Annotated in this window: 46 protein-coding genes (2 of these 46 only partly in view); 31 read left to right on the top strand and 15 right to left on the bottom strand. The window is 36.5% G+C overall.

The features are described 5' to 3' along the window. Nucleotides 1-1,030, bottom strand: partial view of a PA0069 family radical SAM protein gene (locus tag KYG33_RS14085; protein WP_077413135.1) — the 5' portion only. The gene continues 17 nt to the left of window position 1, outside the view; only the first 1,030 of its 1,047 coding nucleotides appear in the window; it begins with the start codon at nt 1,028-1,030; the stop codon falls past the left edge of the window. 122 nt (nt 1,031-1,152) lie between these two features. After that, nucleotides 1,153-1,347 carry a hypothetical protein gene (locus tag KYG33_RS14090; protein ID WP_047379954.1) on the bottom strand — a complete coding sequence of 65 codons (195 nt, stop codon included), beginning with the start codon at nt 1,345-1,347 and terminating at the stop codon, nt 1,153-1,155. Between the two features lie 175 nt (nt 1,348-1,522). On the opposite strand from KYG33_RS14090, the gene KYG33_RS14095 reads away from it, so the two are divergent. Next, the gene (locus KYG33_RS14095; RefSeq protein WP_047379955.1) at nt 1,523-1,873 is read left to right on the top strand and encodes a hypothetical protein; all 351 of its coding nucleotides are present in this window, start codon (nt 1,523-1,525) and stop codon (nt 1,871-1,873) included. Nucleotides 1,874-1,985: 112 nt separating this feature from the next. On the opposite strand, the gene KYG33_RS14100 is transcribed toward KYG33_RS14095, so the two are convergent. Next, a complete protein-coding gene (locus KYG33_RS14100; protein ID WP_219071940.1) occupies nt 1,986-4,637 on the bottom strand; it encodes a hypothetical protein in 2,652 nt (883 codons plus the stop codon). Nucleotides 4,638-4,668: 31 nt separating this feature from the next. After that, nucleotides 4,669-5,466 (bottom strand): DUF2797 domain-containing protein, encoded by a 798-nt coding sequence (locus tag KYG33_RS14105; RefSeq protein WP_219071941.1) that lies wholly within the window; start codon nt 5,464-5,466, stop codon nt 4,669-4,671. Nucleotides 5,467-5,555: 89 nt separating this feature from the next. Here KYG33_RS14105 and KYG33_RS14110 point away from each other — a divergent pair, with 89 nt between their 5' ends. From KYG33_RS14110 to msrA, 10 genes are all read left to right on the top strand, one after another. Next, on the top strand, nt 5,556-6,584 hold the full coding sequence (locus KYG33_RS14110) for a GDP-mannose 4,6-dehydratase (protein WP_219071942.1): 1,029 nt from the start codon (nt 5,556-5,558) through the stop codon (nt 6,582-6,584). A gap of 136 nt (nt 6,585-6,720) precedes the next feature. Beyond that, on the top strand, nt 6,721-6,942 hold the full coding sequence (locus tag KYG33_RS14115; RefSeq protein WP_002662059.1) for a DUF2795 domain-containing protein: 222 nt from the start codon (nt 6,721-6,723) through the stop codon (nt 6,940-6,942). 123 nt (nt 6,943-7,065) lie between these two features. Further along, nucleotides 7,066-10,140 carry a preprotein translocase subunit SecA gene (gene secA / locus KYG33_RS14120; RefSeq protein WP_077413139.1) on the top strand — a complete coding sequence of 1,025 codons (3,075 nt, stop codon included), beginning with the start codon at nt 7,066-7,068 and terminating at the stop codon, nt 10,138-10,140. A gap of 151 nt (nt 10,141-10,291) precedes the next feature. Next, nucleotides 10,292-12,499: a TonB-dependent siderophore receptor gene (locus KYG33_RS14125; protein WP_219071943.1), complete on the top strand. Its 2,208-nt coding sequence runs from the start codon at nt 10,292-10,294 to the stop codon at nt 12,497-12,499. Nucleotides 12,500-12,532: 33 nt separating this feature from the next. Next, entirely contained in the window at nt 12,533-14,692 is a 2,160-nt protein-coding gene (locus KYG33_RS14130) for a TonB-dependent siderophore receptor (protein WP_077413141.1), read from the top strand. A gap of 40 nt (nt 14,693-14,732) precedes the next feature. Next, the gene (locus tag KYG33_RS14135) at nt 14,733-15,932 is read left to right on the top strand and encodes a PepSY-associated TM helix domain-containing protein (protein ID WP_180564826.1); all 1,200 of its coding nucleotides are present in this window, start codon (nt 14,733-14,735) and stop codon (nt 15,930-15,932) included. Then, nucleotides 15,932-18,046 carry a TonB-dependent receptor gene (locus KYG33_RS14140; protein ID WP_219071944.1) on the top strand — a complete coding sequence of 705 codons (2,115 nt, stop codon included), beginning with the start codon at nt 15,932-15,934 and terminating at the stop codon, nt 18,044-18,046. The genes KYG33_RS14135 and KYG33_RS14140 overlap by 1 nt, the downstream gene beginning before the upstream one ends. A gap of 51 nt (nt 18,047-18,097) precedes the next feature. Further along, nucleotides 18,098-19,309: a PepSY-associated TM helix domain-containing protein gene (locus KYG33_RS14145; RefSeq protein WP_219071945.1), complete on the top strand. Its 1,212-nt coding sequence runs from the start codon at nt 18,098-18,100 to the stop codon at nt 19,307-19,309. A 79-nt stretch (nt 19,310-19,388) separates the two neighbouring features. Continuing rightward, nucleotides 19,389-20,357, top strand: a complete 969-nt coding sequence (locus tag KYG33_RS14150) for an ROK family protein (RefSeq protein ID WP_180564828.1) — start codon at nt 19,389-19,391, stop codon at nt 20,355-20,357. 381 nt (nt 20,358-20,738) lie between these two features. After that, entirely contained in the window at nt 20,739-21,293 is a 555-nt protein-coding gene (gene msrA, locus KYG33_RS14155) for a peptide-methionine (S)-S-oxide reductase MsrA (protein WP_219071946.1), read from the top strand. Between the two features lie 180 nt (nt 21,294-21,473). Here msrA and KYG33_RS14160 read toward each other — a convergent pair whose 3' ends face one another. After that, nucleotides 21,474-23,234, bottom strand: a complete 1,761-nt coding sequence (locus tag KYG33_RS14160; protein ID WP_077413146.1) for a RagB/SusD family nutrient uptake outer membrane protein — start codon at nt 23,232-23,234, stop codon at nt 21,474-21,476. Between the two features lie 18 nt (nt 23,235-23,252). Beyond that, the gene (locus tag KYG33_RS14165) at nt 23,253-26,297 is read right to left on the bottom strand and encodes a SusC/RagA family TonB-linked outer membrane protein (protein ID WP_219071947.1); all 3,045 of its coding nucleotides are present in this window, start codon (nt 26,295-26,297) and stop codon (nt 23,253-23,255) included. A gap of 330 nt (nt 26,298-26,627) precedes the next feature. On the opposite strand from KYG33_RS14165, the gene KYG33_RS14170 reads away from it, so the two are divergent. Beyond that, the gene (locus KYG33_RS14170; RefSeq protein ID WP_219071948.1) at nt 26,628-27,704 is read left to right on the top strand and encodes a phosphatidylinositol-specific phospholipase C1-like protein; all 1,077 of its coding nucleotides are present in this window, start codon (nt 26,628-26,630) and stop codon (nt 27,702-27,704) included. A 101-nt stretch (nt 27,705-27,805) separates the two neighbouring features. Here KYG33_RS14170 and KYG33_RS14175 read toward each other — a convergent pair whose 3' ends face one another. Together KYG33_RS14175 and KYG33_RS14180 are read right to left on the bottom strand one after the other, a co-directional pair. Then, a complete protein-coding gene (locus KYG33_RS14175) occupies nt 27,806-29,593 on the bottom strand; it encodes a metallophosphoesterase family protein (RefSeq protein ID WP_219071949.1) in 1,788 nt (595 codons plus the stop codon). Between the two features lie 75 nt (nt 29,594-29,668). After that, entirely contained in the window at nt 29,669-30,508 is an 840-nt protein-coding gene (locus KYG33_RS14180) for a hypothetical protein (RefSeq protein ID WP_077413150.1), read from the bottom strand. Nucleotides 30,509-30,878: 370 nt separating this feature from the next. Between KYG33_RS14180 and KYG33_RS14185 the strand changes: the two genes are divergently transcribed. The 3 genes from KYG33_RS14185 to KYG33_RS14195 are packed head-to-tail and all read left to right on the top strand — an operon-like array spanning nt 30,879 to nt 33,483. Then, nucleotides 30,879-31,055: a hypothetical protein gene (locus tag KYG33_RS14185; RefSeq protein WP_175627161.1), complete on the top strand. Its 177-nt coding sequence runs from the start codon at nt 30,879-30,881 to the stop codon at nt 31,053-31,055. 46 nt (nt 31,056-31,101) lie between these two features. Further along, entirely contained in the window at nt 31,102-32,805 is a 1,704-nt protein-coding gene (locus tag KYG33_RS14190; RefSeq protein WP_175627162.1) for an ATP-binding protein, read from the top strand. 12 nt (nt 32,806-32,817) lie between these two features. Further along, entirely contained in the window at nt 32,818-33,483 is a 666-nt protein-coding gene (locus KYG33_RS14195) for a response regulator (protein WP_077413153.1), read from the top strand. Between the two features lie 133 nt (nt 33,484-33,616). Here the strand turns inward: KYG33_RS14195 and KYG33_RS14200 are convergent, their stop codons facing one another. The 3 genes from KYG33_RS14200 to KYG33_RS14210 all read right to left on the bottom strand — a co-directional run bounded on the left by KYG33_RS14200 (nt 33,617) and on the right by KYG33_RS14210 (nt 35,512). Beyond that, a complete protein-coding gene (locus tag KYG33_RS14200) occupies nt 33,617-34,066 on the bottom strand; it encodes a GNAT family N-acetyltransferase (RefSeq protein WP_180564832.1) in 450 nt (149 codons plus the stop codon). After that, nucleotides 34,059-34,682: a ribosome biogenesis GTP-binding protein YihA/YsxC gene (gene yihA, locus KYG33_RS14205; RefSeq protein WP_077413656.1), complete on the bottom strand. Its 624-nt coding sequence runs from the start codon at nt 34,680-34,682 to the stop codon at nt 34,059-34,061. The genes KYG33_RS14200 and yihA overlap by 8 nt, the downstream gene beginning before the upstream one ends. Before the next feature lie 68 nt (nt 34,683-34,750). Continuing rightward, the gene (locus tag KYG33_RS14210; protein WP_077413155.1) at nt 34,751-35,512 is read right to left on the bottom strand and encodes an alpha/beta fold hydrolase; all 762 of its coding nucleotides are present in this window, start codon (nt 35,510-35,512) and stop codon (nt 34,751-34,753) included. Nucleotides 35,513-35,784: 272 nt separating this feature from the next. Between KYG33_RS14210 and mraZ the strand changes: the two genes are divergently transcribed. The 16 genes from mraZ (at nt 35,785) to KYG33_RS14290 (ending at nt 55,232) form a co-directional block, all read left to right on the top strand. Further along, complete coding sequence (gene mraZ / locus KYG33_RS14215; protein ID WP_047379979.1) at nt 35,785-36,243, top strand: division/cell wall cluster transcriptional repressor MraZ; 459 nt, start codon at nt 35,785-35,787, stop codon at nt 36,241-36,243. Nucleotides 36,244-36,291: 48 nt separating this feature from the next. Next, nucleotides 36,292-37,185, top strand: coding sequence for a 16S rRNA (cytosine(1402)-N(4))-methyltransferase RsmH (gene rsmH / locus KYG33_RS14220; protein WP_077413156.1), 894 nt, complete (start codon nt 36,292-36,294; stop codon nt 37,183-37,185). Nucleotides 37,186-37,282: 97 nt separating this feature from the next. After that, nucleotides 37,283-37,648, top strand: coding sequence for an FtsL-like putative cell division protein (locus tag KYG33_RS14225; protein ID WP_047377999.1), 366 nt, complete (start codon nt 37,283-37,285; stop codon nt 37,646-37,648). Next, complete coding sequence (locus tag KYG33_RS14230; protein ID WP_219071950.1) at nt 37,632-39,623, top strand: penicillin-binding transpeptidase domain-containing protein; 1,992 nt, start codon at nt 37,632-37,634, stop codon at nt 39,621-39,623. The genes KYG33_RS14225 and KYG33_RS14230 overlap by 17 nt, the downstream gene beginning before the upstream one ends. Before the next feature lie 57 nt (nt 39,624-39,680). Next, nucleotides 39,681-41,141 (top strand): UDP-N-acetylmuramoyl-L-alanyl-D-glutamate--2,6-diaminopimelate ligase, encoded by a 1,461-nt coding sequence (locus tag KYG33_RS14235; RefSeq protein WP_219071951.1) that lies wholly within the window; start codon nt 39,681-39,683, stop codon nt 41,139-41,141. A gap of 79 nt (nt 41,142-41,220) precedes the next feature. After that, nucleotides 41,221-42,462, top strand: a complete 1,242-nt coding sequence (gene mraY / locus KYG33_RS14240) for a phospho-N-acetylmuramoyl-pentapeptide-transferase (RefSeq protein WP_047377995.1) — start codon at nt 41,221-41,223, stop codon at nt 42,460-42,462. An 81-nt stretch (nt 42,463-42,543) separates the two neighbouring features. Then, nucleotides 42,544-43,869: a UDP-N-acetylmuramoyl-L-alanine--D-glutamate ligase gene (murD, locus tag KYG33_RS14245; RefSeq protein ID WP_180564833.1), complete on the top strand. Its 1,326-nt coding sequence runs from the start codon at nt 42,544-42,546 to the stop codon at nt 43,867-43,869. A gap of 42 nt (nt 43,870-43,911) precedes the next feature. Then, the gene (locus tag KYG33_RS14250) at nt 43,912-45,150 is read left to right on the top strand and encodes an FtsW/RodA/SpoVE family cell cycle protein (protein WP_077413160.1); all 1,239 of its coding nucleotides are present in this window, start codon (nt 43,912-43,914) and stop codon (nt 45,148-45,150) included. A gap of 1 nt (nt 45,151) precedes the next feature. Continuing rightward, the gene (murG, locus tag KYG33_RS14255; protein WP_077413161.1) at nt 45,152-46,252 is read left to right on the top strand and encodes an undecaprenyldiphospho-muramoylpentapeptide beta-N-acetylglucosaminyltransferase; all 1,101 of its coding nucleotides are present in this window, start codon (nt 45,152-45,154) and stop codon (nt 46,250-46,252) included. 149 nt (nt 46,253-46,401) lie between these two features. Further along, entirely contained in the window at nt 46,402-47,769 is a 1,368-nt protein-coding gene (gene murC, locus KYG33_RS14260) for a UDP-N-acetylmuramate--L-alanine ligase (protein ID WP_219071953.1), read from the top strand. Continuing rightward, nucleotides 47,766-48,737 (top strand): cell division protein FtsQ/DivIB, encoded by a 972-nt coding sequence (locus KYG33_RS14265; protein ID WP_175627163.1) that lies wholly within the window; start codon nt 47,766-47,768, stop codon nt 48,735-48,737. The genes murC and KYG33_RS14265 overlap by 4 nt, the downstream gene beginning before the upstream one ends. An 86-nt stretch (nt 48,738-48,823) precedes the next feature. Then, complete coding sequence (gene ftsA / locus KYG33_RS14270; protein ID WP_180564835.1) at nt 48,824-50,209, top strand: cell division protein FtsA; 1,386 nt, start codon at nt 48,824-48,826, stop codon at nt 50,207-50,209. Between the two features lie 91 nt (nt 50,210-50,300). Then, nucleotides 50,301-52,214 carry a cell division protein FtsZ gene (gene ftsZ / locus KYG33_RS14275; RefSeq protein WP_219071954.1) on the top strand — a complete coding sequence of 638 codons (1,914 nt, stop codon included), beginning with the start codon at nt 50,301-50,303 and terminating at the stop codon, nt 52,212-52,214. A gap of 84 nt (nt 52,215-52,298) precedes the next feature. Continuing rightward, nucleotides 52,299-52,745, top strand: a complete 447-nt coding sequence (locus KYG33_RS14280) for a GatB/YqeY domain-containing protein (RefSeq protein WP_047377988.1) — start codon at nt 52,299-52,301, stop codon at nt 52,743-52,745. Between the two features lie 456 nt (nt 52,746-53,201). Then, a complete protein-coding gene (locus tag KYG33_RS14285) occupies nt 53,202-53,612 on the top strand; it encodes a BrxA/BrxB family bacilliredoxin (protein ID WP_219071955.1) in 411 nt (136 codons plus the stop codon). Between the two features lie 105 nt (nt 53,613-53,717). Beyond that, entirely contained in the window at nt 53,718-55,232 is a 1,515-nt protein-coding gene (locus KYG33_RS14290) for a GH3 auxin-responsive promoter family protein (protein WP_077413165.1), read from the top strand. A 71-nt stretch (nt 55,233-55,303) separates the two neighbouring features. On the opposite strand, the gene KYG33_RS14295 is transcribed toward KYG33_RS14290, so the two are convergent. From KYG33_RS14295 to KYG33_RS14310, 4 genes are all read right to left on the bottom strand, one after another. Next, nucleotides 55,304-55,714, bottom strand: a complete 411-nt coding sequence (locus tag KYG33_RS14295) for a hypothetical protein (RefSeq protein ID WP_077413166.1) — start codon at nt 55,712-55,714, stop codon at nt 55,304-55,306. 27 nt (nt 55,715-55,741) lie between these two features. Continuing rightward, complete coding sequence (locus KYG33_RS14300) at nt 55,742-56,104, bottom strand: hypothetical protein (RefSeq protein WP_180564836.1); 363 nt, start codon at nt 56,102-56,104, stop codon at nt 55,742-55,744. A gap of 4 nt (nt 56,105-56,108) precedes the next feature. Further along, complete coding sequence (locus tag KYG33_RS14305) at nt 56,109-57,080, bottom strand: endonuclease/exonuclease/phosphatase family protein (protein ID WP_175627164.1); 972 nt, start codon at nt 57,078-57,080, stop codon at nt 56,109-56,111. A gap of 73 nt (nt 57,081-57,153) precedes the next feature. After that, nucleotides 57,154-57,671, bottom strand: the 3' portion of a protein-coding gene (locus tag KYG33_RS14310; protein ID WP_257468787.1) for an endonuclease/exonuclease/phosphatase family protein. 475 nt of this gene lie beyond the right edge of the window; the window shows 518 of its 993 coding nt (coding positions 476-993); its start codon lies off the right edge, out of view; its stop codon occupies nt 57,154-57,156.

Below are 57,671 nucleotides of genomic sequence, written 5' to 3' on the forward strand. Positions count from 1 at the left end.
ATTGCTGATCACGGGTTCCGGTAAAATTGGCCGTTGAGAGTTTTGGAAATTCTTTGCCTTCAAAAAACTTCTTTCTGCCGATCTTAAAAGTTGTATGAATCATTTCAGCGATGTTACCTTCTCCCCTTTGTCTTTCAAAATATCTTTTATCTCCAAGCTTACCACCCCGCATAGAGCGGATAAGATTTAAGACTTTTTGTGCTCTGTCCGGAAAATGGGTTTCTATCCAATTAACAAAAACAGGTTCAACAGTATCATTTAATCTCACCAGGGTATATCCGAATCCTGAAGCACCTGCATCGGAAATCGCTTTTAATATATTCAACGGCTCATCGCTATTGAGTCCGGGAATGATGGGAGCAACCATCACATGTACGGGAATATTGTTTCCGGAGAGAATTTCTACAGCTTTTAATTTATTTTTTGCAGAACTCGTCCTGGGCTCCATCTTTCGTCTCAGTTCTTCGTTGATAGTAGGAATACTTAAAGAAACTGAAACCAGGTTCTGCTCCGCCATGGGTCTTAAAATATCAAGATCTCTTAGTACCATTGCATTTTTTGTCAGAATATTGACAGGATGTCTGTAATCAAGACAAACTTGCAGGAGTTTTCGGGTGATTTCAAATTGTCTTTCGGCGGGCTGATAGCAGTCTGTATTTCCGGATAGCAGAATTGGGGCTGCTTTATAGCCTCTTTTTTGAAAAAATTTCTCTAGTAATTCGGGAGCGTTTTTCTTTACCATGATCTTTCTTTCAAAATCAATCCCGGCACTGTATCCCCAATACTCGTGGGTAGGTCTTGCAAAACAGTAAGAGCAGCCATGTTCGCATCCCTGATAAGGATTCATGGAATATTCCATCGGAAGGTCTTCGCTTTTCACCTGATTAACAATTGTTTTGGGAAAAACTTCAGTGAAGGAGGTTTTTACTGTTTCGAAATCTTCATCTTCAGGCTCATAGGTATATCTGTCGAAACGATTAATAACGTTTCGCTGAGCGCCCTGACCTTTTATGAAATTTTCGTTTTGCAATTCCTTTGTAAAATTAGAATGGAATTTGTATAAAATAATGAGTTTTAACATTAAAGTTTTCCACAAAAAAATCCAACACTTTCAAAAGCGTTGGATTTAACATAATTAAATATATTTTTTTACTACTTCAGTGCGTAAAATTCCACTCCATGAGTTTCATCTTCCTGATTCTTTTCATCAAAGTGTCTGTGATAGTCCGAATAGGAATCACTATATTTTTTATCTTTTTTAGTCAATATTTTCTTGATGCTGATTAAACTTAATACTGCCAAAAGACCAACTCCTCCTGCCAGTAGAACTCCAACTTCTTTTTTCATATTTTCATTGATTTAATATTGTTAGCATTGCAAAAAGTATACCTATTTTATTTTTTTAAATTATAAATTTTGTTAACATTAAACTTTATTTTTAGGAAAATTACAATCCACTATTTTTCTTATATTTAAAGATTGCAATGGTTTAATTATTGTACTTAACAAGAAAAATATTATTATGGAAAATTCAGGGAATTTTGATGCAATGACAACCTTAAGTGAAGTCATGAAAACGCTTTCTGAAAGAGGAATACACAGAGAATTCAGAATGAACGAAAAATGTGAAATGAAGTTTGAAAATTCTGATAAAGTTTATCAGCCTGCAGAACTGGTGATTTTAAAAACATATCGTTTTGAAGGAGACAGCAATCCTGATGACAACGCGGTGCTTTATGTCGTAAAAGATGGTGCCGGAAACCGTGGAATGATTATAGACTCTTACGGGGCGGACAGCAATTATCCCGGTGAAGAGTTTGATAAGTTTTTAAGAGATATTCCCATTCTGGAAAGTGACGAATTCAACTTTTAACTGAATCTATACTTATATTAATTTTTTAAACCATTAAGGTTGTTTTAAATTAAAAAAGACATCTTCTTATATGATCATCAATTAATGGGGTCAATCTTAATGGTTTAAAGAATTATTCTTCAGATTTTTCCTTTTTCTTGAAAATATTATTCAGAAAACCTTTCTTTTCTTTTTTTTCTGCTTCCGGTTTGGGAGTTTCTTTTTTATTTTTGATCTCCTGTTTTATTTCTTTTACAGACTGTTTCATTTCTTTCACAGAAGAAACCGCTTCTTTTACCTTTTTTTCTGTTTTTTCTACATTTTTACCAATAAGGGTTTTCTTTAATCCTTGTTCAATTCCTTTCCAGAACAGATTAAAGAAAGATTTTGTCGGATCACGCTCTACATTTTCTACGGTAACAGCCTCAGGGAAATTACCCGAATTTGATTTTAGAAAAACGTTGGCAACGGCTGTAAGGAAGCCTTTTTCCTCATGATTATTCTTATTGAGTACGGCAATTTTCAGATCTTTATGTTTAAGATTAAAGGTTCCGTGTAATCCGGCAGGGTTTCCTTTAAAATTAAAGAGCATTTCCTGAATTGTTCCCGCAGTAGCTGTCACATGAAGGTAGGGCCTGATAAACGGATTAATACCACTGACTGGAAGATTGGTGGTTTTTCCGGAAATTGCAAAATTATCGTTATTATCAGCAACATCAAAGTTCCAGTTTACGGAAAGTGGTGAGAGGTTCATGAATGAACAGTTGATTTTGATGTCTACTTTTGTGGATTTTCCTTTTATTTTAGCAGAATTCAGGTTTCTGACATTCATATTAAAGTTACTAAAGATCAGTTTTCCGGGTCCCATACTTTCCGGAGTATCCTCTTCATATACTAATACTGAGTTTTTAATATCAAGATTATTGATCGTCATCGGAATTTTAATAGAACGCAGCATTTTGGAATACAAAGCTTTTACCTTTGGATCGTCTTTCGGAATTTTGCTTCTGAAAATATTGGCATCTGCCGACTGGATCATGACATGGGAAGCATTTATCATTTTATGATGAGAAAACAGGTCCCAGTTTCCTTCTGCTGTTATTTCCCCGGCTTTTATATCATATAGATCTCTCTCCACAGGAATCATTTTGATAAACTGCGCCCTCGAAACAAGAGGTTTCATTGCAAAATTATTGATCTGAACTTTATTTTTGTTAAGCTTCAGCAATCCTAAACTCATATTATAGAATTGTGTTTTGTAAGCAAAGTTCCGGGTGGTGAGATAATAATCTTTCACCTTAAAAGATAGTCCCTGCTGATTGGCTTTGGGTGATAACTCAATATTATTTATTGTGGCATTCAAATCATGAAAACTCAATGGCTCTTTTCCGTTATCATAGGTAATATTTGAATTTTTCAAAGACATTTTCCTTACAATAACAGATTGTATAATACCTGGCTCAGAAGTTTTATTTTGCTTCTTCTCCCCTGCTTTGAGCGTTCCGTTTACATTATCAACAACAACATCTTTGATATCCAGATTGAGTTTTTTATCAACAAATTCCAGCTTATTGATATTAAAAGCAATATGATTTGTTTTTAAATTAATTGTTGTTTTTCCAGCTGGGGAAGAACCTGGCGTCAATACAACGTCCAGAATTTCACCATTTGTAGGCTTCAGGGCAAGACTTCTTATTGCAATATTCTGATGATTAGAATATAGTATATCCCTTCCCGAAAGCAGAAAATCTTTATATCCGATAGGAATGACCTGTTCTGAACTTTCCTTATCAAACTTAAGCTCATTAATATTTAAGTTAAGATTTCCGACAGACAAAAGTGTATTGCCATCAGGTTTGTTGACCTGAACTATGGCATTATTTAGTTTTATATTTTTTAAATCAACCTCAAAATTTGATTTTTTTTCATTCTTTTTAGCTTTTATTCCTGTTTTATATACTGTAAAAGCTGGATTTTGAAAATCCGCGTTGGTAAGTGCTACCTTATTTTTAGTTAAAACCACATCTTTGAATTCCATTTTGGGAATGATGCATTCAAATAATTGAGTCTTTTGGGGATAAAACTTTTTAAACTGAGCAAAAGAAAGAAGCGGAGTCAGTCTGAAATTTCCAACTGACATCTGCCCATTACTTGTATTGATACTACTGATAGTAATAGCATACGTTTCATTAGGCCGGAAAAAGAATTTCTCTCCTTTAATGCTGTATCGATCGAAAATTACAGGAAGTTTATTTTCAACAGATTCTTCTGTCATCTGTAAGTTTTCTACAAAAAGATCCAGTTGCTGTACAGACAAAAACTTCTGTTTGGTATGTTTGAAAATAGCAATTTTCCCGTTGCTGATCCTGATATTTTCAAACAAAAACGGGTTTCTCTTTTTTCCTGTTTTACGATCAACAGGTTTTGCGAGAATGACATTCAAATTAGGTTTTGCAAGCAACAGATCAGAGGAGCTTATTCTTTTATTAAAAATAGCATCGTAAATCCCAAAACGGCTTATTTTCAGGGTATCAATAGTTCCCTGCAGTCCAATAACGTCTATGTTTTGAGGATCTTTACTGTTGACAGAAATTCCTGAGGCGAAGATATTTCCTGTTCCTAAATCTACATCCAGGGTTTTGTAGGAAACTTTGTAGTCAGTATTCTTTTTTATATACTCTGGAAGCTGGGTTTTAAGCCATATATTCAGTCCGAAATTCGCAGCCAGAAGAATTCCTGCCAGGATTCCGAAACTTATCAATAGTCTTTTAACCCATTTTCCCATATTTTGCGATTTGGTTTTTATTTTACATCAATCAATTTCTTATTTCAAGATCTATCACATATCCCTCATGTCCTCTTACATTGATAAAGTTTCCTCCTTCAAATCCCAGGTACTGTCCTTTGATGCCGGAAAGCCTGCCGGTAAATTCAGGTTTTTTATCTAATGTAAATGAAGTAACCTTTTCCGGTTTTTCAAAAGGATAATCAAACATCCATAATTCTTCTCCTTCTCTATAGAATTTCTGAAAATCTTCAGGAAAATATTCTCTGATCTTTTGTCTGAAGTCCGCAAGGTCTACTTCCCCTTCAAAATCATCCTGCAGCATTTTTCTCCAATTGGTTTTATCTGCCAGATGTTCTTTTAAAGCCACTTCTATCATTCCTGCTTCATACCGGTTTTCGGTTCTTGCTATAGGTAATGCAAAAGTTGCTCCCTGATCAATCCATCGTGTTGGAATCTGAGTATTTCTCGTTACTCCTACTTTTACATCTCCGGTATAAGCCAGATAGACGGTGTGCGGCTGAAGCTGAATTTGTTTTTCAACCTCCAGATCTCGTTCAGCAACTCCTAAATGTGCCGTAGAAAGCTCCGGACGGATAATGGTATCACTTGCATAAGGACTTTCAAAAAAGCAGTTTTTGCAGAATCCCATCCTGTAAATAGGCTTGTTTTCCCCACAATTTACACATTGGAATCCGGTATGCCTGATGCTTAACTCCTTTCCAATCAACTCATTCATATGAACCAGATCTCCTGAAAGATTGAGATAGTATTGGATTGGCTTTGCATCGTAGCTTGTCATCTTTAAAATTTGCCCTTGAAACTGCATATTATATTTATATTACTTTTTTAAGTAAATTTAATGATTATATTTTTCAAAAAGTAAAATTTATATTTTTGTACTAATAAAAAATACAAATGGTTTATCTTGTAACAGGCGGTAGTGGGTTCATCGGATCTCATTTAATTGAACGATTATTAAGAAATGGACATTCTGTCATAAACATTGACAATTTTGATAATTTCTATAACTATCAGGTAAAAATTAAAAATACTTTAGAGTCAATTGGTAAAATTTCGGATTTTGAATACTCAGACAAAGAGACTGATATCCGTCATTTAGTATCACTTGCTCATTCTGACCAATATTCCCTCTATTGGCAGGATATCCGGGACCAGAAAGGTCTTGAAAACATTTTTAAAAACCACCATATCGACATGGTGATTCATTTGGCTGCACTTGCTGGTGTACGTCCTTCCATTGAGCGTCCTTTAGAATATGAGGAAGTCAATGTAAGAGGTACTATGAACCTTTGGGAATTGTGTAAGGATTTTAATATCAAAAAATTTATTTGCGCCTCCTCATCAAGTGTTTATGGAAACAATGAAAAGATTCCTTTTGCAGAAACAGATAATGTAGATAATCCTATTTCTCCTTATGCAGCTACTAAAAAAAGTGGTGAAGTCATAGGACATGTTTACCACAATCTATACCATATAGATATGATCCAGCTTAGGTTCTTCACAGTATATGGGCCAAGACAGAGACCAGATCTCGCAATACACAAGTTTGTAAAGCTTATTTCAGAGGATCAGGAAATTCCATTCTATGGTGATGGAAGTACCGCCAGAGACTATACTTATATAGATGATATTATTGACGGAATTACCAAGTCTATCCTTTACCTGGAAAATAATTCCGGGGTTTATGAGATTCTTAATCTCGGAGAAAACCAGGTGATCACTTTATCCGAGATGGTTTCTACTATAGAAAATGTATTAGGAAAAGCTGCCATCAAAAAAATTCTGCCAATGCAGCCGGGAGATGTCACAAAAACAAATGCCGATATTACAAAAGCAAAGGATTTAATAGGGTACAAACCTGCCACAGACTTCCAAAATGGCATAAAAAAATTTGTGGAATGGTTTTTGAGAAAACGACAATAAGTAAATTGCTGACATAGCTGCCATTCAGTTTGTGACAGCCGTTTATAAGAAAAAATTATAAAAAGAATTGAAAATCAAGTATAAAAAAGTTTATTATACAACCTATTTTTATACTTTTGCAAAAAATTAGAAAATTATGTACTGGACATTAGAATTAGCTTCATATTTAAGTGACGCACCTTGGCCAATGACAAAAGCAGAGCTTATTGACTACGCAATCAGAACTGGTGCACCTATGGAGGTAGTAGAAAACCTTCAGGCAATCGAAGACGAAGGAGAGATTTATGAATCTATCGAAGAAGTATGGAGCGACTATCCTACTGACGAAGATTTCCTTTGGAACGAGGACGAATATTAATAAAGCGATAAGCTTTAGGCTGCGTGCTTAGAGCTTTTTTGCCCTTTTTATATATTAATCTACACGATAAGTGTTATTTAAAACGCTTAAAGCATTTTGCATTAAGCATAAAGCAAAAAATTTATGAGTTTTTTAAACAAAGTTCTTAAAGGGTTTTTGGGAGACAAAAAAGCGCAGGACCTAAAAGAAGTAAAAAAAGTTGTAACAAAAATCAAGGCTGTAGAACCTAACATTCAACAATTGTCGGATGATGGTTTGAGACAAAAGACCGCTGAGTTTAAAGAGAATATAAAATCTGCAACCAGCAAGATCACAGCTCAAATAGAACAGATAAAAGAGCAGATAAAAAATTCAACAAATGTTGACGAAAAAGAAGCTCTTTTTTCAAAAATTGAGTCTCTAAAGAAGGAATCATACGAAATTGAAGAGAAAGTTCTTATTCAGGTTCTTCCCGAAGCTTTTGCATTGATCAAAGAAACGGCAAGAAGATGGGCACAGAATGGAGAAATTCGTGTAACGGCAAGTGACTGGGACAGAGAACTGGCTGATGCAGGAAAAGATTTCGTGAGCATTCAGGGAGACACAGCTGTTTGGAAAAACTCATGGGATGCTGCCGGAACTCCAGTAGTTTGGGATATGGTCCACTATGATGTTCAGTTTATCGGAGGGGTTATTCTTCACAGTGGTAAAATTGCCGAGATGGCAACCGGTGAAGGTAAAACTTTGGTAGGAACATTACCTATTTACTTAAATTCACTTCCGGAAAGAGGAGTACACGTTGTAACCGTGAACGACTATCTTGCAAAAAGAGACTCCGCATGGATGGGTCCTCTTTATCAATTCCATGGAATGTCTATCGACTGTATCGATAACCACCAGCCGAACTCAGACGGAAGAAGAAAAGCATACAACTCAGATATTACTTACGGAACGAACAATGAATTTGGTTTCGATTATCTGAGAGATAACATGGTAACTTCACCTTCAGAATTGGTACAAAGAGAATTGAACTTTGCTATCGTGGATGAAGTTGACTCTGTATTGGTAGATGATGCAAGAACGCCATTGATCATTTCCGGTCCGGTTCCTCAGGGAGACAGACAGGAGTTTGATGTTCTTAAACCTTCTATTGACAGAATTGTTGAAGTACAAAAGAAAACCGTTTCTGCTATTTTCAACGAAGCAAAAAAATTAATCGCTGCAGGAAATACAAAAGAAGGTGGATTCAAATTGCTTCAGGCCTACAGAGGTCTTCCAAAAAACAGACAATTAATCAAATTCTTATCGGAAAGCGGAAACAGAGCTTTGCTTCAAAAAGTTGAATCGCAATATATGCAGGACAACAACCGTGACATGCCGATTGTAGATAAAGATCTTTACTTCGTTATCGAGGAGAAAAACAATCAGGTAGACCTTACTGATAAAGGGGTTGAGTATATGTCTCAAGGAAACTCTGACAATAACTTCTTCGTTCTTCCTGATATCGGGACTGAAATTGCTGAAGTAGAAGCTAAAAACCTTTCTAAAGAAGAGGAGTTTGAAGCGAAAGAAAGACTATTTGCGGACTTTGCTGAAAAGTCTGAGCGTGTTCACACGATGAGCCAGCTATTGAAAGCATATACATTATTCGAAAAAGATGATGAGTATGTAGTGATTGATGGTGAAGTAAAAATTGTTGATGAGCAGACAGGGCGTATCATGGAAGGTCGTCGTTATTCAGACGGTCTTCACCAGGCAATTGAAGCGAAAGAGAATGTAAAAATTGAGGCAGCTACTCAAACTTTTGCAACAATCACGCTTCAGAATTATTTCCGTATGTACAATAAACTTGCGGGGATGACTGGTACAGCTGAAACTGAGGCTGGTGAACTTTGGGAAATCTACAAACTAGATGTAGTGGTTATCCCAACAAACCGTCCAATTCTAAGAAATGACAAACAGGATTTAGTTTTCAAAACTAACAGAGAAAAATATAATGCTGTAATTGAAGAAGTAGAAAAATTAACAGAGGCAAAAAGACCTGTACTTGTAGGGACAACTTCTGTTGAAATTTCACAATTGCTTTCAAAAGCACTTCAGTTAAGAAAAATTCCTCACCAGGTACTGAACGCGAAGCTTCACAAGAAAGAAGCTGAGATCGTGGCAGGAGCAGGACAGCCGGGAGTTGTAACTATTGCAACGAACATGGCAGGTCGAGGTACAGATATTAAGCTATCTAAGGAAGTAAAAGAAGCTGGAGGTTTAGCTATTATCGGTACTGAAAGACACGACTCAAGACGTGTTGACAGACAGCTTAGAGGTAGAGCGGGACGTCAGGGAGATCCTGGAAGTTCTCAGTTCTATGTATCTCTTGAAGATAACCTTATGCGTTTGTTCGGTTCTGAGAGAATCGCTAAAATGATGGACAGAATGGGTCATAAAGAAGGTGAAGTAATTCAGCATTCTATGATCAGTAAGTCTATTGAAAGAGCGCAGAAGAAAGTAGAAGAAAACAACTTCGGAACAAGAAAGAGACTTCTTGAGTATGATGACGTAATGAACAAACAACGTGACGTAATCTACAAGAGAAGAAAGAATGCTCTATTCGGAGACCACCTGAAGTATGACATTACGAATATGATTTTCGATGTTTCCAATTCTATCGTTGCGAAAGGAAAAGCTTCAGGAAGTTATAAAGATTTTGAATACGAAATCATTAAAACATTTACAATGGAATCTCCGGTTTCCCAAGATGATTTTAATAATAAAAATGTTCAGGATCTGACGAATATCTTATTCAACGCAGCTCAGGAAGATTACAGAATGAAACTGAATCTATTGAAAGAAAAATCATTCCCAATCATTGAGAATGTATACCAAAATCAAGGTTCAATGTTCAAAATGATCCAGGTCCCTTTCACAGACGGACACAAAACAATGACTATTGTAGCTGATCTTAAAGAAGCTTACGATACGCAGTGTGAAAGTTTAGTGAACGATTTCGAAAAGAACATCACTTTATCTATCATTGATGAGAACTGGAAACTTCACCTTCGTGAGATGGATGATTTAAGAAGATCTTCACAAGGAGCTGTTTACGAGCAGAAAGATCCATTGGTAATCTATAAGCAGGAATCTTTCCACTTATTCAGCGAAATGATCGACAAACTAAACAAAGAAATTATTTCTTTCTTATACAAAGGAGAAATTCCAGCTTAAGAAAAATTTAATAATATCATCTAAAAACCGCTATGGCATTGGTCATAGCGGTTTTTTGTTATTCAGTATATAATATTTTTATGATAAATATCAATCTTATTATTTATTTAGAACAGTTAAAAATAATATATTTGCAAAAAATTTGACTTTCATGAAAAATGTACTGATCTGTGCTTCCGCTCTGGGAACAATGCTGGTTTCTGCCCAAAAAAAAGATTCATTAGCCACTAAAAGCATTGATGAAGTAATTATCAATACATACGTCAAGAAAGACAGTGAATACTCCAATAAGATGCCTTTGAAGGCAATAGAGGATCCACAGGTATATTCTTCTATTGACAAAGGAGTATTGGAAAATCAATTGTTATTCACCGTAGATGATGCTTTCAGAAATGTGGCAGGTGCACAGAAAATGTGGAGTGCAACAAACAGAGCCGGAGATGGAGGTATTTATCTTAATTTAAGAGGTTTTGTGGCCGGAAACTCTATCAGAAATGGTATGGTAGCTCCTATTACAACTTCTATGGACGCTATCAATGTGGAGAGAATTGAAGTGTTAAAAGGACCTTCTGCCACATTATTTGGTAGTAACGTGACATCTTATGGAGGTGTTATCAACAGAGTTACCAAAAAACCATTTGAAACTTTTGCAGGCGCCGTTTCTCTGGCAGGAGGAAGCTATAACTATTACAGAGTACAGACAGATGTAAATGCTCCCCTTACAAAAGATAAAAAATTATTATTCAGATTAAATACAGCTTATACAAACCAGGGAACCTTCCAGAGAACCAATGCAAAGAATTCTTTCTATGCATTTACCCCATCCATTACTTACCGTCCTACGGATAATTTAGAGATCAATGCGGAACTGGAAATGTTTGAAACCAATTCATATCCTGAAACAGCTTTCTTCTTTTATGTTCCGAGTGCGCAGCTTGGTGCAGACAGCATGGATAAACTGGAAAAACTTGGTTATGACTATAAGCAATCTTACACAGGAGAAGGGCTTAAAACTGTTGGTAAAGCAAGAAACTTCTTTGGACAGGTTAACTATAAAATTAATGAGCACATTAAATCCTCTACCAATGTAAGCACTTCATATTCTTACTCAGATGGATTTAACCCATACTTCTATTTTGCTCCGAAAGGAATGGTAACAGGAGTTCCTACAGATACAGAATTGGGAATTGTAAGAGCTGACCAGTCAACTAAAGACAGCAAAAGAACTTATTTCCAGGTTCAGCAGAACTTTAATTTTGATTTCAACATCGGAAGCGTGAGAAACAGAACTGTAGCAGGTTTCGATTATATGAGATTGAATGACAATCAATACTTTATGTTTACCAATTTTGACTGGGTTCCTTTCACAGGTACAGACTATTCTAATATGAATGGACAGACATTGGGGGCAATGTATGATAATCTGAGAAATCAGCCTGATTTTGAGAAAAACAACGCCTATATAAGCAGCGGTAAGAAAGATACCTATAGTGGATATATTTCCAATGTAATTACTCCCGTAACCGGTCTTAATATTCTTACTTCAGTACGATACGAAAGTGTAAATTTTAAAGGAGGACAAACCGGACAGAAACTTACTGATTCATACAGCCAGGGAGCATGGTCACCAAAATTTGGTGTCGTTTATCAAATACTCCCTGAGAAATTATCCGTATTCGGAAACTATCAGAACAGTTTTTCAGTAAATGGATATTATACTTCAGATAAGACAGGAAATGTAGCACTTTCAACTCCTGAAAGAGCCAATCAATTTGAAGGAGGTTTCAAAACAAATCTTATCAAAGGAAGAGTTACTACAACTTTAAGCTACTATAATATTCAGGTAAAAAATACGCTCCTAAATACTGGTGAAATGACGGGAACAGGACAGGCTGTACAAAACCAGGCTGGATTATTGAGAAGCCAGGGAGTAGAATTGGAAGCAAATGCTTATCTGATCAAAGGGTTCTCCGTAATCGCCGGAGTAAGCTACAACGATATGAAATATACAGAAGCTGATGAAACGGTTATCGGAAGAAGACCCGCTACAGCATCATCTCCATGGTTGGTTAATTTCAATGCAAGTTATCAGTTCTTAGACGGAAATTTAAAAGGTCTTGGATTCGGGGTAGGAGGAAACTATGCGAGTGATAACAAGATTGTGAACTCTACAACCATGGGTACATTCATCCTTCCAAAATATCTGGTACTGAATGCCAACGCGTTTTATGATACTAAAAAATTCAGAATTGGTGTAAAGGTAGACAACTTTACCAACGAACATTACTGGAGCGGGTATACAACTGCCAATGCTCAGGTACTAGCTAACGTATTAGGAAGCTTCACTTATAAATTTTAAACTGTTAGAGTAAAATTACTCTCCTTATAAACAATGAAAAGAATAACAATAGGAGCTGCACTATTAACATCTATGTTAAGCTTTGCACAGGAAAAAAAAGACACCATCAAATCCAACGATATTGAAGAAGTAGTTGTAAGCGGAAGATATTATCAGAAGTACAAACTGAATGAGGTTTCAGGTTCATTAAGAATCCAGACGCCTATTCTTGAGCTTCCTCAAAATGTACAGTCTGTAAGTTCTCAGGTTCTTGCTGATCAACTTACATTGAACATGTCTGAAGGAATTGTCCGTAACGTAAGTGGGGCAAGAAAAGTGGAGCACTGGGATAATGTATACTCCAATGTTTTCATGAGAGGTGCCAGTATTTCCACTTTTATGAACGGAATGAATGTTTCTTCTACCTGGGGCCCAATCAATCCTGATGCCTCTATCATAGACAGAATAGAGTTTGTAAAAGGTCCAGCCGGATTTATGGGTTCTATGGGAGATCCTGCCGGGTTTTATAATGTTGTAACTAAAAAGCCTACCGGAAAGTTTGCCAACAGTGTACGTTTCACTACGGGAAGTTATAACCTTTTCAGAGGAGAAGCTGATCTGGATGGAGTACTTGTAAAAGACGGTGTTTTAGATTACCGTATCAATCTGATGGGAAGCTCCAACAATTCATGGGTAGAAAATGATAAAACAAGCAAAATCATTGTTGCTCCATCGATTACTTTCAGACCTACGAAGACCACTACATTTACAGCACAATACAACTATCAGTATTTAAAATTCAATCAGCCGGGAGCTTACCTGATGTCTAATGACGGATATGCTTCATTGAATGTACATACCAATTTTAATGATCCGAACTTCAAAAAAACTGAAGTAAAAGATCAGAGTTTATTCTTAAGCTTAGACCAGAAACTGTTCAAAGACTGGGTTTGGAGTACACAGTATGCTTATATGGACCTGAATTATGATGGAGGTTCATGGTGGGGAACTTTTGATCCAGCCAATAAAAATGTTTTAAACAGAACATTAAGCAACTGGCAGGCAAAAGGAAAAAATCATATTTTCCAGACGTATGTAAGAGGAAAGCTTAATACAGGAAATATTGTTCATAAAATAATTGCAGGGTTTGATTATGGAGACAGAAAATACATTGCTGACTTTTCATCTTTTACAGGAGGACCTTTTCCAATTGACATTTATAATGTGAATTATGGAGTGGATCCTTCGGAACTTCCTTCTTCTGATTTTTATAGATTAAACAAATCTGCTCCTTTTTATAATGATCAGGGAGTAAAATATACTTCTTATTACGCTCAGGATCAGATTGAAATGTTTAACAATAAGTTAAGATTAACATTAGCAGGAAGATATACAAGTGGAAAAACCTATTCTGCATATCCTAATCTAAGCCCTGGCACTCCTATAGTACCAGATAAAGCAGGTGAATTTACACCAAGAGTAGGAATAAGTTATTCTATTAATGAAAACTTCTCAGCTTACGGTATCTATGACAAAACTTTTGTTCCACAATCCGGAACTGGAATCAATCAAACATTGATTACAGATCCTTTCAGAGGACAGAATATTGAATTCGGATTAAAGAAAGACTGGTTCGGAGGAAAATGGAATTCTACTTTTGCGGTTTATGAGATCAGAAGACAGAATATTCTTGTATCAGGAAATGCAAATGAAAACAATGGCGTTGCATTTCAGGTTGCTACAGGCGAGCAAAGAGCAAGAGGTTTTGAAACAGATATCAAAGGAGAGATCATCAAAGGTTTGAATATTATTATCAATTATGCTTATACAGATGCAAAAACTATCAAAGACACAGATCCTACAAGAATAGGAATCCAGTCTCCTGGAAATGCAAAAAATGTACAAAATACTTGGGTAAACTACAGGTTTGAAAATGGTCTTATGAAAGGCTTTGGTATTTCAGCAGGGTATCAGTATCAGGGAGGAAGACAATCCTGGTATGGAGTAAGTGCTGCGAAAGATCAGAGCCTTCCGGATTATTTTGATACCAACTTTGGAGTTTCTTATGTTGCCAAGAAATTCGATGTCAATTTAATGTTAAATAATGTCCTTAATAAAAAGCTTTACAGCGGATACAGAGGAGATGCAGGTGAATATGCATGGATCTACAATGCTCCACGTAACTGGAGATTATCAATAGGATATAAATTTTAAAAAATCAAAGGTTAGCCCCTCACGGGGTTAACTTTTTGCTATGAGAAAAAAGCATCATCATAAAAAGAAAGCTCCTTCAAAAAAATGGTCTGCCAAACTGCATTTGTGGTTTGGTTTATCCGTTGGCATCATTGTATTTATTGTCTCTCTTTCAGGGACTTTATATGTTTTTAAGGATGAAATACAGAATACCCTGCGCAAAGACGAGATTTATCTGAAAAAAGACAAGATTGGATCAAAACCTTTACCAATTAACCTTCTTCGTGAAAAAGTATCGCTGGAGCTTAATGAAAAGTATCCGATAAGCGCTGTAGAAATTCCTTTGGACAAAACAAAATCCTATCAGTTTGAATACTATGACAAAAGCAAAAAAGGATGGAACTATTTTCAGCAGGTGCGCATCAATAAGCTGGCTTATGTCAATCAGTATACCGGAGAAATTCTTGCGGTGTACAATGAAAAATATGATGTATTCAATATTCTGAAATATATCCACTGGGGGCTTCTGCTCAATTCAGAATGGGGGCCATACACCGTAGGAATCCCAACTGTTCTTTTTATTATCATGCTGATTACAGGAATTATTTTATGGTGGCCTAAAAATAAAAATGCCAGAAAAGGACGTTTTTGGTTCAATTGGGAAAATGTAAAAAACTGGAAGCGTAAAAACTATGATCTTCATAATATCCTTGGTTTTTATGCATCATTTATTGCCCTGCTTTTAAGTGTTACAGGGCTTTATTTTGCTTATCCTTATGTAAAAAACACTTTTACTTTTGCATTATCCGGCTCATGGGAACTTCCAAAAGAAAAAGAAAGAAAATCACCGGACTCCCTTACGGTTAAGAATGAAGCTGTTTTTGATCTGGCTGCGGCACAGACAGAAAAACTGTATGCAAAATCATCCAGCTTCAGAATTACTCTGAACGGAAAGAATAAAAAAGGAAAAGAACTGAAAAACCTTCCGGTAACCGTTTACGGACTGGATGGAAGATATAGTGAAAGAAATATCCTGACATTTGACAAATACTCCGGAAAACTACTGGCCAACAAACCTCATCACAAGCTCATTACTGCCGAGAAATATTCCAACGCCAATTATGATATCCATACCGGATCCTATTTCGGAATCATTGGAAAAATCATGTGGTTTATTGCCGGCCTCACATGTACATCACTCCCTGTAACCGGATTCCTGGTTTGGTGGGGAAAAAGAAAGAAAAAAGGAAAGAAAATATAATGAAAAAAGCGCTTTTATCAGCTGCCTGCTTAGGAACTACTACCGTTTTTGCTCAGGTAAAAGATACTCTACAAACTAAAAATGTAGACGAGGTTGTAATGACCGCCTCCAGAAAAAAGGAAAATATAAAGGAGGTTCCAAGCTCTATTACAGTTGTAAGAGAAAAACAGATTCAGTCTCAGCTGACTGTTAACTCAGATATTACGAGCATCCTGCAGTATACAGTTCCCAGTTTAGGAACAAATTCCGGGCAGACTTCCAACACAGGGCAGACGTTAAGAGGGCGTCAGGTTTTGGTTTTGATTGATGGGATTCCACAGTCTACCCCACTTCGTAACGGAGCAAGAGATTTAAGGACTATAGACCCTTCTGCAATCGAAAGAATTGAAATAATCAAAGGAGCTTCGTCCATCTATGGTAACGGAGCAGATGGAGGGATCATCAATTATATTACGAAAAGAAACAAAACAGATAAAAAAATTTCTGGGGTTTCACAGATCGGTCTTACAGGACAGCCTTACGGTGGCACTTTAGGAGTAAGAGCCAGCCAGCTTTTATCCGGAAAAATCAACAAATTTGACTATACCCTTTCATTAGCCTACGAAAGAACGGGATATACAAAAGATGGAGATGGCATTTTGATCAGCCCTACTTACAGCATTGCCAAGATGGACAACTACAATGGATTGCTGAAAATAGGATATGATATCAATGAGAATCAAAGAATTGAAGCTTCTTATATTGGCTATTCTTCAAAATCAGACCTGACTGTAGGATTGAAAACAGGAAAATACGGCATCACGCCTACCATTGGTGAAGGAATAGGAAAAGGGTTGGAAACCACACCTCAGGGAACTCCGAAAAACCACAACATCAGAGTGAGCTATGATAATAAGAACCTGTTTGCAGGAACTTCTTTAAATATTAATCTTTATTATCAGGATTTTAAAACCGTTTACGGATATAGTGACACATTCTTCAATGGTGGGCAATCCAATGTTATTTCCCATAAAAAAGGGGCAAGAATCAACCTGGATACCCAACTATGGAATTCTCCGAATTCACAGGGAGAAATCATCTACGGAGCTGATATTCTGAATGATGAAACCGTACAAAAACTGGAAGACGGACGTTTCTGGACCCCTAATATGAGCATGACCAATATCGCTCCTTTCGTATTGGTAAAAATTGATCTTTTCAAAAAATTTACCATCAAAGGAGGTCTTCGTTACGAAAACATCAAAGTGAATGTAGATGATTTCAACACGCTTTCTACCCTTAAAAGTGACGGAACTTTCACCAAAAGCATTCCTGTAGCCGGCGGAAAACTGAGCTATAATGCGTTGGTGGGAAATATCGGAGTACGTTATAATATTGAACCTTATATCAACCTTTTTGGAAGTTTTTCTCAAGCCTACTCCATCAATGAGTTAGGCAGAATTTTGAGAACCTCAACTTCTGAAACGATTAATAGCCTGGAAACGAAACCAATTATTGTTAACAATTATGAATTGGGGGCGACAGGACAGCTTTCCAGCTGGCTGAATTATGAACTGACGTCTTATGTGAGTACATCCAAGCTAGGAGCATCATTTGTACAGAGCCCGGACAGAGCGCTGATGATTCAGAGATCTCCCGAAATTGTATACGGAGTGGAAGGATTTTTACACTTCACCCCTACAAAATGGATTCAGTTTGGAGGAAGCTACAGCTGGATGGAAGGCATTACTTCTGTAAAAGATGATGGTGATTATTCCGCAAAAATCAATAACAGCAGAATTTCTGCTCCTAAAGTTCTGGCTTATGTACAGGCAAGACCTGTTCCGGCATTATCAGTTGGTTTAGATATGCTTCATTCTTTCCAGCAAAACAGATTCGAGCCTAATGCAAAAACAGGATTATATGCCTATGGAGAAGGATATGTTCCTGAGTATACCGTTTTCAATTTCAAATCAAGCTATGAAGTTAACAACAACTGGAGGGTATCATTAGGAATTGAAAACCTTTTCAATAAAGTATATCAGCCTGCCATTTCATGGTGGACAGCAAGAGACAGTGACTTTACGAATGCTCTTGGATTGAGAGGAACATTTATGATTGAATACAAATTTTAATTAAACTAAATAAAAAGTAAAGCATATCTTTGCTTTACTTTTTACTGCTATATGAAGAAAAATCATCATCATAAAAAGAAACCGGGATTCTTTAAGAAATGGTCTGCCAAACTACACCTTTGGTTCGGATTGGGAATAGGTTTTCTGATCTTTATTATCTCTATCACCGGAGCCTTGTACGTTTTTAAGGACGAAGTGGAAAACATCACCCGAAAAGATGTTATCTATCATCAGGAGCAAAATATAGAACAGAAACAGGTACTTCCTATCAGAGTAATGGAAAAAGCTGTTGCAGAACAGGTCAAGGAAAAATATCCGATTCACTGGGTAAATGTTCCTATTGACAAAAAGATGTCCTATATGTTCTTCTGGTATGAACATAATACGGATGCCTGGAATTATTTTGATGAATTTCCTATCTATAAACAAGCTTATGTAAACCCATACACCGGGAAAGTACTAAGAGTTTATGATGAAAAAAACGGTTTCTTCAATATCGTAAAAATGATCCACTGGAGCTACCTTTTAAAACAGGATTGGGGAACTTATGTGGTAGGTATTCCGGTTATTATTTTTATCATTATGCTGATCTCCGGGATCATTCTATGGTGGCCTAAGAACAAAGCAGCAAGAAAACAGCGTTTTGCCTTCAAATGGAAAAACATTAAAAGCTGGAAGCGTAAGAACTATGACCTTCATAATGTGCTGGGTTTTTATGCATCTATTTTTGCTTTGATCTTCTCCATTACAGGTCTTTTCTATGCATTTTTTGTCGTTCAGGCGATGATCTATGTCATCTTTTCAGGAGGAGAAACAAAGTACCCGGACTTTTCCCATATCAAGACAAAGGCTCCTATTGAGCTGAGAACAGAAGGTACATTGGATAAAATCATTAATACAGTACAGACAAAATATCCTGATTCCTATGGTTTTGCTATAGATTTAGGCCACCCACATATGGATGATCATGAGCATCCCAACTTTGAGGTCTATGTGAAACATCTTTCTTATTCTTATCATAAAAGCAGCAGCTTAATCTTTGATGAAAACTCTGGAGAATTGCTGCACACTCATGATCCGAAGGACAAAAATTTTGGAGAAAAAGCGGTGAGTGCCAATTATGACATCCACGTAGGTGCTATTTTGGGCCTTCCTACTAAGATTATTGCCTTTATTGTAAGTCTTATCTGTGCTTCTCTTCCGGTTACCGGATTTATGATCTGGTGGGGTAGAAAAAAGAAAAAACCGTTAAAAACAGCTTAACATACTAAATAAAATCCAGTTAATAATCCATTAATACAATCTTTTTTATAATTTTAGCCCCTAGAATTTAATAATAGAAATGTCATTAATAGATTTATCAAAACAAGTTGCCCTTGGAGTTGACATCGGCGGAACCAATACTAAATTCGGAATCGTAAACCACCGTGGAGAAGTTCTGGATAAAGGAAATCTGAGAACCGATGCTTATGACAAAGTTGAGGATTTCATCGATGCGTTATATGAAAGTGTTCGTCCAATGATGGAAAAATATGGTACTGAAGCACACTTTGACGGAATCGGAGTAGGAGCTCCTAATGCAAACTACTATAAAGGAACCATAGAATTAGCTCCAAACCTTCCATGGAAAGGGGTAATTCCTTTTGCTGAGCTTATGAAAGCAAAATTCGGCCTTCCTTGTACAGTGACCAATGATGCCAATGCTGCAGCCCTGGGGGAAATGCTTTTCGGAGCAGCCAGAGGAATGAAAGATTTCATCATGATTACGTTGGGAACAGGAGTAGGAAGTGGAATTATCGCCAACGGAAGTTTAATCTATGGGCACGACGGATTTGCCGGAGAGTTGGGTCACACCATTGTAAAGCCAGGCGGAAGAAAACATTGGAGCACAGGATCTGAAGGAAGTCTGGAAGCTTATGCTTCTGCAACCGGTATTACCATTACAGCAAAGAAAATGAGAGCTGAGTTTCCGGAATCTATGCTGAACCAGTATCCTGAAGATGAAATCAATTCTAAAACAGTATATGAATGTGCTATCAAAGAAGACCCAATTGCTATTGAAGTTTTCAGATATACAGGTCAGAAATTGGGTGAAGCAATAGCCAATTTTGTGATGTTCTCTTCCCCGCAAGCCATTCTTTTATTTGGCGGAGTGATCAAAGCAGGAGATTTTATTTTGAAACCAGCTAAACTTCATATGGAAAGAAACCTTCTTCCTATCTTCAGAAATAAAGTACAACTTGTTTTCAGTGAACTTGACGAAGCAGATGCTGCCATTCTTGGAGCAAGTGCTTTGGTTTGGGAAAAATAACTGAACCTTTTTAAATAATATAGAGCATCCTTCTTAGGGTGCTTTTTTTGTGATTATTTGTGAAAACATTGGTGTTATTGGTCTTGGAATTAAAAAACAGAAGACGAAAAAACATCTTAAAGATTAAATTTAATTGAAATGCTTCGACTCCGCTCAGCATGACATTGCTAATATTAATATCTTTAAAATAACTTCGAAGATGATCTGTTTGATTTATATCCTATATTTATTCATAAAATGGTTTACAAATCATTTGTCACATCTATCACGACAATTTAAGTTTAAGAGGTTAAAATCATATTCAAATGGAAAAGTTTTTCCTATTTTTGATCAGTCTTTTCCGGATAAGGAAAGGATTATAAAACAATATAATTACCAAAAATGGACAACAATAATTTAGAGCAGATTACTTTCGGTGGTGGATGTTTCTGGTGTGTGGAAAGCTGTTTCAATATGCTGAAAGGAGTACAATCCGCTATTTCGGGATATTCAGGAGGACATAAAGATAACCCGACTTATCAGGAAGTTTGTACCGGTGAAACGGGACATGCAGAAGTTGTACAGATCACTTATGATCCTGCTGTTATTTCTTATGAACAATTGATGGATGTATTTTTCTTCCTTCATGATCCTACTCAACTCAACAGACAGGGGAATGATGTAGGAACTCAATACCGTTCTGTGATTTATTATAAAGATGCTGCTGAGAAGGCTAAAGCTGAAGCAGCCATCAAAGTATCTCAGGAATCAGGAAGATGGGCTGGTACTTATGTGACAGAACTGACTCAATTCGAAAAATTCTGGCCCGCAGAACAATATCATCAGGGATATTACAATGAAAACCCAACACAGCCTTATTGCAGCGCTGTAGTAGGTCCAAAAATCCAGAAGTTCAAAAAGCATTACGGAGAATTGGAAATGCTGAACGCAGAGTAAAAAAATTGCTTTTTAAATTTTGGCTAAAGCCAGATTGATAATGTATATTGAGTTAAACGGACTAAAGTCCGCTCCTATTGATATCAATAGAACGGCTACAAACCGATACAAAATAACAGAAGCGAGGAGGAAATCTCTTCGCTTCTGTTTACGCAAAAATAATTGTTTATATGAAAAAAACTAATATCCTGGGTTTTGAGCGAAATCTTTTGAAGCATCAAGGGTTGCCTGAGGAATCGGGAAAATTCTTCTGTAGGGCTGAGTAGCTGCTTTTGCAGTTCCCGGCAAATCAAATTTTCCGAACCTGATCATTGCCTTTCTTCTGTACATTTCCCAATACAATTCATATCCTGATTCTTTAAAAAGAGCATCAGCATCCAAAGAAGTAAGTGCAACTCCCGGGGCATTATTCTTCAAAGCATCATTCGTTCTTATTGTTCTTAATTTATTAACATCAGCCAGCGCTCCCGATACGTTCCCGTTTCTGAAAAAGGCCTCTGCTCTCATCATATAGATGGTTCCTAATCTGTATAATGGAACATCCATTCCGCTTGTTCCGTTGTTTCCATAACCAGGATCAAATTCAAACTTGAAATTTCTTACTCCTCTGTTGATCTGAGCCTGTGTAAATACCGCCTCTGAAGGATTATCAAAATTCAGGTCCGGAGTAAAATCTGCGGCAAGTGTTGTATTTTTTTCTGTGAATAGCTTATACACTTTAATTCTTCCATCGGCCGTTAAGTCGAAGTTACCATTGGCAAGAATTTTAGGTCCATATTGCTGCCCAACCTGTAATCCCCTGTTGAAGTGAAACCATGGTTTTCCTGTTCCTTCCACTTTACTTGTTGATGGCACACTTACATCAGTTCCGTCATTTCTGAACCATGTTCCGTCTTCATACTGATAGGTTCTCTGGAAACGCGGGTCATCATGATTTCCATTCCATGAATAATAAAATTCCGGAGTAACGCAATTTGCATTGGTTCCCCTGTTATCAGGCGACGGCTTCTGGATTCTTTCCATAGACATATATGCAAGATCATTGTCTGCATTTCTGTTGGAATTCTTTTTCTGAACAATAGTAAAGATCATTTCCTTACTTGTATCATTGTTGATATCAAAATTGTGGAAGTAATTTGATTCTAAACTAAAAAGACCTCCATTAATCAGCATATCAGAATACTTGATGACCATCTCCATATCATTCCCTCCTCCGCTTAAAGCCTGCTCCTTAAAGTTAAAACTACCTGCCGTCTTGTTCTTTAAAACCGCTCTGTTAAGATACATATCAGCCAATAATGCATACGCTGCCTGTTTTGTAAACCTTCCTGCATGTGTATTCTGGGTTTTAATATCTGCCAGATTTGGAATAAGACCTTCCACTTCAGTGATTAATGCATCAATGGTAGATTCAGCCTTTCTGATCTGTATGGGAGCATTTAAATTATCCGGATCTCTGTACGGAGCCTGTCCATACAAATCGATTGTTGTATACGTGTAAAATGCCAATAACCCTTTTGCTTCAGCCAGAAATAAAGTCTTATTATTGATCGTACTCTTGTTGATACTTCCTATAGCAAACAGAGATTTTGTAATTCCTGAGTTCAGCTGATTCCAGGTGGTTTTTACCACATCATTATTCGCGTCCCAGGTAAATTCGTGCATCGCTCTCCATTTTCCTCCATCTCCCCAGTCACTTCCTCTTGTTGGCAAAATGGCTTCATCGGTAGAATATTCCTGTAAGGCAAACACACTTCCATGGTCTACAAAAGTCCCGTCACCAAGCTGTCCGTAAGCCGCAGCAAGAGATGCTTCAGGGTCTGCATTTTCAGTTCCCATTACCTCATCAATTACTTTTTCATCCAGATTGGTACATCCCACTAAAGACATTACTGCAATGGACAAAACGATTTTATTTAGATTTAAAAATTTAGATTTCATGATTTCTTTTAACTTAAATTAAAATTTAATAGTAGCTCCCAAAATGAAAGTTTTCGCAGACGGGTAGGTCGTATAATCAATTCCTAAAGACTGATTTCCCTGCACCTGCTTGTTGGTGTCAACAAGTGGATCGTATCCTGAATAATTAGTAATTGTAAATAGATTCTGTGCACTTACATACAGATTGATACTTTTCAAAAATTTCAATTGATTCATGTCAAAAGTATATCCTAATCTTACATTGCTTAAGCGAATAAAGTCTGATTTTTCAAGGTATAAAGAAGATAATTGCGGCTGATTGGCAAAGCTTGCTCCTGAGTCATAATATTTCTTCAACACGTTTCTGTCTGAAGCTAAATTGTTGATATTTAAGTCCAAAGCCGTATTATTCACCAAATACCCTCCCGTTTGCCCAATGAAAGAGAATGCAAAATCAAACTTCTTGTATTTCATATAAGAATTGATCCCGAAAGTAAAATTGGGAATCGCTCCTTCAAAAATCTTTCTGTCATTCGGGTCAATCTTTCCGTCTCCGTTCAGATCTTCATAGATATATTTTCCGTTGGCATCAATCCCCAAATAATTGTACATATAGAAAGATCCTGCTTCATATCCGTTTCTGTAGATATTTGCGGTAACGCCTGAAAGCCCTGGTCCGGAAACTTCACCGGAATTAATTCCGGAAACCGGAAGATCTTTCACCACATTATTTACAGTAGCTCCATTGATATCAAGATTCCATGTAAAGTTTTCGTTTTTAATAATTTCTGAACCTAAAGAGAATTCAAAACCTTTATTAACGATTTTCCCGTCGGCATTCAGCCAGACAAAATCTGTGGGGCTTAATGGAGTGGAAGGAATAAATAATATCGGGTTTTTGGTGGTTTTGTTGTAGTATTCCAATGAACCGTACAGTTTGTTTCTGAACAAGCTGAAATCCAATCCAATATTGGTTTGCGCTACAATTTCCCATTTCAGATTGGGATTGGGTGTTCTTACCACCTGAACTCCATTGATCAGATTTAAGTTATCATACAAATAGTATCCTGCACTTTGTGATAACAGATAACTTGCTTTTGTAATTTTATTGAGAACTTCCTGATTTCCTGTCTCTCCCCAGCTCCCTCTTAACTTCAACTCATTGATAAATGAAACATCTTTCAGAAAATTTTCTTTTGAAATGGTCCAGCCTGCAGCCACTGACGGGAAATATCCATATTTATTGTTATCTCCAAAACGTGTGGAACCATCGGCTCTTAATGAAGCTGTTAAGAAATATTTTTTATCAAAATTATAATTTACTCTTCCGAAGTAAGACTGCAGTTCATTTTCCTGAGAAGTTCCCGGCTGTGGAATAAATACGTCTCCGGAATATCCAGGATTAATTTCCGGCGAAATCCCCGCTCCCTGGTTAACAAAGTTTCTTACACCAAGATAAGTAGCAGTAGCTTTAAACTTCTGATAAGAAAAACCTCCTAATACGCTGAAATTATGTCTGTTTAAGCTAAGGTCATACGTTAAATAATGCTCCAAAAGAATATTATAAGAATCCAGATTGGCCTGTGAATAGATTCCTTTTGGACTTCTGTCTGTAATATTCGGGAACATTGTTGTGTTTCTTTCTGACAAGCTTCTGTCCACCCCTAAATTAAATTTATAATTCAATCCGGGTAAAATTCTCAACGTTGCTTCTGTATTCCCCAACACTCTGAAAGTATTCGTCTTATCTTCGTAAACGCTCAATAAATAAAGTGGATTGTAATGGGCGTTCATATTGAAATTGGTATAATTTCCATTTTGGTCATAGACAGAACGCGTAGGATTGGCCATTAAAGCATGAATAATGAGCTGTCCATCAGACCCTGCATTTCCACCGTTTGGAATTCCCGTTTCTCTGATATCACTGGCCGTAAGATTCAGTTTAACCTTTAATCTCTTGTTATCAAAGAAAGATTCTTCTGCATTCAAACGGGCTGTTGTTCTTTTAAAGCTGCTGTTCAGGACTATACCGTCCTGATCCATGTGAGAAAGGGATGCAAAATAATTCCCTGTTTCTGTAGCCTTTGAGAATGATACGGAATGATTGGATGAGACCGCATTTCTGTAGATTTCATCCTGCCAATCTGTATTTCCGCCATGATCATACGATTTATCAATCCCTGCCGCTCTGTATTCATCGGCAGTCATCAGATCTAATTTCTTAATCACTGAAGAAAAACCTAAATACGTATCGTACGTAAACATTGGTTCTCCTTTCTTTCCCCTTTTTGTTGTTACCAAAACAACACCGTTTGAACCTCTTGCTCCATAGATTGCAGCGGCAGAAGCATCTTTCAAAACCGTGATGGATTCGATATCACTTGTATTCAAAAAGTTGAGCGGATTCTTTGCAGTTGTATTTCCAAGTCCTACATTCGGACTTTGTGCACTTACCGGATCATTATTCAAAGGAATACCGTCCACAACGAATAATGGTGTACTTCCGCTTCGGATGGAACCAATACCTCTGATGGAAACATTCACTCCTGCTCCGGGTTCACCACTCGACTGAACAATACGGACACCTGCAATTTTTCCCTGCATCAGATTATCCACGGAAATGTTCATTCCTTCTTTGAAATTTTCTGCTTTCAGCTGGCTTACAGCTCCTGTTAAATCAGATTTTTTCTGAGAACCATATCCAACCAGAGTTACCTCTTCAATAGAGGTTGAGCCCTTTTTGGATTCTAATTTTATGGAAACTGAAGTACTGGAGATATTCACCATCTGTTCTCCATATCCGTCATATGAAATGGATAAGGTCTGCCCAATGCTGGCCGAAATTGAAAAGTTTCCTGATGAGTCGGTAGAAACAGTATCTCCGGTTTCTACAACAGTCACTTTTGCGCCTTCTATTGCAGAACCATTCTGATCCGTTACATTTCCGGAAATGGTTTCGTTTACCTGCGAAAACACAGGATAGTTTGAAGTAAATCCTTTAGCATCAGCTTGGTGGGCCACCAAAAAAATTAATGCAATCGGGATTAGCTTTTTAAACTTAAAAAAATTAATTTTGTGGTACATATCAATAAGTAAAGTAATTGCAAGACGTTACATTGCTTATCAAAAAGCCGCTGTTGTTCCCGCAACAGTGGTTTTCTTTTCAGGCAACGGTTAGTTTTTATTTCGGCATACAAAGTAAAAGGATCTGCTACAAATCTATTTTAACATAATATTATCTTAAAGTCAACAAAATATAAATATCTCAAATTGAGAGAATATAAACTTGTTATATATCAAACATTTATGCACCCCTATTTTTTCAACATTCACAGAATTTTAAAAATTACTTAACATAATATACAAATCATCACCAACAAAGAGTCCTTAATTTCGCATATAAAATGTATAGAAATGAAAAAGGCTGTTTTTCTTGGTATCTGTTTATCTTCATTTAACCTTTATTGGTCACAATCTCAGCAACTCGATGAGCTTAAGATCAATGAAATTCAGATAATTGGCTCTCACAATTCTTATAAAAAAGCCATTCTACCTGAAGTATACCATTATTTATCCCAAAAAGATACTCAGAACTCTTTACCGAAGATTCAATATGAACACATTCCTATTCCTCAGCAGCTGGATCTTGGGCTTAGAAATCTTGAGATTGATGTCTATGCAGACAGCAAAGGAGAAAAATATGCCCATCCGAAAATTCTGGATCTTGTAAAGACCACCGAATCTTTTGATCCGGAAGGAAAAATGAAAAAACCGGGTTACAAGATGATTCATATTACGGATATTGATTTTCAGACCTGGTATTATACGCTGGAAGAATGTCTGAAGGATTTGAAAAAATGGTCTGACAGGCATCCTGATCACGATCCGGTTTTTATCACGCTTGAACCCAAAGATGGAAAAGCAAATCAATTCGGGACAGAGCCTGAGCATTATACCAATCAGCTTTTTAATGATCTGGATAATGAACTGAAAAAGTACCTAGGAAAAGAGAAAATTATTACACCGGATGATATCAGAGGTTCTTATAAAACGCTGAACGAAGCTGTTTTAAATAAAAACTGGCCAAAAGTAAAAGATGCCAAGGGAAAGTTTCTTTTTGTCTTAGATAACAATGGAGAAAACAGGGATCTGTACGCAATGGATCATCCTTCATTGAAAGGAAGAATGATTTTCACCAACTCCACTCCCGGAACTCAAGAATCGGCTGTTCTGTTTATGAATGAACCGAAGAAGGACGATGTGATAATCAAAGATCTGGTTAAAAAAGGATATATCATCCGTACCAGAGCCGATGCGGATACGATGGAAGCACGAAGTGAGGATTATTCAAGATTTGAAAAAGCAAAGGAAAGCGGTGCACAAATTATCACTACAGATTATTATTATCCCAGCAAATTATTCAAATCCAACTATAAGGTGGGTTTTGACAACAATACCTATGAAAGAAAAAATCCTATAACGGGAAATTAATCCTGTTTTGCTATTAGATTTATAATTGAGGAGGCCGTCAGATTGACGGCCTTTTCTTTTGAACGGAAAATCCATGGAATCGGTAATAGACGGCAAATTAATTACCGTTTTCTTATTTCCTGTTCTGTCAAATCTATTTCAAAATGATCTGCCGGATCTCCGTTAGAAAGCAGTGTAAGAATTTTAAAAATAGATTTTAACTGTCTTACAAATACATTCTGTGACTGATTCTCCTGATAGAGTTTCTCCAATATTTGGTACTGCTTCAGCCTTTCTTTGGGAATATCTCTTTTCGCCAGCTCATCTGCTGATTGAAATTTATACAGATCCAGCAACAGATCATCAAAAGACCATTTTGTAAAAGTTTCAGATCTGATTCTCTTTTCTTTGAGCTGATTATTATTTTGGGTGAATAACAACAGATCTTCACCATTCAGCTTCCCTGCTTTTTCTATAAAGTCTTTTGGCCAGTCATCAGGAATCATTCGCAAACGGACCAATTCTTTTAAATGGAAAAGCATAAAATCATGGTAGGATTTTGTTTTTAAAATGTCTTTATTCCAAAGTATTTTAGTTATATCATGCTGTAAAGATTTATATTCTTTTTCGTACAAAGGAAACAATTCATTGAAACGCGGAACTTCATTTAGAACCTCAGTTTGTACTTCCAGTTTGTCAGGAGACTGTATCGTCAGAATTTTATACGCCGGCAGATAAGCGGCCAGTGATGGAACCTGAACATTGACCAAAATATTCTCACCGAATTTTCTGATTCCTGTATCATTAATATGCATATGCCCTGCAAAATGAATCTGTAATCCTGCTTCAGCAAATACCTTTGCCACTTCTTCCTGAGGAGCACGCTCCAACTGCCACTTTTTCTCTCCCAACAGGTTTTTAATTTCGTTGGTTGCACCGTCATTGAAATCAATCATTGGGTAATGGGTAAATGCAATCAGGGTTTTGTTGTTTTTCTTTGCTTCACCGGTAAGTCTTCTTATCCATTCTATCAAATGCTGTTTGTTGGTCAGCACATTATTATAACCAATGCTTGCTCCTTTATAATTAGACGGACTGTGGGAATTTTCATTGATATTTTTAGGAATATAGGTATTTCCGTCAATAGCAATCACCCATACATCTTTCACTGGTTCAACAACATAACTTAAATCCGGAACAGAAAAACCATTCTCCACTTCATATAGCCTTTTGGAATACTCTGCAGCCTCTAACCCTTTTTTGTAAGTATAATTTTTAAAAGTATCATGATCAAAGGGTGTACTCCAGAACAGATCTTCTTTTTTAGGATAGAAACCAAAATCTTTTAATTCATTTAAAATTTCAAAATATCCGGATTCTGCAATATCTTTTGTGATGATCTTATCTGTTGATTTTCCGATACTTTCTTTACTGTAAACCCCCAATGGGTTTCCATTTTGTCCGAGGAAATCATCTTTTCCTCCGTCATTTCGAAACGGCCCAACAGGATCGTGGTTTCCTGTGGTCAGATAAAAATTAATCCCGTATTTCTGGTGATACTGTTCTAAAATTCTATGAAGCCCACGAAGGTTATAAGCCTGCCCATCATCAGAAAAATCTCCGGGCATCGCTACGATTTTAATTCCTTTAGCAGCAATATCATCCAACGCTTTGAGAAAGGCAAAATAGTTCTCATTGAAGATTCTTGTGGAATGCAGTTGAGAATCCATCGTTCTCAGGATTGTATATTTTCCCGTTTTAGGATTCAGAATTCCTTTAAAATCATGATCTGAAAAACTTCCATATAAATCCTGAAAATGCACGTCAGAAAGAAAAGCAATCTGTACAGGTTTCTGCGCCGAGAAAAACGTGCTTATAAACAATAAAACGAAGACTATTTGTTTATCCATCTTAAAAATAAGACGAAATTACAGGAATGAATGGGGAATTCTTTTAATTAAGTTTTAAATTATTGTGAAGGAAATTTATTCTATTGGTATCATATCAGAGTTTTTGCCGGAATATTTTTTAATAATATATTCGGTTGATCTTTTTAGCTCTTTTTTATTCTCCGGATCAATCCCGTCCATTGTAAAAAACTCAACTTTTCCGTTGACCTTGGAATACCATGTTTTCCCAAGAGCATTTTCTACTGTAAGTGTATCTTTTCTTGTAATACGTTTAAAGTATTTAATCTGAACATTATCTTTCGGAACAACAGTCAGAACAGGATTTCCTTCCTTACAATCTGTTAGCTTGTATTCATTATTATTCCAATACATGCAGTTCTTTTCAATCGAATACGTACTCAAAATACTCAATGGTTCATATGGAGTCTTATTTCCCGTTGAACAATAGTAATTACCAATCAAAAATCCTCCAAGGATAAACATACCGACAAGGCCAAAACTATTCTGTCTGACAAATTCCGGCATTCTAAAGTGCTGTTCATTGATGATATTAATATTGATCTTGGACAGCCTTTCTGATATAATCTCCTCATCCTGATCCACACTGATTTTTACTGTAGTCAGATTTTTTTTTTCATCATTCCTGATAAAAGTTCTGGAAAAATCCGTAAAATCTTCATATCCAACATACTGACTCATTTTATTAAGCCTCTCAGACTCAATATTCCTGCTGCTATTGCCTTCAACAAAGTCTTCGTAATATCGTATAAATGTTTTCTCCGAAATATCATAGAATTTCAGATTATCAATAAAACAAAGATGCAGATAAGAAGCTAAGCCACTTTTTGTGGTTTTTTCTGATTCTCTTCTTGCCTGCTCAAATACTTCATTAATCAGTAGTTTTTTCTTGGACATAAACAACGTTTTCGGGCATTACAAAGTAGATGATTTTCAATCATACCACATTACGGATTTCCGTAATAACTCCACACTTACTTACTGTCTATTGATGTCTATGTTTTGTCTACCATATCTCTCCTGTTTTACTGCAAATTTGCCTTAGAAATCAACAACAAATAAAACGTTTATAAAAATTGATTTCAAAAAAACCAGAAAAAACAGAGGCTAAACTCCGGATTGGGAAGCAGACGTTTCATCTCCGTTTTTAAAGGTTCACTTCCCTGAAAAATTAAGAAGCGCTTCGAAATTTTAACAGTGTACAGCTCATGATAAATACTTCGTGAGAGGAAGAAATACGGTTTCAACTTCGAAAATTTTAAAGGAAATGATCCAAATTATATTGATGCTATTAGGTTTAGCATTTTCAAATAATAATGCCAGTACATCAACAACAGATAACAACAATTACGAGTCTGCACCAGGCTTTTCTGCCGAAACAGTAGGAACAGCTTTGGAAGATACAAGTGGCGAGACAGGACAGATTTTACCACCAAAAAAATAATTAAATAAAAGGGCAATGAAAATTGTCCTTTTTTTAATACCTTTAGTTGCTATCAACTATTATCATGTATGCCGGGTTAAAATTTCTAGGAGTCTTTCTTTTATTCATTGGCTGTAATTTTTCCGAAAACAGAACTTCTCCGGCGAAAACCCCTTCAGCTGAAGCGGACAAAATGTATAATGAAGCAACAGCTCTGTATAATAATGATAACGAAAGAGCATTTACACTTCTGTCAAAAGCAGAGAGTATCTATAAACTAAAGAATGACTCACTTAATATAGCATCCTGTTTAACAACCAAAGCAATTATACTGAATGATATTGGAGATTATCTTAGCTGTAATGAAAGAGCTCTTGATGCATTAACCTTTCTAAAACTGCCTGAAGATTCTGCCTATCTGCCTTCCATATACAATAACCTTGCGATATCTGAAAAAAATCTCAAGCACTATGCAGAAGCTCTTACCTGGTATCATAAGGCATTGCATGCAAGTTCAGATAATTATCAGAAAATCAGAATTAAAAATAATATTGCAGACACCTATGGAAAACTGAAAAATTATTCACAGGGAATCCGTATCTATCAATCTATCCTTAAGGATAAAGAGCTGCTACAACATGATATAGATTATGCAAGAATTTTAGATAATTACAATTATATCAGTTGGCTTGAAAACAATAATTATAAAGCAGAAGAAGGTTTATTATCAGCTTTCTTCTTAAGACAAAAAATCAATGACAAATCCGGACTTATATCCAGCCATTCTCATCTTGCTGAATACTATTTAAACTCTGATAAGACCAAAGCTTTACATCATATCAATGAAAAATATCGTTTAGCAAAAGTAATCAAAAACCCTAATGATAGATTAGAGGCTCTTGAATTTATGGTTAAAAATGATAAAGGAGTTCGTTTACAAAACTATTTCACAGAATATCAATATCTAAATGACAGCATTCAATTATCCCGAGATAAGGCAAAAAACAGATTTGCACTGATAGAGTTTGATGTAGAAAAAAAGAATGCAGAAAACCAGCAGCTTAAAGTGATTACCGTCCAGAAACAAAACAGAATTTTAAAACAGAATGTTATTTTAGGAATTCTCTCCTTAAGTTTAATTGGTGGCTCAATATTATACAAGAGAAGAAAAAAAAGACTGAAACGGGAAAATGAATTAAGAATAAAAGAAAATCAGCTTCATCTTTCCAAAAAAGTGCATGATGTGGTAGCCAATGGTATCTATCAGGTGATGACAAAGATCGAAAATCAGGAAGATTTTGATAAAGAAAAAGTACTCGACGAGCTTGAGTTTGTGTACGAAAAGTCCAGAGATATTTCCTATGAGAAAACAGCCTCTGAAAATAAGCAGGAATTCAGCAAAAAGGTATCAACTCTTATTGCATCTTTTAATAATGAAAATGTAAAAACGTACCTGGCCGGAAATGATGAAAATATATGGAAAACGCTAAAAGAATTTACGCGGGAAGAAATCTATCAGGTTATGCGTGAACTTTTGGTAAATATGAAAAAACACAGCCACGCCACCCATGTTGCTTTTAAATTTGAAAGAAAAAATAACAGGATACAAATTCAGTATACAGACAATGGCATCGGCATTTCAGAAGGAATTACCTACAAAAATGGTTTGACAAATACGGATTCCCGTATTGAAGCTATCAATGGAGAAATTATTTTTGACACTGAAACCGAAAAAGGGTTGAAAATTTATATTTCATTTCCTGCTTCTTAAAAAAGAAAAAGAATGTTCAAAAAAATTTTAATAGCTGAAGATCACGAAAGCAGCAGTATTTCTGTACAGAAAACATTAGAAGACCTTACTATTTCCACCACAGATTATGTTTATTATTGTGATGATGCATTAGCTAAAATTCAAAAATCCATTCGTGAAAATGATCTTTATGATTTGTTAATTACAGATCTTTCTTTTGAAGAAGACCACAACATACAAAATCTTAAAAATGGAAAAGAGCTGATAAAAGCCGTTAAAGAACTACAGCCTTCTTTGAAAATAATTGTTTTTTCAGCAGAGCATAGGTCCGGAATTATTGATAGCCTTTTCAACGAATACGGAATCAATGGTTTTGTTCGTAAAGCCCGAAATGACTCAAAAGAACTGAAAAAAGCAATTGCCTCAACTTATGTGAATGAAAATTATCTTTCTCTCGATCTTAAACAAGAAGTAAAGAAGCTCAATAATTATGAGTTTTCCACCTATGACATAACTTTGGTATCTCTCCTGTCTCAGGGTGTTTTACAGAAAAACATCCCTGTTTATCTTCAAAATAATGATATTAAGCCCTATAGTTTAAGCAGTATAGAGAAAAAACTGAACAGCATGAAAGAAGATCTTCAGATAACAAGCAATGAACAGCTTGTAGCTTTTTGTAAAGATTTGGGAATTATTTAACCTATTACGGTTTTCCGTAAGGTTATTTTTCTTAATTATCCTACTTTTGAAGTAGTAAATGATGAAAAAAACTAATAACACCCAATATAATTTTATACAGTTCGAAAAAAGGTATCTCAAATGAGATACCTTTTTATTTTCTTATCATTTCCGTATGTGGAATATCATCTTCAAGATACTTTTTCCCTGTATCTATAAATCCAAATCCACTGTAGAATCTTAAAAGATAATCTTGTGCGGATATTTTGATTTCAGAAGTATGAAAACGATTTTCTATGGTTTCTACAGCATATTGTATCAGCTGTTTCCCAAGACTTTTTCCTCTTGCCTGCTCCGTAGTCAGAACTCTGCCGAAGGAAGTTTCATCATACTTTATTCCTTTATCAAAAACACGGCAGTATGCCAGCACCTGTCCATCTTCTTCAGCCCAGATATGAACCGCTTTCTGGTCATAATTATCCAGATCAGGATAAGGACAGTTCTGTTCAATAACAAAAACATCTATACGTGCTTTCAATACCGAATACAATTCAGGAACGGTGAACTCATCAAACGTTTTGATTTTCCAGACAATATTACTCATCGAAACTTATATTATTATTCGTTAAAAAATCATTGGTCTTTTGTATAAAATCAAGAATGTTGTCTCCGCCTTCTTTCTTTTCTGCTGACGTAATGTACAGTTCAGGAAGATCTTCCCATGTTTTATGAAGTTCGGTCTTATAATCCTCAACGTTTTTAATAACCACATTCGGTTTTAGCTTATCTGCTTTTGTAAAGACAATTGAAAATGGGATTCCACTTTCTCCGCACCATTGGATAAATTCCAGATCAATTTTCTGTGGAGAGTGTCTTGAATCTACCAAAACAAAAAGGTTCACCAGGTTTCTCCTGTTCAGAATATAGTTGGTGATCAGTTTTTCAAAATCCTTTCGCTGAACTTTTGAAACTTTTGCATATCCATATCCTGGTAAATCGGTAAGGTACCAGTTTTCATTCACCAAAAAATGATTGATCAGCTGAGTTTTTCCCGGAGTCCCCGAAGTTTTAGCCAAATCTTTATGATTCATCATGGCATTGATCAGTGATGATTTTCCTACGTTCGACCTTCCGATAAAAGCATATTCGGGAATATTTGGTTCAGGGCATTCCTGCCATTTTCCACTACTCTTTACAAATTCTGCTGTCTTGATAATCATTTTTGAATGTATTTTAGAAAAATAAACCATTAAGAAAAGCTCTTAATGGTCATTTTATGATGTATTTATTAAACTTTATCTTTTATCCAGTTGTACAGGATTTCATTGAATTCATCCGGCTTTTCCATCATGGCTGCATGGCCGCAATGCTCTATCCAGAATAAATCTGAATTTGGAATAAACTTGTGCATGTCCTCAGCCACTTCCGGAGGAGTCACATTATCCTGTTTTCCCCAGATCAGACACGTAGGTGTCAAAATCTTAGGAAGGTCGTTCAGCATATTGTGTTTGATGGCACTTCTTGCCAGCATTACCGTTTTTATTCCTTTCATTCTGTCATTTACCACCGCAAAAACTTCATCTACAAGATCCTCTGTCGCAATCTTTGGATCATAGAAAACTTCTTCCGTTTTCTTTTTGATATAAGATCGGTCATTTTTTCTTGGAAAACTGTCCCCGAAAGTTCTTTCATATAATCCGGAACTTCCTGTAAGCACAAGATTTTTCACCAAATCAGGTCTTGCCAACGTCAAGATAAGCCCTACATGCCCACCCATTGAGTTTCCCATAATGGTAACCGGGCCTGAAATATGACTTTCTATAAACTTGATAATATATTTTGCGATAGTGGTAAGATTCGTATTGAGTACCGGCAGATCATAGATCGGCAACTGAGGAACATATACTTTGAAGCCTCTTTCCGAAAAAAAATCTACCATTTTATCGAAATTACTCAAACCACCCATTAACCCGTGCAACAGCACTAATGGATGTCCTTCTCCCGCTTCTACATAGGAATATTTCTTTTCTTTTTTTGTACTAAATATCATAAAACGCCTTAATAAAGCCCTGCAAAAATACAAATTAAACCTCAAAAAAATTTTGATTATCCTAATTTAAGATAAAAATAATATAATATTCTCCTTTTTAACTTTTTTTTTCAAACATGCTTTACTATGGCCTAAATAACACTTTTTACAACTGTCTTCATATCAGTATTTTACATTATTGAAATTCAATCTCTAATAAAACTTATTAACATTGAGTCAAAAAGTGGGAAAAAGTGGGAAATTTTGGAAATTATTATATAAATTTGTCCCAAATGAAAAATTTCATTGGAACATATGAGTGCAAAATTGACGACAAAGGCCGCCTAAAAGTTCCTTCATCTTTAATTAAACAGATGGAAAACTTCGAAGACAAGGCATTTGTAGTCAAAAGATCTGTGTTCCAACCCTGTCTGGAAGTCTATCCTATGAATGCATGGGACAAACTGATGGGCAAAATTAATAAACTGAACAGATTCATAAAAAAGAATGCTGATTTCATACGAATGTTTACGGCAGGAGTAAAGACAGTAGAATTGGATAATGCAGGAAGGTTACAGATCTCTAAAGACCTGACGAATTTTGCAAATCTTCAGAAAGATATTGTGATTACCAGCGCGGGAGAGCTCTTCGAAATTTGGGATAAAGAAGCCTACGAAAAGGTAATCTCAACCAACGAAACTGATTTTGCAAGCCTTGCCGAAGATGTGATGGGCTCTTTCGAGGAAGAATAACTGTAGGTTATTAATTGATTATATATTAAATAAAAAACACAATTAAGCATGTATCATAACCCCGTTTTGTTGAAGCAGAGTGTTGATGATTTGGTGACGAATCCTGACGGAATATATGTGGACTGCACCTTTGGAGGCGGAGGCCACTCCAGGGAGATTTTGAGCAGACTTTCTGATAAAGGGAGATTGTTCAGTTTTGACCAGGATCTGGATGCACTTAAAAATACAATTGATGATCCTAGATTCACATTAGTTAATCAGAATTTCAGATTTCTGGAAAATTCATTACTAATGTATGGAGTTCCTCAGGTAGATGGTGTTTTGGCCGACCTGGGTGTTTCTTCACACCAGTTTGATGAAGCAGACAGAGGTTTCTCTACAAGAAGCAATGCTCCTTTGGACATGAGGATGAACGTAATGCAGAATCTTGATGCTAAAAGAGTGATCAATGAATATGAAGAAAGTGAGCTTGCAGATCTTTTCTATCATTATGGAGAATTAAGAGAAGCAAGAAAACTGGCGCGAGAAATTGTTCACCACAGAAAAACAAAGAGCATAAATACAACTGAGGATTTGAAAAAGCTTTTCAGCTACATTCCGCCTCATAAGGTTAATAAATTTTATGCACAGCTTTTCCAGGCAATAAGAATTGAAGTTAACCAGGAGCTTGAAGTATTAAAAGAAATGCTGGTTCAGGCTTATAATGTGTTGAAACCGGAAGGAAGACTGGTCGTTATTTCTTACCACTCTTTAGAAGACCGTTTGGTAAAAAGATTCCTGAAAAACGGAATGTTTGAAGGAGAACCGGCAAGAGATATTTACGGAAATTATAAAAAGGCATTCGAATTGATAAAGAGTAAAGCAATCATTCCTGATGATCAGGAAATCGAAGAAAACTCAAGAGCAAGAAGTGCCAAAATGAGAACAGGAATAAAAATATAAAATGAATAGTGAATCGTCAATGGTCAATTTTTAATATCATAATATTCACGACTGATGAACAAAGCGAATTCACTACAAAGCAAACTGACATTATAAAGTGGCAAAAAGAACAACAAATCGACCCCAGAAAAGACTCACTTTTATAGATATTATAAAAGGAAACTTTCTGAATCGTGATGAGATCAAAATACATTACAAGTATTTTCTCCTGTTGTTTATATTGATGATGGCAATGATTTATACCAACCATCTCGTCAATAAAAAAATTAAAATTGTAAACGCCTTAAAAGAGGAAACAGAAGAATACAAATCGAGAAATGCTTACGCCCAGAGTAAGCTGATCAAAGTAAAAATGGAATCAGAACTGGGGAAAGAAGTTGCCAGGGATTCATTGATGACCCTGGAAAACCACCCTCACAAATTGCTAATAAAACTGGACAGTACAGATGCAAAAGCAAAATGAATACGACAATAAACGTAAGAAAACGTTACGATGGGGCTACCTCTTTGCAGTGGTAGCTTTGTGCGTGTTTGTAATGTTCTTGGCAAGAATTGTTATTCTTCAGAATACCAATGTTCAGGAAATTAAAGACGATTACATTAATAAAAACTATCGTGAAGCTACTTTAAAGGCTGCCCGCGGTAATCTTTTTGCGTCTGACGGCTCTATTCTCGCAACCACAGTGATGCGATATGACATCTTTCTTGACTTCAAAACGATGAAAGATACGGTGTACTCCAACCACATCGAAGCGCTGACAGATTCTCTGAGCAAAATGTTCGGAAAATCCAGAGGAGAATTCAGACAGAAATTTGACGAACAGAAGAAAAAGAAAAACCAGTACTATACTTTGGTAAAAGGACTGGATTTCGATCAATATGACAGAATCCGACAGTTCCCTATCTTCAAAAAAGGTAAAAATAAAGGAGGATTTATCGTTGACAGAAACTACAAAAGAGAGTTGGCCACTTCAGAAATCGGTGCCGGAACCATCGGTATGGATAACGGAGAGCTTAGATCAGGACTAGAAGGTGCTTTCTCGAAATATTTAACGGGTACCGACGGTAAAAGACTGGAGCAGAGAATTAACTCTTCCCAATGGAAACCTATCGACTTCTGGAAAGTTCAGGAACCGGTAGATGGAGAAGATGTATATACAACCCTAGATCTCAGAATTCAAGACATTGCACACTCCGCTCTGGAGAAGCAGCTGGTCCATTTTGAAGCAAAACATGGAACTGTGATTGTAATGGAAGTTGAAACCGGAAAGGTACGTGCCCTTGTGAACTTAAGAAGAACAGATTCAGGAGATTATGAAGATTCTTACAACTACGCCCTAAAAGATAATATTGAGCCCGGATCCACTTTTAAAACCATTTCGCTTTTAGCAGCAATGGATGACGGCTTCATTGATGAAAATACAACTGTAAACGTAGGAAACGGTGTCTGGACTTATGCAAAACAGAGAATTTCTGACGGACACGGCGGAGGAACATATGATATCAGTGATGTTTTAGCTAAATCCAGTAATGTAGGAACAGCAAAACTGATCACAAAATATTATGCAGAGAAGCCTCAGATTTTCCTTGACCACCTGAAACGTTGGAAGTTATTCGACAAAATGGATATAGAACTTCCGGGAATCACAAAACCAAAGATCGTAACTCCACAAAATAAAAGATGGAATGCCGCCACGCTGGCTTCTATTTCTTACGGGTATTCTTCCAACATCAACCTTCTGCAGTTGACAACTTTCTACAACGGCGTTGCCAATGGCGGAAAAATGCTTAAACCTTTATTCATTGATAAAATCATGAAAGATGGCAAAGTAATGTACAATGCCAAACCTGAAGTAATGGTAAACAAAATGGCTTCTGAAAAAGCGATTAAAATGATGACCAGTGCTTTAACCAAAGCGGTAGAAAAAGGAACAGGACGAAGCATCTTTACTCCCAACCTTAAAATGGCAGGTAAAACAGGAACTGCAAGATTTGAATACTGGCTGCCTGGCCCTATGAAATACCGCGCATCATTTGCAGGGTTTTATCCGGCAGACGCACCAAAATACACCTGCTATGTAATGATAAGTGAACCCAATACATCAATAGGATTTTATGGAGGACCCGTTTCAGCACCCGTATTTAAGGAAATTGCAGGAAAAACATTCCTGAAAACTCCTCAGAATATCGAAAAAGAAATGCTTGTAGACAAAAAGGTAAACCTGAGCAAAATGGTTGAACCTAATGTAAAAGTAGCAGTAAATGATAAACAAATGCCTAATGTGGTAGGATTAATCGGTAAAAACGTAATCCCGCAATTGGAAAACTTAGGATACCGTGTCGACTATAAAGGAGTGGGAAGAATTAAAGAACAATTCCCTCTGGAAGGCACAACGATCAGCAAGAACCAGAGAATTTATTTGTCTCTGCAACATTAAGAACAAAGTCCCGCAAGGACCATTTAAAACAAAATAGGGCAAGCCTTATTGATAAAGATGATTATAACAGAATTAGTAAACAGAATCCCAGTACTGGAAATCCACGGTGATAGCAACCGTGAGGTGGCTGAGTTGGTGATTGACAGCAGAAAAGTTACAGAAAACTCTCTTTATATTGCTATGAGAGGAACAGTGGTGGATGGTCACTCATTCATTGCATCTGCTATTGAAAAAGGTGCTGCAGCAATCGTTTGCGAAGAATTTCCAGAAACGTTGGTTGAAAATATAACCTATATTCAGGTGAAAGATTCATCTAAAGCTCTGGGTCACCTTGCTTCCAATTTCTACGGAAACCCTTCTCAGAAACTAAATCTGATAGGAGTTACCGGAACTAATGGAAAAACATCTGTTTCTACCCTTCTTTTTTATGTTTTCAAAAACCTGGGCTATGACTCTGCTTTGCTTTCCACTGTTGAGATCAGAATCGGTGAAGAAATTATTCCGGCTACCCATACCACTCCTGATGTGATTACCATCAACAGAATTTTAGCAGAAGCGGTAGAAAAAGGATGCGAATTTGCTTTTATGGAAGTAAGCTCACACGGAATTGCCCAAAACAGAATTGAAGGACTACACTTCAAAATAGCGGGCTTCACCAACCTTACTCATGATCATTTAGATTATCATAAAACCTTTGAAGAATATTTAAAAACAAAGAAAAGATTCTTTGACCAGTTAGAAGATACAGCTATTGCCATCACTAATGTAGATGACAAAAATGGGAATGTCATGCTTCAGAATACTAAGGCTTCAAAAAAGTCTTATGCTTTGAAAACCATGGCAGACTATCACGGAAAATTGTTGGAAGTAGATTTCAACGGAATGCTGTTGAACTTCAACGGAAAGGAATTCTGGACGACACTTACCGGGAAGTTCAATGTATACAACTTGCTGCTTGTATTCGGGATTGCTGCTGAACTTGGTTTTGAGCAGGATGAAATTCTTCAGGCGGTCAGCAAATTAAAAAGAGTTTCCGGAAGATTTGAAACCTTCAAATCCGATGGCGGAATTTTCTTTATTGTAGATTATGCACACACTCCGGATGCATTGGAAAACATTCTGGACAGCATTAACGATATCAGAACCAAAAACGAAAGATTAATCACCGTATTCGGCTGTGGAGGAGACAGAGATCACTCCAAAAGACCTGAAATGGGAAATATTGCCTCTAAAAAATCAACATTGGCAATTATCACTTCAGATAATCCGAGAACAGAGGATCCTACCCAGATTATCAAAGAAATTGAAGCAGGCATTGAACCTCAAAACTTCAGCAAGTACACTTCAATCCCAGACAGGAGAGAAGCCATAAAGATGGCGATAAAATTTGCAGAACCTAAAGATATTGTTTTGGTTGCCGGAAAAGGGCACGAAACCTATCAGGAGATAAATGGTGTAAAACATCATTTTGATGACAAAGAAGTAATTAATGAGCTTTGGAAATTAATGAGCAAGTAAATTACAAGCGATAATTGATACATAATAACAACTTTATCATTCATCAATTATCAATGATTATTTATTAACAATTGAAACTATGCTATACTATCTATACGAATATCTAACCAACCATGGAATCCACGTTCCGGGATTAGGATTGTTGAAATACATTTCCTTCCGTGCCGGGATGGCTGTACTATTCTCTCTGATTATTGCTCTTGTCTATGGAAAAAGAGTAATCAATTACCTGAGAACAAAACAAATGGGAGAATTGGTACGTGATCTTGGATTGGATGGTCAAAAACAAAAAGAAGGAACTCCTACCATGGGAGGGCTCATCATCATTTTGGCAACCATCATTCCCGTATTGCTGTTTACAAGAATTACCAATGTATATATTGTTCTGTTGCTGGTTTCAATGTTCTGGATGGGAGCTATTGGTTTCCTGGATGATTATTTAAAGAAAATCAAAAAAAATAAAGACGGTTTAAGTGGTAAATTCAAAATTGTAGGCCAGGTTGGTTTAGGGCTAATTGTCGGAATTACAATGTATTTCCACCCGGACATTACCGTTAAAAGAAAATATGCCGATGCTAAAGTGGTCAACAGAAATAATGTCGAGCAAAACTTTATGCCTACTGAAAAAATTACTGTTTCTACCGTTCCTTTTGCCAAAAACAATGAGTTCGATTATAGCGGAATTTTGTTTTGGATGAATGATAAAGATGCTCATGAGTGGGCATGGATTGTGTTTATTCCTATTGTCATCTTCATTGTAACAGCTGTTTCAAACGGTGCCAACATTACAGATGGAATCGACGGTCTGGCGGCAGGAACAAGTGCCATTATACTACTATCGCTGGCGCTCTTTGCTTATCTTTCCGGGAACATCATTTTTGCAGACTATCTCAATATCATGTTCCTTCCCAATATGGGTGAAACCACCATTTTTGCCGTGGCAATGGTAGGTGCGGTGATCGGATTCTTCTGGTACAACACCTATCCTGCGCAAGTTTTCATGGGAGATACCGGAAGTTTGATGCTGGGAGGAGTAATTGCCGTTTTAGCCATTATTTTAAGAAAAGAATTGCTGATTCCTGTATTATGCGGAATCTTCTTAATTGAAAACCTGTCTGTAATGCTTCAGGTAGTTGTTTTCAAATACAGAAAAAGAAAATACGGGTTGGAATATGCCCAAAACAATAGACTATTCAAAATGTCACCATTACACCACCATTATCAGAAAGAAGGTTTCCACGAAAGTAAAATCGTGAACAGAATGATCATCATTGGGGTAATACTGGCTATTGTATGTCTGATCACATTAAAAATGAGATAAAAACCAATTTAAAAATTAAAAGATTGAAATATTGAAGAATTTTTTAATCACTAAATCTTTTAATCATTAAATCCAAATAATATGAAAATAGTTGTTTTAGGAGGTGGAGAAAGCGGATGCGGAGCTGCTTATTTGGCTAAAAAGAAAGGTCTGGAAGTATTTCTTTCAGATAAAGGAGCCATTAAGGATAACTATAAGCAGTTTCTTACCGATAATGAAATTGAATTTGAAGAAGGAAACCACGATGAAGAAAGGGTTTTAAACGCTGACTGGATCGTAAAAAGCCCGGGAATTCCGAAAAAGGCGGAGATCATTCATAAAATTCATGAAAAAGGAATCAGACTTTCCTCTGAAATTGAATTTGCTTCTGAATTTACAGATGCAAAGATTATTGCCATTACCGGAAGCAACGGAAAAACAACCACTACTTCCCTAATCTATTATATCCTGAAAAATGACGGATTGAATGTAGGTTTGGGAGGAAATATCGGATACAGCTTTGCCAAGCAGGTGGCAGATGAAAACCATGAATATTATGTATTGGAAGTAAGCTCTTTCCAGTTGGATGATATTCAAAATTTCAGACCTTATATCTCTTTACTGTTGAATCTGTCTCAGGATCACCTGGATCAGTATAACTACAACTATGAAGAATATGCTTTGGCAAAATTCAGAATCACTGAAAATCAGGAAAATGATAATTTCTTCATCTATAACAAGGATGATGAAATGAGCAAAAATCTTCTTGAAAAGCTTGAAATAAAGGCTAAAATGATTCCATTCTCAACAAAAGAGAAGTTATCTGAAGGAGGTTTTGTAAATGAAGATGAGATTGTTGTAAAAATGAAAGACGAATTCTCAATGAAAGTTGATGAATTGTCTCTATTGGGAAATCACAATGTAGCGAACAGCTTAGCAGCATCTATTGCAGGTAAGATATTAAAAATCAACAATGAAAGCATCAGACATTCATTGATGACATTCCAGGCTGTAGAACACAGATTGGAATTGGTGACTGAAATTGATAGTGTAAAATACATCAACGACAGTAAAGCAACCAATGTGAACGCTACTTATTATGCTCTAGAAAGCATGAAAACACCAACCGTATGGATCGTTGGTGGATTAGATAAAGGAAATGACTATACCGAAATTGAAGATTTAGTCAAAAGAAAAGTAAAGGCAATTGTTTGCCTTGGAGTAGATAACAAGAAGATCATAGATTTCTTTAAAGACAAAAAAGAAGTTATTTATGATACTTCAAGCATGGAAGAAGCCGTGAGGATTTCCAAATCACTGGCTAAGAAAGGCGATACCGTCTTATTATCTCCGTGTTGCGCAAGTTTTGACTTGTTCAAAAGCTATGAAGACAGAGGACGCCAGTTTAAAGAGCAGGTACTAAAGTAAAATGTTTTTTGTACAAAGTACATTATACATCAATACAAAATTATGGACGAACAGAACACAGAAAGCAGATTTGAATTTCTAAAGGGTGATAAAGTACTTTGGATGGTCATCCTTGTGATCTCCATTTTCTCTATTTTCCCTGTATACTCTGCAAGTTCAAATCTCGAATACATTGTTAATAACGGGACTACAACGGGTCACGTTATCAAACATATGTTCTTTGTAGTCTTAGGATTAGCAATTATGCGACTGGTAGGAACAATAAAATATGAATATATCGGAAAGCTCAGCAGTATTCTGCTCGGTCTTATGATTGTTCTGCTGATTGTTACCATGTTTACCGGGCAAACCATTGACGGAGCCAGTGCTTCCAGATGGCTGAAAATCCCGGGAACACCAATTTCCTTCCAGCCTTCATCATTTGCCTTTTTAATGCTGATTATCTACCTGTGCAGATATTTAACCAAAAAGATCACAAGAGAAAGGCTTCCAATAGAGAATATCATGTATATTTTCGGGCCTATCCTGCTTGTTTTTGTATTGGTAGCAAAAGATAACGGTTCCACCGCATTAATGATTTTAATGGTTTCCGTAGTGGTTCTTGTCATAGGACAGCTTCACTGGAAATACATTGCAGGATTTATTTCTGCCTCATTTGTAGCTATTGTTTTATTTTTATTAATAGCTCTGAATACGAACATGATTGGCGGAAACCGTGTTCATACATGGATGAGCCGTGTAGAAACATTTACTTCAAGCAAAGCAAAATCAGCCGATGTAGATGATGAAAGTATAAAAGCAAAAAACTATCAGGTAATGCAGGCTAAAGCAGCCATCGTACATGGTGGAATCACCGGAATGGGACCAGGAAAAAGTGCATTGAAACAAATGCTTCCACAATCTGCCTCCGACTTTATCTTCGCGGTTATTGTAGAAGAATACGGAGTGATTGGAGCTGCTTTTCTCATCTGTTTATATCTGATTATGATGATACGGATCGTGATGATCGCCAGTAAAATGCCGGCATTTTTCGGATCCTTGCTCGTTCTCAGTCTCGGGGTAATGATTTTTATACAGCTTTCAGTAAACATAGCCGTTGCAGTCAACCTGATCCCGGTAACAGGACAGCCGCTGCCTTTGATAAGTTACGGAGGAACCTCAATGCTGGTAACCTATTTACAGTTAGGTATTATTTTAAATATAAGCTCAAGGATTCAGATTTATGATGAAGAAGGAATGGGCAAAAAACAAAGTGTAGCAGAAATAAACGATATCGCTTAAGATGGACAAAAAATTAAAAATATTATTATCAGGCGGAGGAACAGGAGGTCATATCTTCCCAGCCATCGCCATTGCTGATGAAATCAAAAAAAGATTTCCTGATGCAGAATTTTTGTTCATTGGTGCCAATGGAAAGATGGAAATGGAAAAAGTTCCACAAGCAGGGTATAAAATTGAGGGAATTGATATCGCAGGAATTGACAGAGGAAATTTGTTATCCAATTTAGGCCTGCCATTCAAAATTCTGAAGAGTTTATCAAAGTCTAAAAAGATTATTAAAAATTTTGCTCCTGATTTTGCCGTAGGAACTGGAGGATTTGCCAGCGGACCCGCTCTTTATGAAGCAAGCAAAATGGGAATTCCTATTTTCATACAGGAACAGAATGCTCATGCGGGAGTAACCAATAAAATTTTAAGCAAGAAAGCGAAAGCCGTTTTTACAGCTTATCCAAAAGTGGAAGGTTTTCCGGCAGAAAAAATAAAATTTCTGGGAAATCCGATTCGTGAGAACATTGTTTCAGGAATGCAGGAAACAACCCAGGCAAAAGAAAAAATGGGATTGAATAAAGATAAGCTTACGATTCTGTCTGTAGGTGGTTCTTTAGGCTCCAGAACATTGAATAATGCATGGAAATCTCATTTAAAACAAATGACAGATAAAGATTATCAGCTGATCTGGCAGACAGGAAAGCTTGATTATAAAGATATTGTAAACGAAACAAAAGATACAGACACTCCTAATATTCAGATCCTTGAATTCATCAAAGATATGGAACTGGCTTATTCTGCAGCTGATATCATCGTTTCAAGAGCCGGAGCTATTGCCATTTCAGAGTTGGCCGTAGCACAAAAACCGGTCCTTTTGGTTCCTTTCCCTTTTGCAGCGGAAGACCACCAAACTAAAAATGCCATGAATCTGGTTGAAAAAAATGCAGCAAGAATGGTAAAAGACTCTGAAATGCAGGAAAAATTCTGGAATACATTATCAGAAATCTGCGAAAATGAAAGGGTAAGAAAAGAAATGTCTGACAATCTTAAATATTTTGCCAAGCCAAATGCCGCAAAAGAGATTGTAGATGAGATTTTTAAAGTAATAAAATAATTAGGAAAGGCTTCGACAAGCTCAGCCTGACACCGTTAAAACTTATTTCATTAACGAGTCATGAATGTTAGTTGATTAAAGCTTTATAATAAAAATATTAGTAATTAAACTCTGAATTGGTTCAAGAGTCATTAAAGATTAAAATATAAATGAACATTTTACAAACATATCAGACTTTTTACTTCGTTGGAATCGGAGGTATCGGAATGAGTGCATTAGCGCGCTATTTCAATGCATCCGGAAAAAAAGTATTGGGCTACGATAAAACCAATACAAAATTGACTCAGAATCTGATGAATGAAGGGATTGATATTGTTTTTGAAGACTTTATTGATGAAAGGATAACTTCTCTTCAGAAAGAAGATACATTGGTCATCTATACTCCGGCTATTAAAACGCTTGGAATATTGGATTACTTCAATGAAAATCAATTTGAAGTGTTGAAGCGAGCTAAAGTTTTAGGATTAATCACTGAAAATACAGATTGTATCGCTATTGCGGGAACTCATGGAAAAACAACCACGTCAACCCTTGTAGCTCATTTATGCAAAGAAGCAGATCTGCCTTTCTCATGTTTTTTAGGAGGAATTTCTGAAAACTTTAAATCGAACTTCCTGTACAACGGTTCCAAATATTCTGTGGTAGAGGCGGATGAATATGACAGAAGCTTCCTGAACCTTTCTCCTGATTGGGCAGTTGTAACTTCTACAGATGCAGACCATTTGGATATTTATGGAGATAAAAGTCATATTGAAGAAGGGTTCAGACAGTTTGCGGCTTTAGTGCCTCAGGATAAACAGCTCTTTGTAAGAAAAGGAGTAGAAATTGGCAGAGGACATCAAACGTATGCTGTAAATGAGCCTGCAGACTACTATTCTGACAACCTGAGAATGGATCATGATAAAATTTATTTTGACTTCCATACTCCTACCGAAACAATAAAGGATTTTGTGTGGGAAATTCCGGGAATCCATAATGTGGAGAATGCTACTGTAGCACTAGCGATTCTGCATAATTTAGGCGCAGATTTTGATACGCTGAAAAAAGCTATTGCCAACTTTAAAGGAATTAAAAGAAGATATACCAAACATATTTATCAAAACGGTAAAATTTATATTGATGATTATGCTCACCACCCTACAGAAATCAATGCTGTAGTGAGCTCAATCAGAACATTTTACCCTGATAAAAAACTAGTGGTGGTCTTCCAGCCTCACCTTTTCAGCAGAACAAGAGATTTCGTAGATGGATTTGCAGAAAGTTTAAGCAAAGCCGATGAACTTATTCTGCTTGATATTTACCCTGCAAGAGAACTTCAGGAGAATTTTCAAGGAGTTAATTCAAGCTGGCTGCTGGACAAAGTGACATTAGATAAGAAAGAAGTATCGACATTATCCGATGCTTTTGAAAAAATAAAAGAAAAAGATTTTGATATCCTTCTTACCGTAGGTGCAGGAAATATAGATACCCTGTATGATCCTATTTGTGAGTGGATAAGTGCTGTACAAAAAATATGAAAAATAAATACAGAATATTAAAAATTGCTGTCACTGTAATCATCCTTGGATTGTTACTGAGTTTCTCGTTGAAGAGATTCAGCCACCAACAGATTACAGACAATAAGATTTCTGTAAAAATGAGTGAAAAAACTCCGGTTTATTTTGTTGATGAAAAAGACATCAGGGAGATTGTAAAAAAAGAAAACCCTTCTGGAAAAGTAGGCGACCTTAATATTCCTTCTTTAGAAAAAAGAATCAATTCACTTCCGGCGGTAGATAGTGCTAATGTCTACCTGAACCTGAATGGAAAACTGAATCTGGATATCAAGCAGAGAGTTCCTGTTTTCAGGCTTAATAAAGAAGGAAAAGACTTTTACGTAGATGAAAAAGGAGTTGAATTTCCAATTTCAAGAACGTATTCGCATCCATGTATGCTGGTAACCGGAAATGTACAGCCGGATGAATATGAAAAACTGGCAGAGCTGGTAGGAAAGATCGATAAAGATGATTTCAGTAAGAAATATTTTATCGGGATTTCAAAAAGCAAAGAAAGCTACAATCTTCTGACAAGTGAAGGAAATTACCGGGTAGAGATTGGAGATCTGGATAATATTGATTTTAAAGTAAAAGGATTTAAAACCTTCGTGGAAAAATATCTTGTCTACCAGGATCCACAGAAGTACAGTATGATTTCTGTAAAATACCAGAATCAGATTGTTACTACTTTAAACCCTTATTTTAAAGAAAATGACAGTATTTTAAAAGCAGGAAAATTAGAACTGGCAAAAGCTCCTGCTCCAATGGCAGCAACAAAGAAGACAGAGGGCAGACCAAAAATAGCGGAAGCAAAAAAAACGAGCTCCACGCCGGCAAAACCGAAAGAGAGCGCGAAACCGAAAACACATACAAAAGAAGCGAAAAAAACAGAAAAAAAAACAACCGCTAAGGCCTTAACCAAGCCAAAGGCAAAAGTAAAAATAGAATAAGTCCTTTCGGGACATTCAATACACAAATAGGAGATCATCTTTAGAGAAAAAAAGGAAAAAGTAGAAAAAATCAAATCGATATAAAAATGGAAAATCAAGAGTATTCAGTGGGTCTGGACATCGGGACAACAAAGATAGTCGCGATTGTCGGAAGAAGGAATGCACACGGGAAAATAGAAGTTCTCGGTGTAGGAAAAGCTAAAAGTCTTGGTGTTCATAAAGGTATTGTGAATAATATTTCACAGACTATTAATTCAATCAAGGCTGCAGTATCCGAAGCACAGTCCAGTGCTGGTGTTCCTATCCGCAAAGTTACGGTAGGTATTGCAGGAAAACACATTCGTTCTCTGCAGCACTCCGATTATATTATGCGTGAACATCCTGATAAATTTATTACAGACGATGACATTGAAGCATTAAAAGATCAGGTGAAAAAGCTGGTTATGCTTCCTGGAGAAGAAATTATCCACGTACTTCCTCAAGAATATAAAGTGGATTCCGAGGGTGAAATTCAGGAACCCGTTGGAATGCATGGAAAGCGTTTAGAAGCTAACTTCCACGTTGTAGTAGGCCAAATGGGCAGCATCAGAAATATTGCAAGATGCGTTCGTGAAGCCGGACTAGAAATGGAAGCCCTTACTTTAGAGCCATTGGCATCTTCTGAAGCTGTTCTTACAAAAGAAGAAAAAGAAGCTGGTGTCGCTATTGTTGACATTGGTGGTGGTACAACAGATATTGCGATATTTAAAGATAACATCATCCGTCATACCTGTGTGATTCCATACGGAGGCGGAATTATTACCGAAGATATCAAAGAAGGCTGTTCCATCATAGAGAAACATGCAGAACAACTTAAAGTAAAGTTTGGTTCGGCTGTTCCCGAATTAGAAAAAGATAGTACTTTTGTAACCATACCGGGGCTTCATGGCAGACCGGACAAAGAAATTTCTTTAAAAACTTTAGCACAAATCATCAATGCAAGAGTAGAAGAAGTTTTAGAAATGGTCAATACAGAACTGAAAGCTTATGGTGCTTTTGAACAAAAGAAAAAACTTATTGCAGGAATCGTTCTTACAGGTGGTGGTTCAAACTTAAAACATCTTCGTCAGCTGGCCAATTATACCACTGGTTTTGACAGCAGAATAGGTTTTGCGAATGAATATATCGCCAACGATAAAAATCAGTACCTGAAAGGCCCTGAATTTGCTACGTCTATCGGGTTACTGATGGAGAGTTTAAAGATCAGAGACAAAAAGCAGAATGCTGATGAAATCATGGAAGTTGTTGTAGAACAGCCAAAGCCTGAAACCGCTTCAGTACAGACAGAAACTGTTCAGCCGGTTCAGCATGCAACACCCATTCAGGAGCAGCAGTCTTTTGAAAATGAAAGACAGGAGAACAGAAAGGCGAAATTGACCTTCGGACAGTCGCTTATGGAAAAAGTAAAAAAATTCTTTGAAGAAGTAGAATAAATTATAAATGGTGAATGATAAGCGATAAACGATCTTTTCCTTATCAATTATCATCAATCAATTATCAATTATAATTATTAAAAGTATAGTTATGGAAAATATAGGTACACAAGGATTTTCATTTGATTTGCCAAAAGGAAATTCATCCATCATAAAAGTAATCGGTGTAGGGGGCGGTGGAAACAACGCTCTGAAGCACATGTACGAGAAAGGAATTCACGGAGTTGATTTCGTGATTTGTAATACAGATGCTCAGACTCTTGATAATAACCCGGTTGCTAATAAAGTTCAGTTAGGAACCACAATCACAGAAGGTCTTGGAGCAGGTGCAGACCCTGAGGTTGGTGAAAAATCTGCAATCGAAAGTATTGAAGATATTAAAGCAGCTATGGGACAAAACACCAAAATGGTGTTTATCACTGCCGGAATGGGCGGTGGTACCGGTACCGGAGCGGCTCCTGTCATTGCTAAAGTAGCAAAAGACATGGGAATTCTTACTGTAGGTATTGTTACCGTTCCTTTCAGTTTTGAAGGTAAAAGAAGACTTGATCAGGCTGAAAATGGTCTTGATAAACTAAAAAATAATGTTGATTCATTAATTGTTATCAACAACGATAAACTAAGACAGCAGTTCGGAAACCTTGGATTCAAGCAGGGATTCTCAAAAGCCGATGAAGTTCTAGCTAATGCAGCCAAAGGTATGGCAGAAGTTATTACAGGTTACTTTGATGTAAACATTGACTTTAGAGATGCTAAATCTGTACTTCAGAATTCAGGTACCGCTTTGATGTCTACAGGAACTGCTTCAGGTGAAAATAAAGCCGAAGAAGCGGTAAGAAAAGCCCTTGATTCTCCATTATTGAATGATAATAAGATTACAGGTGCCAAAAACGTTCTGTTATTGATCAGAAGTGGTGCTGAAGAAGTAACCATGGATGAGATCGGTATCATCATGGACCATATTCAGAAAGAAGCTGGAAACACCGCAGATATTATCTTCGGAGTAGGTGCTGATGAGGAATTGGGAGATGCAGTAAGCGTTCTTGTTATCGCAACAGGATTCTCTAACGACAATAAGAAATTTGCAGGACCTACAGAGAAAATCAGAATCAGTCTTAACGACAGCTTCGATGCTCCGAAAAACTCCCCTTTCAAAACAAGAGAGGAAAGAGAGTCTGCACCTGATACCACCTATGATTCCAGCAGAGCCAATCATTTCAGATTAGATGATGAAGACCACAGCACACAGTTCAAGGTTACATCCATTGAAAAAAAAATGATTCTTGAAGAAGAGCAGGTAAGACCCGAAATAAAATTCTCTGATAAAGAGGAAGATATTATAAACGCTCCTGAACAGGCGTGGAAAAACGAAGAAGAAAGTGAGCAGGAATACAGCTTATTTTCTATTGACGAAGAGAATGAAGATCCAAACGACCTGGAAATTCAGTCTTTCTCATTTGATTTTGAAAATAAAAAAGATGAACCGCAGGCAGGAACTCCATTCAGCAGCTCATTTACAGAAGAAAAACCTGTTGAATTCAGCTTCTTTGTAAACGAACCTGTGAGAAACGAGCCTAATACCGATTTCGGACAGCCAAAAGCAGAATTTAACAACCCAAGCAATGCTGCTGTAGCTGAACCGGCTCAGAAGATTGAAACCTTCTATCAGAAACAGGAAGAACCAAAAGCAGAAACAAAAACTGCTTTTGAAAACAAAACAGAAATTGAAGCTCCAAAAACGGAAGAATCAGAATTCACTTTTGTGAATAAAACGATCGACCAGGACAGAGTGATTGAAAGAAGAAATAAATTGAAAGAATTCAACTCACGCTACCAGAGCTTTGACAGCACGAGTGAGTTTGAATCTATTCCTGCTTTCAAAAGAAAAAATATTTCGATCGACGGAACCAATGCTTCAGATCAGAACATCAACACGTATCTGTCTGACAACAATGGATCTATGCAGATCAGAGAAAACAGATTTTTAAATAAAGACGTAGACTAAAATAAGTGTATTAATGTATTGATGAGTCACTCTGTAAAATCATCAATACATTAATCCTTTCACATTAGTACAAATAAGAATAACATGAGTTTAGAAAATATAATAAGCGAAGCTATAAAAACAGCCATGAGAGAAAAAGACAGAGTAGCTCTGGACTCTCTTCGTGCTGTAAAATCTCAGATTCTTCTTTTACAGACAGAAGCAAGAGGCGCTGAAGTTTCCGCAGAGCAGGAAATTGCTATTCTGCAGAGAATGATCAAGCAGCGTAAAGATTCTTTTGAGCAGTTTTCAGCTCAAGGAAGACAGGATCTTGCAGAAGTAGAAGAAGCTCAAATGAAAGTAATTGAGAAGTTTTTACCTAAACAACTTTCTGCTGAAGAACTTGAAACAGAAATTAAAAATATTATTTCTGAAACCGGAGCTGAATCTATTAAAGATTTAGGGAAGGTAATGGGAGCAGCATCAAAAGTATTAGCCGGAAAATCTGACGGAAAAAGTATTTCCGAGATGGCTAAAAAGCTCCTGTCTTAGTTGATAACTAACCGTTGACGGCGATCCATAACCCTTCAACTTATTTTCTATCAACTATTTATATTAGGATATACAACCTTTGCATATCGATTTGATTAAAGAAGCCCGGAACTTTTCAGTTCCGGGCTTCGCTTTCTTTGGATATTAAAGTTTGTTAATCAGTTTTGATTCTAAAACTGGAAAAAGAATTAAGATACTACCATATTTCATAGAGTATTTAAGTGATTGATTGCTTGAGGGAAAGCCTTAAATGTTTTTTTCATGGTCGTTTGTTTTTCAGAATCATTTCAAAATTAATAATAATTTTCCATTATTCCTAGTCTTAATTCACATTTTTTTGAATATTATTACAATATTAATATTTGATTAATTTTATATGACTAATCGATTGATAGTTTTTATATATTGAACAAACGCAAAGAAATGCTTAACTTTGTACAGATAAAAACAAAATATATGTATCCAACAGATTTAGTAATGCCTATGAAGGCAGAGCTTACAGATAAAGGTTTCCAGGACTTGACAACTCCAACTCAGGTAGAAGATGCATTGAAGCAGTCCGGAACTACATTATTGGTAATTAACTCCGTATGTGGTTGTGCAGCAGGTGCTGCAAGACCGGGAGCTGTATACTCTTTGACTGGAGATAAGAAACCTGATCATTTAACAACTGTATTTGCAGGATTTGATACTGAGGCTGTAGCTGAGGCAAGAAAACACCTTGCTCCATTCCCTCCAAGTTCTCCATGTGTAGCTCTTTTCAAAGATGGTGAATTGGTTCACATGCTGGAAAGACACCACATCGAAGGAAACCCTGCAGGAGCTATCGCAGCAAACCTACAGGCTGCATATGATGAGTATTGCTAAGAAACAATAATCTAAATATCAAACCGTTACAAATTTTGTAACGGTTTTTTTATTTAATCACGCAAAAAATTTTCAGAAAATTCAAATATCATTATATTTGTTGGAATGGCAACCAAAGCACTTTTCAATACCGTAGTCAACTGGTTCATCCGTCAGAGGATAGATCAGATACAGAATTTCATGGATCATCCCATTGAGACCCAGAAAGGTATACTCTTTTCCCAGCTGTTTCATGCAGAAGACACGGAATACGGTAAACTGTACGGATTCAATTCTATATCAAGTTATCAGGATTTTAAAAATAAGGTCCCGATCGTTACCTATGAAGAAATGGAACCTTATATTGAAAAAGCAAGGCAGGGTCAGAAAGATATAAGCTGGCCCGGGCTCATTAAACATTTTGCCAAATCGTCGGGAACCACCAATGCCAAGAGTAAATTTATACCCATTTCTGCAGAAAGCCTGGAATACTGTCACATGAAGGCAGGAAAGGATATGGTTTCCATTTACGCCAATAACCATCCCGAAAATCAGCTTTTTAATTATAAAAATTTACGTTTAGGAGGAAGTTCTGAACTGTATGCTGATTTCAACACAAAATTTGGGGATTTATCCGCTATTTTAATTGATAACCTTCCATTTTGGGTAGAAATAACCACAACCCCAAGCAAAAAAGTCTCATTGATGGGAGAATGGGAAAGCAAACTGAAGGCGATCACCTCTGAAGTAAAAAATGAAGATGTGGGAAGTATCCTTGGGGTACCAAGCTGGATGATGGTTCTCCTTCAAAAAGTATTAAAGGAAACCAATATCGGAAGTATTTCAGAACTATGGCCGAATCTGGAGGTGTTTTTTCACGGCGGAATCAGTTTCAAGCCCTACAGGGAGCAATTCAGACAGATCATCGGAAAAAACATCAATTACTACGAAATTTACAATGCTTCTGAAGGCTTCTTCGGGATACAGGACAGATCAGACAGTGATGAGATGCTTCTGATGCTGGATTACGGTATATTTTACGAATTCATTCCCATGGATCAGTTCCATTTTTCAAATCCGAAAGTGGTAAGTCTGGAAGATGTGGAAGTAGGTAAAAACTATGCCATGGTAATTACAACCAACGGCGGTCTGTGGAGATACCTGATTGGCGATACCGTTGTCTTTACATCAACCAATCCATTCAGAATAAAAATAACAGGAAGAACAAAACATTATATCAATGCATTTGGTGAAGAACTGATGATTACCAATGTGGAATCTGCCCTTTCAAAGGCATGTGAAGCTACGGGAGCGCAGATCACCGATTTCACAGGAGCTCCTGTCTTTATGAAAGGAAACGAAGGAGGTGCCCATGAATGGATTTTTGAGTTCAGTCAGCATCCAGATAACCTGGACCTATTTATTGATGCTTTTGACAAGCATTTAAAAACAATCAACTCTGATTATGAAGCAAAGAGATACAACAATTTGACGCTTAAAAGACCTATTGTACATATTGCTAAAACCAACCTTTTCTATCACTGGCTGGAAGCTAAAGGAAAACTTGGCGGGCAAAATAAGGTGCCAAGGTTGAGCAATGACAGAGAATATATTGAACCTTTGCTGGAAATGAATAAATAAAGATACAGAATATCCATTCTGGTCAATTAATAAAAAAAAGCCGTAACTCAATTAGAATTACGGCTTTTATTTTATTTACTTAAGTCTTCTTTCACTTTTTTCGCAGCTTCCTCTACTTTTGAAGCTCCTTTTTTCGCGGCTTCTTTAGCATCTTGTCCTACTTTATTTGCTTCAGTTTTGATATCCTGACCGGCCTTCTGAAGATCCTGTTTCGTTTTATCAGCTGTTGCATCAATTTTATCTTTAGCCTTTTGAGCTGCATCATCAATCTTATTACCAGCGGCATCTACTTTTGCTTTCACATCTTCTTTTGCATTGTTGATTTTTGCAGTATCAACAGTAGTTGGAGTTTCTGTAACGGTAGTAGTGGTTGTAGTAACTGATCCGTCAGCGTTATCTACCTGCTCTGTTTTCGTTGTTGATTTTGTACATGCTACAGTGAATACTGAGATCACCATTGCTGTAAGGATTTGTTTTTTCATATTGTCTATTTTTTAATGATATAGGCGTTATTGTGTTTTAGAGTCTGGACCCGAAGGCGTTTCTACAGACTTCTTTTTCTTTTCTGCATCTGCTTTTTTCTTTTCCTCTTCCTGTTTTGCTTTATTTTCTTTTTCAAGCTCTGCCTTTAGCTTGCTCTCCTCTTCCTGAAGCTTTTTAGCCTGTTTTACAGAGTCCAGATACTGGGGGGAAGACATTCTTATCTTTCGGGCAATATCTACTGAAACAGCGCCGGTAGAAAAGGAATCAACAGCAATAGTATCATAGTTCCTTTTAACATCCTGTTCCGCAGCGAAACCCGGAGATTCCTTCTTGGAACATGCAGTGAGAAGAATTGTGAAAATAAAAATCACAGACAGTATATTTTTCATGGAACTAATTTAGCAGAAATTCTGCAATTACAGGATAGTGATCCGATAATTTCACAGACTGATCTACTTTATAGCTTAGAGGAATAATAGATTTTGAACTGAAGATATAATCAATTCTCAAAGGTACTTTATAGTCATGAAAACTGCTTGCGCTTCCCTTTCCTGCTACTAAAAAGGCATCCTGAAGATCTTTTCCCAGATTATAATATTCATAAGAATTGGGAACAGAATTAAAATCTCCGGCTAAAATAACCGGGTAAGGTGATAAATCTACCATCTTTCTGATTCTTTTTACCTGATCTTCATGGGCCTGAAATGTAGGAGTCATGTGAGACAGCAATGTTGAAACATTTCCAAATCCAAGTGCATCTAACTTCGTAAACATTGACTTATGAAGTCTGAAAGGTTCAAGATAGACATTAATGATTCTGACTACCTTTCCATTGATATCAATATCAGCATAGAATGAATTTCCTCTTGCTTTCTCATCAATCAACTCTGCCTGTCTTACAATTTTATGTTTTGTTTTCAGAATAACAGAAGGATATTTTATAAGATCCCGTTTTATGGCACGGTTAGTATCTTTTTCCTGTACAAGAATAATATCTGCATCCTGTTCTTTAATGTAATTTTTCACTTTATCCCAACCATATTCTCCATATTTTACATTAAATGTCAATACTTTAATATCCCGTATTGTTTTTCCATTCTCTGTTTTTGGTGAAAAGTTGACCCATCGTCTGATGGGATTATAGAAGATAAGTGTACCCAGTGCAAAAGCGATAGCTATTTTTTGTTTTTTGAAGATCCATATCAGTGTAAGAATCAAATGTGCTAAGATCAGATAGGGGAAACCAAGTGATAGCAGGTTAAGGTAGCCCAAAAGATTAGGCGGAATCCATGCATTCCCTAATGTGCTTAACAGCAAAACAGCAATAACGATATGTATAAATAGTAATATCTGATTCGACTTCATGAAAAAACGGTCTTGGTACGCTTTTCTTTCAACAAAAATCCTACCAAGCAGATAACTTTAACTCTTTTTATGATTATTTGCTTTCCGTGGAAAATTTCACGATGACAGGATAATGATCTGAAATACTTACAGAACGGTCAACTTCATAAGATATTGCCCTTAATGATTTTGAAGAAAAAACATAGTCGATCCTGATTGGAAATTTATAGTCGTGAAAACTGGTTGCACTGCCCTTTCCGGCCGATAAAAATGCATCTTCAAGCCCATCCGATAAATGATAATATTCATAAGAATTAGGAACAGAATTGAAATCTCCTGTAAGAATAACGGGGTAAGGTGAGGTCTCAATAACCTGTTTGATCAAAACTGTCTGCTCCTGATGTTTCTTAAAAGTTGGAATCAGCCTTTTTACAACATCTTTTGCTTTTTGTTCGTTGGAATCGGTATTTCCATTAAGTCTTACCATATCTTTATCAAAGTGGAACGGATTAAGATATACATCAATAAACCGATATACCTTTCCATTAATCTCGATATCAGCCTGTAAACCAGGAATTCTTATATTTTCATCCTGTGGGTCGATAATTTTAT

It is taken from the genome of Chryseobacterium sp. D764 (assembly GCF_019317325.1).
Taxonomy (GTDB): domain Bacteria; phylum Bacteroidota; class Bacteroidia; order Flavobacteriales; family Weeksellaceae; genus Chryseobacterium.

Bases quoted from the DNA above. Each gene is read 5' to 3' on its own strand.
- KYG33_RS14090 (WP_047379954.1), bottom strand. From the start codon at position 1,347: ATGAAAAAAGAAGTTGGAGTTCTACTGGCAGGAGGAGTTGGTCTTTTG.
- KYG33_RS14095 (WP_047379955.1), top strand. From the start codon at position 1,523: ATGGAAAATTCAGGGAATTTTGATGCAATGACAACCTTAAGTGAAGTC.
- KYG33_RS14100 (WP_219071940.1), bottom strand. From the start codon at position 4,637: ATGGGAAAATGGGTTAAAAGACTATTGATAAGTTTCGGAATCCTGGCA.
- KYG33_RS14105 (WP_219071941.1), bottom strand. From the start codon at position 5,466: ATGCAGTTTCAAGGGCAAATTTTAAAGATGACAAGCTACGATGCAAAG.
- KYG33_RS14110 (WP_219071942.1), top strand. From the start codon at position 5,556: ATGGTTTATCTTGTAACAGGCGGTAGTGGGTTCATCGGATCTCATTTA.
- KYG33_RS14115 (WP_002662059.1), top strand. From the start codon at position 6,721: ATGTACTGGACATTAGAATTAGCTTCATATTTAAGTGACGCACCTTGG.
- secA (WP_077413139.1), top strand. From the start codon at position 7,066: ATGAGTTTTTTAAACAAAGTTCTTAAAGGGTTTTTGGGAGACAAAAAA.
- KYG33_RS14125 (WP_219071943.1), top strand. From the start codon at position 10,292: ATGAAAAATGTACTGATCTGTGCTTCCGCTCTGGGAACAATGCTGGTT.
- KYG33_RS14130 (WP_077413141.1), top strand. From the start codon at position 12,533: ATGAAAAGAATAACAATAGGAGCTGCACTATTAACATCTATGTTAAGC.
- KYG33_RS14135 (WP_180564826.1), top strand. From the start codon at position 14,733: ATGAGAAAAAAGCATCATCATAAAAAGAAAGCTCCTTCAAAAAAATGG.
- KYG33_RS14140 (WP_219071944.1), top strand. From the start codon at position 15,932: ATGAAAAAAGCGCTTTTATCAGCTGCCTGCTTAGGAACTACTACCGTT.
- KYG33_RS14145 (WP_219071945.1), top strand. From the start codon at position 18,098: ATGAAGAAAAATCATCATCATAAAAAGAAACCGGGATTCTTTAAGAAA.
- KYG33_RS14150 (WP_180564828.1), top strand. From the start codon at position 19,389: ATGTCATTAATAGATTTATCAAAACAAGTTGCCCTTGGAGTTGACATC.
- msrA (WP_219071946.1), top strand. From the start codon at position 20,739: ATGGACAACAATAATTTAGAGCAGATTACTTTCGGTGGTGGATGTTTC.
- KYG33_RS14160 (WP_077413146.1), bottom strand. From the start codon at position 23,234: ATGAAATCTAAATTTTTAAATCTAAATAAAATCGTTTTGTCCATTGCA.
- KYG33_RS14165 (WP_219071947.1), bottom strand. From the start codon at position 26,297: ATGTACCACAAAATTAATTTTTTTAAGTTTAAAAAGCTAATCCCGATT.
- KYG33_RS14170 (WP_219071948.1), top strand. From the start codon at position 26,628: ATGAAAAAGGCTGTTTTTCTTGGTATCTGTTTATCTTCATTTAACCTT.
- KYG33_RS14175 (WP_219071949.1), bottom strand. From the start codon at position 29,593: ATGGATAAACAAATAGTCTTCGTTTTATTGTTTATAAGCACGTTTTTC.
- KYG33_RS14180 (WP_077413150.1), bottom strand. From the start codon at position 30,508: ATGTCCAAGAAAAAACTACTGATTAATGAAGTATTTGAGCAGGCAAGA.
- KYG33_RS14185 (WP_175627161.1), top strand. From the start codon at position 30,879: ATGATCCAAATTATATTGATGCTATTAGGTTTAGCATTTTCAAATAAT.
- KYG33_RS14195 (WP_077413153.1), top strand. From the start codon at position 32,818: ATGTTCAAAAAAATTTTAATAGCTGAAGATCACGAAAGCAGCAGTATT.
- KYG33_RS14200 (WP_180564832.1), bottom strand. From the start codon at position 34,066: ATGAGTAATATTGTCTGGAAAATCAAAACGTTTGATGAGTTCACCGTT.
- yihA (WP_077413656.1), bottom strand. From the start codon at position 34,682: ATGATTATCAAGACAGCAGAATTTGTAAAGAGTAGTGGAAAATGGCAG.
- KYG33_RS14210 (WP_077413155.1), bottom strand. From the start codon at position 35,512: ATGATATTTAGTACAAAAAAAGAAAAGAAATATTCCTATGTAGAAGCG.
- mraZ (WP_047379979.1), top strand. From the start codon at position 35,785: ATGAAAAATTTCATTGGAACATATGAGTGCAAAATTGACGACAAAGGC.
- rsmH (WP_077413156.1), top strand. From the start codon at position 36,292: ATGTATCATAACCCCGTTTTGTTGAAGCAGAGTGTTGATGATTTGGTG.
- KYG33_RS14230 (WP_219071950.1), top strand. From the start codon at position 37,632: ATGCAAAAGCAAAATGAATACGACAATAAACGTAAGAAAACGTTACGA.
- KYG33_RS14235 (WP_219071951.1), top strand. From the start codon at position 39,681: ATGATTATAACAGAATTAGTAAACAGAATCCCAGTACTGGAAATCCAC.
- mraY (WP_047377995.1), top strand. From the start codon at position 41,221: ATGCTATACTATCTATACGAATATCTAACCAACCATGGAATCCACGTT.
- murD (WP_180564833.1), top strand. From the start codon at position 42,544: ATGAAAATAGTTGTTTTAGGAGGTGGAGAAAGCGGATGCGGAGCTGCT.
- KYG33_RS14250 (WP_077413160.1), top strand. From the start codon at position 43,912: ATGGACGAACAGAACACAGAAAGCAGATTTGAATTTCTAAAGGGTGAT.
- murG (WP_077413161.1), top strand. From the start codon at position 45,152: ATGGACAAAAAATTAAAAATATTATTATCAGGCGGAGGAACAGGAGGT.
- murC (WP_219071953.1), top strand. From the start codon at position 46,402: ATGAACATTTTACAAACATATCAGACTTTTTACTTCGTTGGAATCGGA.
- KYG33_RS14265 (WP_175627163.1), top strand. From the start codon at position 47,766: ATGAAAAATAAATACAGAATATTAAAAATTGCTGTCACTGTAATCATC.
- ftsA (WP_180564835.1), top strand. From the start codon at position 48,824: ATGGAAAATCAAGAGTATTCAGTGGGTCTGGACATCGGGACAACAAAG.
- ftsZ (WP_219071954.1), top strand. From the start codon at position 50,301: ATGGAAAATATAGGTACACAAGGATTTTCATTTGATTTGCCAAAAGGA.
- KYG33_RS14280 (WP_047377988.1), top strand. From the start codon at position 52,299: ATGAGTTTAGAAAATATAATAAGCGAAGCTATAAAAACAGCCATGAGA.
- KYG33_RS14285 (WP_219071955.1), top strand. From the start codon at position 53,202: ATGTATCCAACAGATTTAGTAATGCCTATGAAGGCAGAGCTTACAGAT.
- KYG33_RS14290 (WP_077413165.1), top strand. From the start codon at position 53,718: ATGGCAACCAAAGCACTTTTCAATACCGTAGTCAACTGGTTCATCCGT.
- KYG33_RS14295 (WP_077413166.1), bottom strand. From the start codon at position 55,714: ATGAAAAAACAAATCCTTACAGCAATGGTGATCTCAGTATTCACTGTA.
- KYG33_RS14300 (WP_180564836.1), bottom strand. From the start codon at position 56,104: ATGAAAAATATACTGTCTGTGATTTTTATTTTCACAATTCTTCTCACT.
- KYG33_RS14305 (WP_175627164.1), bottom strand. From the start codon at position 57,080: ATGAAGTCGAATCAGATATTACTATTTATACATATCGTTATTGCTGTT.